Annotated in this window: 53 protein-coding genes and 1 pseudogene (1 of these 54 cut by a window edge); 34 read left to right on the plus strand and 20 right to left on the minus strand. The window is 73.2% G+C overall.

The genetic code is table 11. The features are described from left to right. Positions 1-504: 504 nt before the first annotated feature. Positions 505-1,092, minus strand: coding sequence for a hypothetical protein (locus tag Drose_RS15960; protein WP_260728985.1), 588 nt, complete (start codon positions 1,090-1,092; stop codon positions 505-507). 158 nt (positions 1,093-1,250) lie between these two features. On the opposite strand from Drose_RS15960, the gene Drose_RS15965 reads away from it, so the two are divergent. The 18 genes from Drose_RS15965 (at position 1,251) to Drose_RS16055 (ending at position 23,188) form a co-directional block, all read left to right on the plus strand. Then, entirely contained in the window at positions 1,251-3,251 is a 2,001-nt protein-coding gene (locus tag Drose_RS15965) for an AfsR/SARP family transcriptional regulator (RefSeq protein WP_260728986.1), read from the plus strand. Positions 3,252-3,384: 133 nt separating this feature from the next. Next, complete coding sequence (locus Drose_RS15970) at positions 3,385-3,639, plus strand: acyl carrier protein (RefSeq protein ID WP_260728987.1); 255 nt, start codon at positions 3,385-3,387, stop codon at positions 3,637-3,639. Beyond that, positions 3,636-6,833, plus strand: coding sequence for a non-ribosomal peptide synthetase (locus Drose_RS15975; RefSeq protein WP_260728988.1), 3,198 nt, complete (start codon positions 3,636-3,638; stop codon positions 6,831-6,833). The genes Drose_RS15970 and Drose_RS15975 overlap by 4 nt, the downstream gene beginning before the upstream one ends. Beyond that, positions 6,830-7,561: an alpha/beta fold hydrolase gene (locus Drose_RS15980; protein ID WP_260728989.1), complete on the plus strand. Its 732-nt coding sequence runs from the start codon at positions 6,830-6,832 to the stop codon at positions 7,559-7,561. The genes Drose_RS15975 and Drose_RS15980 overlap by 4 nt, the downstream gene beginning before the upstream one ends. Next, on the plus strand, positions 7,558-8,301 hold the full coding sequence (locus Drose_RS15985) for an SDR family NAD(P)-dependent oxidoreductase (protein WP_260728990.1): 744 nt from the start codon (positions 7,558-7,560) through the stop codon (positions 8,299-8,301). Before Drose_RS15980 ends, Drose_RS15985 begins: the two co-directional genes overlap by 4 nt. Then, on the plus strand, positions 8,295-9,569 hold the full coding sequence (locus Drose_RS15990; RefSeq protein ID WP_260728991.1) for a glutamate-5-semialdehyde dehydrogenase: 1,275 nt from the start codon (positions 8,295-8,297) through the stop codon (positions 9,567-9,569). The genes Drose_RS15985 and Drose_RS15990 overlap by 7 nt, the downstream gene beginning before the upstream one ends. Further along, positions 9,566-9,871, plus strand: a complete 306-nt coding sequence (locus Drose_RS15995; RefSeq protein ID WP_260728992.1) for an acyl carrier protein — start codon at positions 9,566-9,568, stop codon at positions 9,869-9,871. Before Drose_RS15990 ends, Drose_RS15995 begins: the two co-directional genes overlap by 4 nt. After that, positions 9,868-11,202: a TrpB-like pyridoxal phosphate-dependent enzyme gene (locus Drose_RS16000; protein ID WP_260728993.1), complete on the plus strand. Its 1,335-nt coding sequence runs from the start codon at positions 9,868-9,870 to the stop codon at positions 11,200-11,202. The genes Drose_RS15995 and Drose_RS16000 overlap by 4 nt, the downstream gene beginning before the upstream one ends. After that, positions 11,199-12,416 (plus strand): acyl carrier protein, encoded by a 1,218-nt coding sequence (locus tag Drose_RS16005; protein WP_260728994.1) that lies wholly within the window; start codon positions 11,199-11,201, stop codon positions 12,414-12,416. Before Drose_RS16000 ends, Drose_RS16005 begins: the two co-directional genes overlap by 4 nt. Next, a complete protein-coding gene (locus tag Drose_RS16010; RefSeq protein WP_260728995.1) occupies positions 12,413-13,918 on the plus strand; it encodes a class I adenylate-forming enzyme family protein in 1,506 nt (501 codons plus the stop codon). Before Drose_RS16005 ends, Drose_RS16010 begins: the two co-directional genes overlap by 4 nt. Then, entirely contained in the window at positions 13,911-15,131 is a 1,221-nt protein-coding gene (locus Drose_RS16015) for a type III PLP-dependent enzyme domain-containing protein (RefSeq protein WP_343868475.1), read from the plus strand. The genes Drose_RS16010 and Drose_RS16015 overlap by 8 nt, the downstream gene beginning before the upstream one ends. Next, entirely contained in the window at positions 15,131-15,391 is a 261-nt protein-coding gene (locus Drose_RS16025) for an acyl carrier protein (protein WP_260728996.1), read from the plus strand. The genes Drose_RS16015 and Drose_RS16025 overlap by 1 nt, the downstream gene beginning before the upstream one ends. Positions 15,392-15,453: 62 nt before the next feature. After that, positions 15,454-16,593 carry an acyl-CoA dehydrogenase family protein gene (locus tag Drose_RS16030; RefSeq protein WP_260728997.1) on the plus strand — a complete coding sequence of 380 codons (1,140 nt, stop codon included), beginning with the start codon at positions 15,454-15,456 and terminating at the stop codon, positions 16,591-16,593. Continuing rightward, complete coding sequence (locus Drose_RS16035; RefSeq protein ID WP_260728998.1) at positions 16,586-17,620, plus strand: acyl-CoA dehydrogenase family protein; 1,035 nt, start codon at positions 16,586-16,588, stop codon at positions 17,618-17,620. The genes Drose_RS16030 and Drose_RS16035 overlap by 8 nt, the downstream gene beginning before the upstream one ends. Further along, positions 17,617-18,216: a 4'-phosphopantetheinyl transferase family protein gene (locus Drose_RS16040; protein WP_260728999.1), complete on the plus strand. Its 600-nt coding sequence runs from the start codon at positions 17,617-17,619 to the stop codon at positions 18,214-18,216. Before Drose_RS16035 ends, Drose_RS16040 begins: the two co-directional genes overlap by 4 nt. After that, the gene (locus Drose_RS16045) at positions 18,213-19,178 is read left to right on the plus strand and encodes a hypothetical protein (RefSeq protein ID WP_260729000.1); all 966 of its coding nucleotides are present in this window, start codon (positions 18,213-18,215) and stop codon (positions 19,176-19,178) included. Before Drose_RS16040 ends, Drose_RS16045 begins: the two co-directional genes overlap by 4 nt. Beyond that, positions 19,175-20,740, plus strand: coding sequence for an AMP-binding protein (locus Drose_RS16050; protein ID WP_260729001.1), 1,566 nt, complete (start codon positions 19,175-19,177; stop codon positions 20,738-20,740). The genes Drose_RS16045 and Drose_RS16050 overlap by 4 nt, the downstream gene beginning before the upstream one ends. Positions 20,741-20,758: 18 nt before the next feature. Beyond that, positions 20,759-23,188, plus strand: a complete 2,430-nt coding sequence (locus tag Drose_RS16055; RefSeq protein ID WP_260729002.1) for a condensation domain-containing protein — start codon at positions 20,759-20,761, stop codon at positions 23,186-23,188. A 61-nt stretch (positions 23,189-23,249) separates the two neighbouring features. On the opposite strand, the gene Drose_RS16060 is transcribed toward Drose_RS16055, so the two are convergent. Next, positions 23,250-24,818 carry an amino acid adenylation domain-containing protein gene (locus Drose_RS16060; protein ID WP_260729003.1) on the minus strand — a complete coding sequence of 523 codons (1,569 nt, stop codon included), beginning with the start codon at positions 24,816-24,818 and terminating at the stop codon, positions 23,250-23,252. Between the two features lie 155 nt (positions 24,819-24,973). Between Drose_RS16060 and Drose_RS16065 the strand changes: the two are divergent. Further along, a pseudogene (locus Drose_RS16065) lies at positions 24,974-25,294 on the plus strand (flavin reductase family protein); the annotation flags it as partial. A gap of 92 nt (positions 25,295-25,386) precedes the next feature. On the opposite strand, the gene Drose_RS16070 reads toward Drose_RS16065, so the two are convergent. The 12 genes from Drose_RS16070 to Drose_RS16125 all read right to left on the minus strand — a co-directional run bounded on the left by Drose_RS16070 (position 25,387) and on the right by Drose_RS16125 (position 37,929). Beyond that, complete coding sequence (locus tag Drose_RS16070) at positions 25,387-26,685, minus strand: MFS transporter (protein WP_260729004.1); 1,299 nt, start codon at positions 26,683-26,685, stop codon at positions 25,387-25,389. Between the two features lie 23 nt (positions 26,686-26,708). After that, positions 26,709-27,941, minus strand: a complete 1,233-nt coding sequence (locus Drose_RS16075) for an ATP-grasp domain-containing protein (protein WP_260729005.1) — start codon at positions 27,939-27,941, stop codon at positions 26,709-26,711. Continuing rightward, positions 27,934-29,733, minus strand: a complete 1,800-nt coding sequence (locus Drose_RS16080; protein WP_260729006.1) for an ABC transporter substrate-binding protein — start codon at positions 29,731-29,733, stop codon at positions 27,934-27,936. Before Drose_RS16080 ends, Drose_RS16075 begins: the two co-directional genes overlap by 8 nt. Then, a complete protein-coding gene (locus Drose_RS16085; RefSeq protein WP_260729007.1) occupies positions 29,730-30,092 on the minus strand; it encodes a hypothetical protein in 363 nt (120 codons plus the stop codon). The genes Drose_RS16080 and Drose_RS16085 overlap by 4 nt, the downstream gene beginning before the upstream one ends. Next, positions 30,089-30,919, minus strand: coding sequence for a dimethylargininase (gene ddaH / locus Drose_RS16090; RefSeq protein ID WP_260729008.1), 831 nt, complete (start codon positions 30,917-30,919; stop codon positions 30,089-30,091). Before ddaH ends, Drose_RS16085 begins: the two co-directional genes overlap by 4 nt. Beyond that, positions 30,919-32,166, minus strand: coding sequence for an ATP-grasp domain-containing protein (locus tag Drose_RS16095; RefSeq protein WP_260729009.1), 1,248 nt, complete (start codon positions 32,164-32,166; stop codon positions 30,919-30,921). Before Drose_RS16095 ends, ddaH begins: the two co-directional genes overlap by 1 nt. Continuing rightward, complete coding sequence (locus tag Drose_RS16100; RefSeq protein WP_260729010.1) at positions 32,163-33,767, minus strand: class I tRNA ligase family protein; 1,605 nt, start codon at positions 33,765-33,767, stop codon at positions 32,163-32,165. The genes Drose_RS16095 and Drose_RS16100 overlap by 4 nt, the downstream gene beginning before the upstream one ends. Further along, positions 33,767-34,135, minus strand: a complete 369-nt coding sequence (locus Drose_RS16105; RefSeq protein ID WP_260729726.1) for a cupin domain-containing protein — start codon at positions 34,133-34,135, stop codon at positions 33,767-33,769. Before Drose_RS16105 ends, Drose_RS16100 begins: the two co-directional genes overlap by 1 nt. Positions 34,136-34,155: 20 nt before the next feature. After that, on the minus strand, positions 34,156-35,466 hold the full coding sequence (locus Drose_RS16110; protein ID WP_260729011.1) for a SidA/IucD/PvdA family monooxygenase: 1,311 nt from the start codon (positions 35,464-35,466) through the stop codon (positions 34,156-34,158). Beyond that, positions 35,466-35,978: a GNAT family N-acetyltransferase gene (locus Drose_RS16115; RefSeq protein ID WP_260729012.1), complete on the minus strand. Its 513-nt coding sequence runs from the start codon at positions 35,976-35,978 to the stop codon at positions 35,466-35,468. The genes Drose_RS16110 and Drose_RS16115 overlap by 1 nt, the downstream gene beginning before the upstream one ends. Positions 35,979-35,984: 6 nt before the next feature. Next, on the minus strand, positions 35,985-36,626 hold the full coding sequence (locus tag Drose_RS16120) for a hypothetical protein (RefSeq protein ID WP_260729013.1): 642 nt from the start codon (positions 36,624-36,626) through the stop codon (positions 35,985-35,987). A gap of 265 nt (positions 36,627-36,891) precedes the next feature. Continuing rightward, entirely contained in the window at positions 36,892-37,929 is a 1,038-nt protein-coding gene (locus tag Drose_RS16125) for a ParB/RepB/Spo0J family partition protein (RefSeq protein ID WP_260729014.1), read from the minus strand. Between the two features lie 617 nt (positions 37,930-38,546). Here Drose_RS16125 and Drose_RS16130 point away from each other — a divergent pair. The 6 genes from Drose_RS16130 to Drose_RS16155 all read left to right on the plus strand — a co-directional run bounded on the left by Drose_RS16130 (position 38,547) and on the right by Drose_RS16155 (position 44,510). Next, the gene (locus tag Drose_RS16130) at positions 38,547-39,602 is read left to right on the plus strand and encodes an FAD-dependent oxidoreductase (RefSeq protein WP_260729015.1); all 1,056 of its coding nucleotides are present in this window, start codon (positions 38,547-38,549) and stop codon (positions 39,600-39,602) included. A gap of 78 nt (positions 39,603-39,680) precedes the next feature. Beyond that, a complete protein-coding gene (locus Drose_RS16135; RefSeq protein ID WP_260729016.1) occupies positions 39,681-40,907 on the plus strand; it encodes a metal-dependent hydrolase family protein in 1,227 nt (408 codons plus the stop codon). Positions 40,908-40,935: 28 nt separating this feature from the next. Continuing rightward, complete coding sequence (locus tag Drose_RS16140) at positions 40,936-42,285, plus strand: dipeptidase (RefSeq protein ID WP_260729017.1); 1,350 nt, start codon at positions 40,936-40,938, stop codon at positions 42,283-42,285. Beyond that, positions 42,275-43,687 (plus strand): cation:proton antiporter, encoded by a 1,413-nt coding sequence (locus tag Drose_RS16145; protein ID WP_260729018.1) that lies wholly within the window; start codon positions 42,275-42,277, stop codon positions 43,685-43,687. Before Drose_RS16140 ends, Drose_RS16145 begins: the two co-directional genes overlap by 11 nt. Positions 43,688-43,747: 60 nt before the next feature. Further along, a complete protein-coding gene (locus tag Drose_RS16150; RefSeq protein ID WP_260729019.1) occupies positions 43,748-44,263 on the plus strand; it encodes a hypothetical protein in 516 nt (171 codons plus the stop codon). A 22-nt stretch (positions 44,264-44,285) separates the two neighbouring features. Further along, a complete protein-coding gene (locus Drose_RS16155) occupies positions 44,286-44,510 on the plus strand; it encodes a hypothetical protein (RefSeq protein WP_260729020.1) in 225 nt (74 codons plus the stop codon). A 341-nt stretch (positions 44,511-44,851) separates the two neighbouring features. Here the strand turns inward: Drose_RS16155 and Drose_RS16160 are convergent, their stop codons facing one another. The 5 genes from Drose_RS16160 to Drose_RS16180 form a co-directional block, all read right to left on the minus strand. Continuing rightward, entirely contained in the window at positions 44,852-45,373 is a 522-nt protein-coding gene (locus Drose_RS16160) for a NucA/NucB deoxyribonuclease domain-containing protein (RefSeq protein ID WP_260729021.1), read from the minus strand. A 288-nt stretch (positions 45,374-45,661) separates the two neighbouring features. Further along, the gene (locus Drose_RS16165; protein WP_260729022.1) at positions 45,662-46,873 is read right to left on the minus strand and encodes a site-specific integrase; all 1,212 of its coding nucleotides are present in this window, start codon (positions 46,871-46,873) and stop codon (positions 45,662-45,664) included. Between the two features lie 963 nt (positions 46,874-47,836). Continuing rightward, entirely contained in the window at positions 47,837-48,565 is a 729-nt protein-coding gene (locus tag Drose_RS16170) for a GAF and ANTAR domain-containing protein (protein WP_260729023.1), read from the minus strand. 51 nt (positions 48,566-48,616) lie between these two features. Further along, entirely contained in the window at positions 48,617-49,258 is a 642-nt protein-coding gene (locus Drose_RS16175; protein ID WP_260729024.1) for a GAF and ANTAR domain-containing protein, read from the minus strand. 607 nt (positions 49,259-49,865) lie between these two features. Further along, positions 49,866-50,408 (minus strand): RNA polymerase sigma factor, encoded by a 543-nt coding sequence (locus Drose_RS16180; RefSeq protein WP_260729025.1) that lies wholly within the window; start codon positions 50,406-50,408, stop codon positions 49,866-49,868. Between the two features lie 285 nt (positions 50,409-50,693). Here Drose_RS16180 and Drose_RS16185 point away from each other — a divergent pair, with 285 nt between their 5' ends. The 8 genes from Drose_RS16185 (at position 50,694) to Drose_RS16220 (ending at position 54,322) form a co-directional block, all read left to right on the plus strand. Beyond that, the gene (locus Drose_RS16185) at positions 50,694-51,179 is read left to right on the plus strand and encodes an Asp23/Gls24 family envelope stress response protein (RefSeq protein ID WP_260729026.1); all 486 of its coding nucleotides are present in this window, start codon (positions 50,694-50,696) and stop codon (positions 51,177-51,179) included. Then, positions 51,176-51,556, plus strand: a complete 381-nt coding sequence (locus Drose_RS16190; RefSeq protein WP_260729027.1) for a hypothetical protein — start codon at positions 51,176-51,178, stop codon at positions 51,554-51,556. The genes Drose_RS16185 and Drose_RS16190 overlap by 4 nt, the downstream gene beginning before the upstream one ends. Beyond that, positions 51,553-51,783, plus strand: coding sequence for a hypothetical protein (locus Drose_RS16195; protein ID WP_260729028.1), 231 nt, complete (start codon positions 51,553-51,555; stop codon positions 51,781-51,783). Before Drose_RS16190 ends, Drose_RS16195 begins: the two co-directional genes overlap by 4 nt. 34 nt (positions 51,784-51,817) lie before the next feature. Continuing rightward, a complete protein-coding gene (locus Drose_RS16200) occupies positions 51,818-52,000 on the plus strand; it encodes a hypothetical protein (RefSeq protein ID WP_260729029.1) in 183 nt (60 codons plus the stop codon). Then, positions 51,997-52,428: an Asp23/Gls24 family envelope stress response protein gene (locus Drose_RS16205; protein WP_260729030.1), complete on the plus strand. Its 432-nt coding sequence runs from the start codon at positions 51,997-51,999 to the stop codon at positions 52,426-52,428. Before Drose_RS16200 ends, Drose_RS16205 begins: the two co-directional genes overlap by 4 nt. Positions 52,429-52,448: 20 nt before the next feature. Beyond that, a complete protein-coding gene (locus Drose_RS16210) occupies positions 52,449-52,985 on the plus strand; it encodes a DUF6286 domain-containing protein (protein ID WP_260729031.1) in 537 nt (178 codons plus the stop codon). Continuing rightward, positions 52,985-53,563 (plus strand): alkaline shock response membrane anchor protein AmaP, encoded by a 579-nt coding sequence (amaP, locus tag Drose_RS16215; RefSeq protein WP_260729032.1) that lies wholly within the window; start codon positions 52,985-52,987, stop codon positions 53,561-53,563. The genes Drose_RS16210 and amaP overlap by 1 nt, the downstream gene beginning before the upstream one ends. A gap of 369 nt (positions 53,564-53,932) precedes the next feature. Continuing rightward, the gene (locus tag Drose_RS16220; RefSeq protein ID WP_260729033.1) at positions 53,933-54,322 is read left to right on the plus strand and encodes an STAS domain-containing protein; all 390 of its coding nucleotides are present in this window, start codon (positions 53,933-53,935) and stop codon (positions 54,320-54,322) included. Here Drose_RS16220 and Drose_RS16225 read toward each other — a convergent pair. After that, positions 54,296-55,852, minus strand: a complete 1,557-nt coding sequence (locus Drose_RS16225) for a sensor histidine kinase (RefSeq protein ID WP_260729034.1) — start codon at positions 55,850-55,852, stop codon at positions 54,296-54,298. The two genes, Drose_RS16220 and Drose_RS16225, sit on opposite strands and share 27 nt — an antisense overlap. Before the next feature lie 727 nt (positions 55,853-56,579). On the opposite strand from Drose_RS16225, the gene Drose_RS16230 reads away from it, so the two are divergent. After that, positions 56,580-56,755, plus strand: the 5' end (the start) of a protein-coding gene (locus tag Drose_RS16230) for an inorganic diphosphatase (protein ID WP_260729035.1). Its footprint extends 325 nt past the window's final position; only the first 176 of its 501 coding nucleotides appear in the window; its start codon is at positions 56,580-56,582; its stop codon lies off the right edge, out of view.

Genomic DNA, 56,755 nt, shown 5'->3' on the forward strand with positions numbered 1-56,755 from the left:
CGCGGGTGGCCAGGGCGGCCGCGGCGTAGCGGTGGGAGCCGAGCAGCAGCCGGGTCGGCGCGTCGAGCGGGCCGACGTCGGAGAACAGGAACAGCGCGAGCAGGCCGCGGGCCCGCGAGCGGACGTTGGCCCAGTACTCGGTGCCGCCCCACCACGAGCCCTCGATGTGCCAGCCGGCGTCGCCGGGGAACTCCTCGGACGGGAAGCGCACCGGGATGGTACCGCCGACGTCGGCCCGCGGCGTCCAGCGGCCCGCGCCGATGAGCTCGTCGTAGTCCGCGTGCAGCGCCGGTGCGGCGGCGGCCGCGCGGAACGGCTCGGCGTCCGGGGTGTCGATGCTGATGGCCGGGCGGCGCCAGGTGCCGGGGTCGTCCTCGCGCACGCCGTGCCCGGCCAGCACCGCCCACGCCGCCCGGCGGCAGGCAGCCGCGGTGTCGGCGTCGAACGCGCCGCGGACCACGACGTAGCCGTCGCGCACGAAACCGTCGATGTCCAACGGAGAGCTCAGCATGGGCCGGGGAGAAACGGCAGGTAGGACACCCAGCCGCGGTTCGTCCAGCCGGCCAGGCCGGTCTCGGTGTCGTAGACCAGGAGCCAGTCGGAGTTGAGCTCACCGTTCGGGTTGGTCATCCGCTCGCCGTCGATGTTGCAGTACACCTGGACCCGGTGGGTGGCGGCCATGCCGACCACCGCGCAGATGGGCTTGGTGCAGGTGTGCATGCCCGCCCCCTCGTCCGCCGTGGCCATCTGGTAGCGGTTCGGGTCGCCACAGCGGGCCGCCTGGCTCTCGTCGGTGAGCCAGTGCTCGTTGGTCCAGCCGGCGAACTTCGTGTTCCAGTCGTACACCAGGTCCCAGTAGACCGTGCCGCCGAGGCTCTGGCCGACGTGCCAGCAGAAGTCGGAGACCTGCTCGCCCAGCCCGTTGACCGTCAGCGCCGGGCACGTGGCCTGCGCGCAGGTGTGGACGCCGGCGCCGGCGATGTCCACGTGGTTGTAGAACCAGCCGTTCTGTGCGGCGGCGGGGCCGGCACTGAGGCCGAGCAGGAGCGCTGCCGCGGCGGCGACGAATCCGAGTCGGGACGTGCGAGACATGGGCTGGCTCCCCGTGACGGCGACTGTCGATGCCGGGCCAACCTAGCAGTGATCGTCCGGCGTCACTGCCTCGCCCGCCGGGGCGCGTGTGCGACTGCGGGCGCGGTTGCACAGTGGGCTCGCCGGGCACGGCGGGCTACAACACCATGATGGCCGCGTTGGCGCAGTTCAAGATCCGGTTCCTCGGGCCGCTCGAGTTCTTCGACGGGACGCGGTGGGCGCCGATCCGGGCCGCGAAGCAGCGGGCGCTGCTGGCCATCCTGCTCGTCAACGCCAACCGGACCGTGCCGGTCTACCAGCTAATCGCCGAGCTGTGGGGCGAGAAGCCGCCGCAGAGCGCGACCGGGCTGCTCGCCGGGTACGTCTGGCGGCTGCGGCGCACGCTCGGCGACCCCGACGGCGACATCCTCGCCACCCGCGCGCCCGGGTACCAGCTCAACGTCCCGCTGGGCGCCGCCGACGTCCACGACTACGAGGCGCTCACCGCCGCCGGGCGGCGCAGCGTCGCCGAAGGGGATCCCACGAGCGCGGTCGCCACGTTCTCGGCGGCGCTGGACCTGTGGCGCGGGCGGCCGCTGGCGGATGTACCACTGGGGCCGTCCGTGCTGGGGGAGCAGGCCCGCCTGGAGGAGGGGCGGCTCGCCGTCGTCGAGGCGCGGATCGGGGCCGAGCTGGGGCTGGGGCGGCACGAGGCGCTGCTGCCGGAGCTGAAGCTCATGGTGTCGCAGTACCCGCTGCGGGAGCGCCTCCACGCGCACCTCATGATCGCGCTGCACCGCACCGGCCAGCAGGCCGAGGCCCTCGGCGCCTACCGGGACCTGCGGCGGCTGCTCATCGACGAGCTGGGGATCGAGCCCAGTAAGCCGCTGCGGGACCTGCACGGGCAGATCCTGCGCGAGGACCTGCTGCCGCCGCAGACCGCGCCCGGCGCGGGGGCGACGAGCGCGGTGGTGCGGCTCGCGGTGCCGCGGACGCTGCCGGCCGACGTGCCGGCGTTCGTCGACCGCGACGACGAGGTCGCCCGGATCACGGCCCGGCTGACGAGCGGCGCCCAGCGCTGCGCGGTGCACGGCCTCGCGGGGGCGGGCAAGACCGCCCTGGCGCTGCACGCCGCGCATGAGGTGACCGGGCTGTTTCCCGATGGCCAGGTGTACCTCGACCTCGGCGCCGGAGCCGCCCAGGTGCAGCTGCGCCCGGCCGAGGTGATCGGCCGGCTGCTGGCCGCGCTGACGGTCCCCGCGACCGAGCTGCCGACCGACACCGAGCGGGCCGCGGCCCTGCTGCGCACCGTGCTGTCCGGGCGGCGGCTGCTGCTCGTCCTCGACGACGTGCTCGACACCGCCCAGATCGAGCACGTCCTGCCCGCCGCGCCGGGTTCCGCGGTCATCATCGTCGGCCGGCCGGCGACCGCCGCCGTCGAGGGCGCCGGGCAGATCCGGCTCGGGCGGCTGCCGGTGACCGCGGCCGTGGAGCTGATCCGCCGGTACGCCGGAGCCGAGCGCATCGACGCCGACCGCGCGTCCGCGGCCCGCATCGCCCGCGCGTGCGACAACCTGCCCCTCGCCCTGCGGATCGCCGCGACCCGGCTCGCCCAGCGTCCACAGTGGTCGGTGCGGGACCTCGCCGACCGCCTCGCCGACCCTTCCCGGCGCCTGGACACCCTCGCCTGCGACGGCCTCAGCGTGCTCGACAGCCTCCGCAGCGGCGCGCGGCTGCTCCAGCGGGTCGGGGACCGCGCGGCGACGCGGACGCTGCGGATGCTCGGCGTGCTCGACCTGCCGGTGGTGCGGGCGGACGCGCTCGCCGTACTGCTGCAGGAGTCCGAAGCCGTCGCGGAGTCCACCGCCGAACGGCTCGTCGACGCCGGCCTGGTCGAGACCGTGAGCCTCGGGCGGTACCGCATCCCGGAACTGGTGCGGTTGTGGGCCCGCGCGGAGTACGTCACGCCCGACGAGGAGCGCTCCGGCACCCGGCGCGTCGTCGAGCACTACGAGCGGGTCCTGCGCGGCCTGCTCGACGGGCGACCGGCCGACGGGGCCGCCTGGTACCGGCAGGAGCGGGCCGCCCTGTTCGCCCTCGCCGACCGCGCCGACGGGGCCGCCCTGCCCGGGCTCGTCGGGCAACTGCGCAGCGCGCTGCGCCACCACCGCGCCGCCTGAACCCCACCGCTCGACCTCGGGGCACAGCCATGCCCGGAGCCGGAACATCGGGCGGCGAACTTCGGTACATCGGCCGAACAACGGCGGCGGCGAAGGTCGGTGAGGACGTAACCCCGACCGTGCGGAGAACGCCATGAGCGACACACTGCTGGACCTCGACGCCACCATCGCCAGGTACGCCACCTTCGCGTTCGACGACACCACCCCGCTGCTCGACGCGGGCCTGGAGTCGCTCGCGCTGCTGCGCCTGGCGGTCGACGTGGCCACCGACGACGACGCCGAGATCGACGCCACCCGGCTCGCCGACCTCAAGACCGTCGCCGACCTCAAGGGCTGGCTCGCCGACCTGATGCCCGCCGCCGGTACGACCGAAGGGGACGCCCGGTGACCACCGACAGCGCCATCGCCCCCGCCGCCACCGAGGCGGCCCAGCTGCCCCTGACCGAGTCGCAGAAGGGTCTGCTCGTCGTCGACGGCATGATCCCGACGCCCGAGATCTACAACCAGACCGGCCGCTTCGACATCGACCCGGCCATCCCCTACGCGACGGTCGTCGACGCCATGCACGGCCTCATCGTCGTGCAGCCCGCGCTGCGGCAGACCTTCGTGCGGCTGCCCGAGGTGCACGCCGTGCTCAACCCGCCGCCGGCCCGCGAGGACCTGCCGCTGGAGCGCGTCGACGCCACCCCGGAGACCTACGAGGACGAGGTCGCGGCCGCCGCCGCCCGGATCGGGCAGGAGCCGTTCGACCTCATCGACGGGCCCTGCTACCGCTTCGCCTACGTGCGCAGCACCGACGGCGCCGAGGCCTGCATCCTGTTTTGCTCGCACCACATCGTCGGCGACGGCGTCTCCATCCAGCCGATCGTGCGCGACCTCGAGGCCGGCCTCACCGGGCAGCGCGGCGGCGACGCCGTCGAGCAGCTTCGGCTGACCCGCGAGAAGGCGTTCGCCCGCGAGCTCAAGGCCCAGAACCGGGTCTCGGCCGGCGACCAGCTCGTCGACCGGGTCAAGGTGTGGGCCGACCGGCTGCGCGAGGTGCCGCCGCTGGTCATCGACCCCCGGCCCAACCGGCCCGCCGAGACCGCGTTCGCCGGCGGCCGCGTCGAGTGGCACCTCAGCGAGGCCGAGAACCAGGCCTTCCGCGACACCTGCAAGCGGCTCAGCGTCAGCCCGTTCGTGCTGTTCACCTCCGTCTACGGCGCCGCCGTCGCCCGGCACGGGGCGGTGCCGACCGTGCTCGTCGGCAGCCCGTTCATGGCCCGGCGCACCGTCGGCGCCTTCGACCTCGTCGGGTTCTTCGTCAACACGCTGCCCGTCACCGTCGACGTCGACTGGTCCCGGCCCTTCGACGAGCACGCGACCGGGCCGGTCCGCGAGTCCGTCGACTTCTGCCGCGCCAACGTCGACATCGCCTTCACCCAGCTCGTCGCGCAGGCCCGGCCCGACCGGACCAACAACCGCAACCCGCTGTTCTCGTGCATGCTCGCCATGCAGGACACCGTCGACGTCCAGCCCGGCGGCGCCGTGCGCGGCGTGCGGGAGCCCGGCAACGGTACCGCCAAGTTCGACCTCTGGCTCGGCTGCACCCCGGTCGACGGCCGCTGGCTGCTCGAGCTCGAGTACGACCGGGAGCTCGTCGCGCCCGCCGTCGCCGACGGGCTGCTCGACTCGATCCGCACCGCGCTGCGCCGCGCCCTCGCCGACGGGTCGCGCCCGCTCGCCGACCTGTTCACCGACTCGTCCGCGGCGGCCAGCCTGCGCGTCGACGGGTACCCCGCGCGGGTCCCGGAGGCGACGCTCACCGAGTGGCTGTCCGCGTCGGCTGAGCGGCACCCCGACACCGTCGCCATCGACGAGCCCGGCGGGCGGATGACCTACCGCGAGCTCGCCGACGCGGTCGAGCGGGCCGCGGGCGGGCTCACCCGGGCCGGTACCGCCGCCGGCGACGTCGTCGGCCTCTGCGTGCGCTCGCTGCGCGAGGTCACCGTCGCGATGCTGGCGATCCTGCGCTGCGGCGCCGCCTACCTCCCGCTGGACAGCTCCCTGCCCGCGGAGCGGCTGGAGTACATGGTCCGCCAGGCCGGCTGCCGGCTGATCGTCGGCGACGGCGGCGACCTGCCCGGCGTAGTCAACCACCCGCTCGCCGAGCTGACCGCGGCCGTCGCCGACGCGGCCAACCACCGCGGGCCCGCCGCGCCGGATGCGGGGCGGCCGGCCTACGTGATGTACACCTCCGGATCGACAGGGCTGCCCAAGGGCGTCCTCATGGGGCAGGGGCCGCTGGCCAACCTGACCGCGTGGCAGATCTCGGCGCTGGAGATGGGCGCGCACACGCGGTTCCTGCAGTACGCGCCGCTCGGCTTCGACGTGTCGTTCCAGGAGATCGTGCCGACCCTCGCCGTCGGCGGGACGATCGTGTCGCGGGAACCGGCCGACCGCCGCGACTTCCCGGCCCTGGTCCGCCGGGTCGCCGAGACCGCCGTCACCCACGTCTACCTGCCCGTCGCCGCGCTGCGGCCGTTCGTGCAGAGCGCGCTGTCGCGCAAGACCCGCTTCCCGGCGCTGCGCTACCTGTGCGTCTCCGGCGAGCAGTTGCTCACCGACCCGGAGATCCGCCGGTTCTTCGAGCTGCACCCGCACTGCGTGCTGGTCAACCTGTACGGGCCGACCGAGACCCACGCCGTCACCACCCACCGGCTGGTCGGCGCCGAGCCGGACTGGCCACTGCACGTGCCGATCGGCCTGCCGATCGCCGGCGTCGCGGCCTACGTCGTCGACGCCACCGGCCACCTCGCCCCGACCGGCGTGCCGGGGGAGCTGTGCCTGGGCGGGGTCTGCCCGGCCGAGGGGTACATCAACGACCCCGAGCGCAGCGCCGCCGGCTTCGTCCCCGACCGCTTCGCCGGCGTCTACGGCGCGGTCATGTACCGCACCGGCGACCTCGTCCTGCGCGACGAGCGCGGCGCGCTGATCTTCCTCGGCCGCGACGACACCCAGGTCAAGATCCGCGGCTACCGGATCGAGCTCGGCGAGATCGAGACGGTCGCCAACGCCCTGCCCGGCGTCCGCCAGGCCGTCGCCGCCGCCCGCGGCACCGGCGCCGACCGCGAGCTGGTGCTGTTCATCCAGCCCGACGGCGCCGACCCGCTCGACGGCGCCGCCGTCAAGGAGCACATCGGCCGGCGGCTGCCCGCCTACATGGTCCCGGCCCACGTCCTGGCCGTCGGCACCGTGCCGACCACCGGCACCGGCAAGACCGACCGCGACGCGCTGCTCGCCCAGGCCGACGACCTGCTCGCGGCGAGCGCCGCCGCCTCGGCCGCCGCGCCGACCGAGTACGCCGACGACCTCGAGCGCGAGCTGGCCGGGATCTGGGACGAGCTGCTCGGCGTCGACGGCATCCCGCCGGACCGCCCGGTACTCGAGTTCGGCGCCCACTCGCTCAACGTCTTCACCGCCCTCGCGCAGGTCCAGCAGCGCTACGGCGTGATGCCGCCGATGGTCGAGTTCTTCCGCTCGCCGACCATCACCACCCTCGCCGGCCTCATCCGGGCCGGGCAGCCGGGCGGGCCGGCGTGACCGCCCTCGGCCGGCTGATCCCGCTCGCCAGGCGGCACGGGCGGCCGCTGTGCGTGATGATCCCCGGCGCCGGGGGCGGGCTCATGCCCTACCTGCGGGTCGCCGCCCACCTCGGCGACACGTACAACGTCACCGCCGTCCGTGCCGCCGGCCTCGTACCCGACGAGGCGCCCGAGGCGTCGGTGCCGAAGATGGCCGCCGGCGTCCTCGACGCCCTCGACGCCGACGGCTTGCAGCCGGACGTGGTCTTCGGGTGGTCGATGGGCGGCACCGTCGCCTGGGAGGTGTGCGCCGACTACGCCGAGCGGGGCCACCACCCCGACCTGGTGATGGTGGACTGCTCCCCGTTCCGGCGGCCCAGCGACCCGGAAGGGGACCAGGAGATCCTCGACCTGATCCTCGGCATGCTTGGCCCGCGGCCCGACCCGCAGACCGCGCAGCGGGTCACCGCCACCTTCGAGGCCCACGCCGTCGCCCTCGACACCTTCGCGACCAGCCGCACCTACCCGGGCCGGGTCCTGCTGCTCGTCTGCGCCGGCCGCAGCGACCTTGACGACCGGCCCGGCCGGGCCGCCGCCCTGCGCCGCTGGCGCGAGCTCGCGCCGGACCTGCAGGTGGGATCCCTCGAGGCGGACCACTTCCGGGTCTTCGACCCGGAGCGGCTGCCCGAGCTGACCGAGCACCTCGGCGCGTTCCTGCGCCCGGCCCGGTCGGAGGTGGCGCCGTGACGGCCCCGGTCGCCGTCGTCACCGGCGGCACCCGTGGCATCGGCCTGGCCCTCAGCGCCCGGCTGGTGAAGCTCGGCTACCGGGTCGTGGCCTGCTTCCGCAGCGACGCGGCGGCCGCGGACGCCGCGGCCGCCGAGCTCGGGCCGCAGTTCGTCACCGTGCCGCTGGACGTGGCTGACGCCGCCGCCGTCGCCGCCGTCGGGGCCCGGCTGGTCCGCCAGTACGGGGCACCGCGGGTCCTGGTCAACAACGCCGGCGTCAACGTCGACCGGCCCTTCCTGTCGATGACCGCCGAGGAGTGGAGCCGGGTCGTCGACGTCAACCTCAGCGGCGCCTTCCACGTCACCCGGGCCTTCGCACCGTCCATGGTGGACGCGGCCGGCGGCGGCGTCATCGTCAACGTCGGCGCCACCACCGGCATCCGGCCCCGGCGCAACGGCGTCAACTACTGCGCCAGCAAGGCGGGGCTGCTGCACCTGACCAAGTGCCTGGCCCTGGAGCTGGCACCCCGGGTCCGCGTCAACGCGCTCATCCCCGGGATGACCGAGACCGACGAGCTCGTCGCCCGCTTCGGGCTCGACGACTGGCGGCGGCGGGAGGCCGTGCTCGCCGAGATCCCGGCGGCGCGGCTCGGCACCACCGAGGACATCGCCGACGGCCTCGAGTACCTCGTCGGCGCCGGCGGCTCGTACCTCACCGGGCAGAAGCTCGTCATCGACGGAGGGCAGTTCATGTGGTAGCCGCCGAGCAGATCGACACGATCGAGACCATGCTGGCGGCCGCCGGCCGGGCCCGGGCCGAGGCGCCCGCGCCCGGCGACGGGCGGTACCTCGCCTACTGCGACGCCCTCGCCGCCGAGCTCGAGCACGGCTGGGACGACGTCATCGCGGCCAACGCCGGCGACCTCGAGCGGGCCCAGGGCCTGCCGGAGACGCTCGTCGACCGCCTGCGGGTCACCCGCCGGCACCTGCCCGGCCTGCTCGACCTCATCGCCCGGGTGCGCCGGGAGCTGCCCGCCTGCACCCGGCCCGGCGACGAGCACCCCGCGCTCGGCCGCTCCCGGGTGCGGCGGGTACCCAAGCCGCTCGGCGTGCTCCTCATGATCTACGAGGCGCGCCCGACCGTCACCGTCGAGGGCGCGCTGCTGCCCGTCGCGGTCGGCAACGCCGTGCTGCTGCGCGGCGGCGGCGAGATCGCCTCCACCAACGCGGCGCTGGCCTCCCTCGCCCGGGCCGCGGCGCGGACGGCCGGGCTGCCCGACGGCATGGTCCAGGTCATCACCGACCCCGACCGGCGGCTGGTCCGCCAGCTCCTGCGCCGCCACGACGCCATCGACGCCGTCATCCCGCGCGGCAGCGCCTCCCTTATCGAGCACTGCCGCACCACGTCGAGCATCCCCGTCATCGCCAGCGGCGGCGGCGCCAACCACCTCTACGTCGACGCCGGCGCCGACCTGACCCTCGCCGCGCGGATCACGCTGGACAGCAAGGTCGCCGAACCGACCGCCTGCAACACCCTCGAGATGGTCCTGGCACACCGGGACGTCGCCGGCGCGTTCGTGGCCGAGCTGGCCCGCCTCGCCGGCGACACGTGCGGGCTGCGCCTGGCCCCCGAGCTGCTCGGCTCCGCTCCGTCAACCGCGGCGGTGGTACCGCTGCAGCCACACGACGACGGCCGCGAGTTCCTCGACGGCACCATCGCCGTGCGCGCCGTCGACGGCCTCGCCGAGGCCGCGGCCCATATCCGCGCCCACGGGTCCCGCCACACCGAGGGCGTCGTCGCCGCCGACCCCGGCGTCGTCGAGGGCTTCCTGTGCGCCGTCGACGCCGCCGCGCTCGTCGTCAACGGATCCCTGCGCCTGCACGACGGACCGACGATGCGGCTCGGCCCGGAACTGTCCATCAGCACCGGGCGCCTGCACGTGCGGGGCCCGGTCGGCCTTGCCGCGCTGCTCACCTACAGCTGGGCGATCGACGGCAACGGCACGCTACGGGAGGAGGAGCGGTGACGGTCACCCAGGCCCGCCGGGCCGAGATCGGCCACGCGGTCAAACGGCTCGTCGTGCGCGAGTCGCGGCTGTCGGTACCACCGGAGCACATCGCCGACGACGAGCCGCTCAACGGCGACCTGCTGCGGGTCAACTCGCTGGGGTTCCTCGGCATGCTCGTGCAGCTCGAGGACGACCTCGACGTCGTCCTGCCCGACAACCTCTTCGTCAACCGCACCTTCACCGTCGTCGCCGACCTCGTCGACGTCGTCGTGGCCGCGGTCGGCGCGGAGACCGACGGTTGCTCGGGGGCGAAGTCATGACCGGGGCCTGGCGCAGCGTGCTGCCGCACCTCGGCCACGAGCTGCCGCCCGACCTCAGCCCGCCCACCGCCACCGGACCCGTCACTGCGCAGGTGCCTCTGGAGCTCATCCGGCACAGCACCTCGCGGCGCGAGTGGTGGCCGGTGCCCGAGGCCGTCGCCGAGCAGTACCGCCGCTACCGGCCCACCCCGCTGTGGCGGGCCACCCGCTTCGAGGCCGAGATCGGCGCCCGGGTGCCGATCTACGTCAAGTACGAGGGCGGCAACGTCTCCGGCAGCCACAAGCTCAACACCGCGCTCGCCCAGGCCCACTACTACAGGGCGGCCGGGGTGCGGGAGCTCGTCACCGGTACCGGCGCCGGGCAGTGGGGCACCGCCCTCGCGGCCGCCTGCGCCGCGTTCGGGCTGTCCTGCGTGGTGTTCATGGTCGGCGGGAGCCTGCGCGACAAGCCCTACCGGGGCAGCCTCATGCGCCTGCTCGGCGCCGAGGTGCACGCCAGCCCCAGCCCGCTCACCGCCATCGGCACCGCGGCGGCCGGCGGGCGGGGCGGCAACAGCCTCGCGCTGGCGATCGGGGAGGCGGTGCAGTACGCCCGCCAGGCCCCCGAGCGCGCCTTTTGCATCGGCAGCGGCGAGACGTACAGCATCCTGCACCAGTCCGTCATCGGCCTCGAGGCGATCGAGCAGCTCGCCGCCCTCGGCGCCGGCGTCGACGCGGTCGTCGGCTGCGTCGGCGCCGGCTCCAACTTCGGCGGCCTCGCCCTGCCGTTCTTCGCCGCCCACCGCGCCGGCGAGCTCGGCGCCGCGCCGCTGCTGCTCGCCGCCGAGTCCAGCGCCACGCCGAAGCTCACCCAGGGCGTCTACGCCTACGACCACACCGACGCCACCGGCAGCGGCCCGATGGAGGCCATGTACACCATCGGCGCGGGCTACTCCATCTCCGCCTCGCACTCGGCCGGGCTGCGCTTTCACGGCGCCGCCAAGCTGCTCTCCGCGATGCGCCACCACGGCCAGATCGACGCGGCCGCCGTCGGGCAGCGCTCGGCGATGCTGGCCGCCCACGCCTTCGCCCGCAGCGAGCTGGTCGTGCCCGCGCCCGAGTCCGGGCACGCGCTCGCCGCCGCCGCCGACGTGGCGACCGGCCGCGACGCCGGCCACCGCGCCGCGCAGGGCGTGCTCGTCTGCGTCAGCGGCCACGGCCTGCTCGACATGACCGCCTACGAGCAACTGCGCGCGGGGGCGGTCGAGGACAGTACCGCCGACGCCGAAGCCCTGCACGCCGCCGTCACCGGCCTGACCCGGGTCGGCACCACCATGGAGGTGAGCCGATGAGCACCGCCACCCTGGCCGAGACCCGCGACCGCACCTGGTCGCCACTGCTCGACGCGGTCCGCGCGCCCGCCCTCGACTGCCTGCAGACCAGCCTGGCCCTGCTCGCCGAGCACCACCACGGCCCGGGCGCGCACCTGGCCCTCGGCGCGCGCAGCGGCTTCGCCGTGCGGTGGGGTCCGCCGCCGAGCCTGGAGACCCCGGCCGCCGCCCGGCTCGCCGAGGCCGCCGCCCTCGCCGGGCTGCACGTCACCGAACGGCGGGAAGGGCTCGACGGCCCCGCCGTGCGCGGGTTCGCGGCCGACGCGGGCGTGCTCTACGTCCTCGCCGACGCGTTCGCGATGCGGTGGACGCCGTACCACGGCCTCGCCCACCTCGAGCACAGCTTCCTGCTCCAGCCCGACGGCGGCCGCTGGAAGGTCATCGACGGCTACCACAACGAGACCGCACGCGGCGTCGCCCGCCCCGGCGTGTGGCGGCTCACCGCCGACGACCTCGACGAGGCCCTGCGCGGCGGCGCGACCGCTCTCACGATCGCCGCCGGCCCGCGCCCGGTGCTCGACCCCGCCGCGATCCTCGCCGCCAACGCCGCCACGTTCGCGGCCGCCGCGGCGGACGTCGAGCGCTACCTCGCCGCCGTCCGCGCCGGCGTCACCGGCCCCGATCCGGTCGCCCCGCTCGACCAGCTCGTCCTCGACGTGTGGCTGGCCGGCCGGGCCCGGCTCCTGCACGCCGCCTGGCTCGCCACCGTGCCCGGCCTCGCCCCCGCGTCCGTCGCGGCGGCCGAGGCGCAGGCCGAGCGGTGGCTGCGGCTGGCCGGCGAGTCCTACGTCGCCCTGCGCCGGGCCCAGCGTGGGGCCGAGATCCCGCTCGCGGTCCTGGACGGCGTCGAGGCGGCCTTGCGCGCCGACGTCACCGTGGCCGCCGAGATCGCGGCCGGCCTCGACCCGGTGCGGACCGCCGTCGAGGCGGCCGTGCGGGCCGTGCTCCAGGTCGACGACGAGACCCTCGCCGCCGCCGCGTCCTTCCGGGACCTGCCGAACTTCAACTCGTTCCGGCTCGTCGACATCGTCGAGCGGGTCGAGTCCCAGCTCGGCGTGGAGCTGGCGGCCGAGGCGCTGACCAGCGCGGCCCTGCACGACCTGACCACCCTGACCGGCGCGTTCAAGACCGCCTTCCAGACCGCCCAGCCGACCGACCGAGAGGCAGACCGATGAGCGGCCCGGCCGTCCTGCCCGACCTGCTCGACCACGCCGTCGCCACCACCGCGGAACGTACCGCGGTCAGCCACGGCGAGGCCACCGCCACCTACGCCGACGTCGGCGCGGCCAGCCGCCGGGTCGCCCGCCGGCTGCTCGCACTCGGCGTCGGGCGCGGCGACCGAGTCGTCATCGCCGCCGCCGCGCACCTCGGGGTGCCGGCGCTGCTGTTCGGCTGCGCCCGCGCCGGCGCCGTCTTCTGCGTCCTCAACGAGCAGGCGCCCGCCGTCGGCTACGCGCACGTCCTCGACGACGCCGAACCCGTCCTGGTCGTCACCGACAACGCCGACGCCCGGCGGCTGGCCGGCGAGCGCGGCATCCCGGTCCTGGGGCCGGACCTCGGCGACGGACCCGAAGATGGTGACGGACCCGGCGACGGCGACCTCCCGGCCGGCCCGCTGCCGGTCGACCCGGTGTGCCTCATCTACACCTCCGGCAGCACCGGCATGCCCAAGGCCGTGGTGTCCACCCACGCGCAGATGGTGTTCGCCGCCACCGCGATCCAGTCCCGGCTGTCCTACCAGCCGGCCGACGTCGTCTACAGCGCGCTGCCGCTGTTCTTCGACTACGGCCTCTACCAGATCCTCCTGGCCACCCTTGCCGGCGCCCGCGTGCACCTCGCCACCGCCGCTGAGGCCGGCGCCGGGCTCCTGGCCGACCTGCACCGCACCGGCGCCACCGTGCTGCCCGCCGTGCCCGGCCTGGCCCGCGGCCTCGCCCGGCTGCTGTCCCGGCCCGGCGCGCGGCCGCCGGCGCTGCGGCTCATGACCAACACCGGCTCGGCGATGCCCGACGCCACCGTCCACGAGCTGCGCCGCGGCATCCCCGGCCTCGGCGTGCAGCTGATGTTCGGGCTCACCGAGTGCAAGCGGACCACCATCATGCCGGTCGACGAGGACCTGCTGCGGCCCGGCTCGGTCGGGCGGGCCCTGCCCGGCTCCGAGGTCTTCGCCGCCGACCCCGACGGCCGCCGCCTGCCGCCCGGCGAGGTCGGCGAGCTCATCGTCCGCGGCCCCAACGTGATGGCCGGGTACTGGCGGCGGCCCGAGCTCACCGCCCAGCGCTTCCCCCGCGCCGACGGGCTCTTCCCGCAGCTACGCACCGGCGACTACGGCTGGGTCGACGAGGACGGCTACCTGTACTTCGCCGGCCGCCGCGACGACCTCTACAAGTCGCACGGCTTCCGGGTCAGCGCCACCGAGGTCGAGGCGGCCGCGCAACGGGTCGCCGGCGTCGACGCGGCCGCGGTCCTGCCGCCCGGCGCCGAGCGCGCCGAGGCGACCCTCTTCGCCGTCACCCGGCTCGCCGCCCACGAGGTCCTCGACCGGCTCCGGCTGGAGCTGGAGGCGTTCAAGGTGCCCGACACGTGCGTCGTGGTCGCCGAGCTGCCGCTCACCCCCAACGGCAAGATCGACCGGGCCGGGCTGACCCGGGTGCTGGCCGGCGGCAGCCATGTCTGAGCTGCCGACGCCCGCCTACGTCTACGAGCTCGACGAGGTGCGGCGCGCGCACGCGGAGCTGGCGTCCGAACTGCCGGCGCCGTCGCGGCTGTACTACTCGCTCAAGGCTAATCCGCACCCGGCGATCGTCGCGGCGCTGCGGGCCGAGGGCTGCCACGCGGAGGTGTGCTCGCCTGGGGAGCTGGCCGCCGCGCTGTCGGCTGGGGTCGATCCCGCGCAGATGCTGTACACCGGACCGGGCAAGCGCGACGCGGACGTCCAAGCGGCCGTGAAGGCCGGCGTCACCTGGGTCTCGGTCGACTCGCCGGAGGGCCTGGACCAGGTCGACCGGGTCGCGCGGGACCTCGGCGTCGTCGCCCGGTGCCTGCTGCGGGTCAACGACACCACGCCGGTGCCGGGCATGGGCCTCACCATGACCGGGGTCGCGTCGCAGTTCGGCGCCGACGCCGACTGGATCCGCGCCGCGCCGGAGCGCTTCGCCGCCCGCCCCAACGCCCGCCTCGCCGGCCTGCACCTCTACATGGGCACCAACCTCACCGACGAGGCCGCCCTCGTCGCGCAGCTTCGCCAGTCCATCGCCACCGCCCGCGACCTCGCCTTCCTGTGCGGCGACGAGCTCGAGGTGATCGACCTCGGCGGCGGCTTCGCGGCGCCCTACGCGCGGGCCGGCCGGCCGCCGCGCTACCCGGGCCTCGCCGCCGCGGTCACCGCCGCGCTCGACGACGCGTTCGCGGGTTGGCGCGGCGGGCACCCGCACATCGCCTTCGAGTCCGGCCGCCGCCTGGTCGCCACCGCCGGCAGCCTCCTCACCCGCGTCCTGGACGTCAAGCGCTCCCGCGACCAGCACGTGCTGGTCCTCGAGTCCGGCATCAACCACCTCGGCGGCATGTCCGGCCTGCGCCGCCTGCCGCCGATCGTGCCCGCCCTGCACGCCCCCGGCGCGGGCGGCGAGACTGACGGCCCGGCCATCGTCGCCGGCCCGCTGTGCACGCCGCTGGACGCGTGGGCCCGCGGCGCCACCGTGCCCCGGCTGCGCGCCGGCGACCTCGTGCGGGTCCCCAACGTCGGCGCCTACGGCCTCACCGCCAGCCTGCTCGCCTTCCTCGGCCACCCCGCACCGGCCGAGGTCGTCCTCGACGGCGGCCGGATCGTGCATGCCTCGACGCTCACTCTGCACCGCACCCATCTCGACCTCGGACAGGAGCACCGCTGATGACCAGCCTGGACAGCTCGTTCACCGCCATGCTGCGGCCGTTCCTCAAGTACACCGGCCAGGAGGACCTCACCCCCGACGCGCGCCTGCGCGACCTCGGCCTCGACTCGATGCAGGCGATCGAGCTGCTGTTCTGCATCGAGGACGAGTTCGGGGTGACGCTGCCCGACGACAAGCTCGTCGACGCCACCTTCGAGACCGCCGGCGCGCTGTGGAGCGCGATCGACGAGCTGCGCCCAGCCGTCCGGGAGGCGTCATGAGCGGTCCGGAGCGCAGCGGACGCAAGCTCGTGCGGCCGGAGGAGCGAAGCGGGGGAGGTCGCATGAGCCCGCTCACCGACGTGCTCGCCGTCGTCGCCGAGCACGCCCGCCGCACCGACGACGAGGCCGCGTTCCCCGTCGAGGCGCTCGAGGCACTGCGCGGCAGCGGCCTGCTCGGGCTCATGGTCCCGGCCGCCGACGGCGGGGGCGGGGGCTCGCTGGCCGATCTCGTCGACGTCACCGCCCGCATCGCCCGCGTCGACCTGTCCGCCGCGATGGTGTTCGCCATGCACTGCCAGCAGGTGCTCACGATCGTGCGGTACGCCACCGGGCCGCTGCGCGACGAGCTGCTGCCCGCGCTCGGCCGCGGCGAGCTCTACCTGGCCTCCGTCACCACCGAGCGCGGCAAGGGCGGGCACCTGCTGGCCTCGGAGTCCCCGGTCGAGACTGGCGGCAACCAGCTGCACCTGGACCGCGACGCGCCGATCGTCACCGGCGGCACCCACGCCGACGGCTTCCTCATCACCACCCTCGCCCCGAAGGCCACCTCGCCGCACCAGGTGTCGCTCGTCTACGCCTGGCGTGACCAGCTCAAGGTCGAGACCCACGGCAGCTGGAACCCGCTCGGCATGCGCGCCACCCACAGCCTGCCGATGCGGCTCATCGGGTCGGTGCCGACGCACCACGTGGTCGGGCCCGAGGGCGGCTTCCGCGGCATGGTGGCGGAGTGCTTCGGGCCGGTCGCGCACCTCGGCTGGGCGGCGTGCTGGCTCGGGACCGCGGCCGGGGCGTTGTCGCGGGTACTGCGGTTCATGCGCAGCGCGGACGGCCGGCGCCGGTTCAACACCCAGTCGGAGCTGCTGCTCGTCCGGCTCGCCCGGGTGCGGGGGGAGCTGGACGCGGTACACGCGCTGCTGTCGCACACCGTCGCCGCCCTGGACACCGCGCCCGACGTCACCGCCGCCCCCGTGCAGTTGCTCGTCAACACCCTCAAGGTGCAGGCCGCCGAGCGGTGCTTCGGGGCGGTGAACGAGCTCGTCGAGCTCGTCGGGTTGCAGCACGGGTACCTCCGCGACTCGCCCCTGTTCCTCGAGCGCGCCCTGCGCGACCTTCGATCGGCCACGCTTAACTACGGCAACGACCGGCTCAACCTCGTCAACGGCGCCCTGGCGCTGCTCGACCAGGAGGTGCGCCTTGGCTGAGCCGACGCCCGCCCGCGCGGTCTGGGCCAAGCTGGGCCGCTCCGGGGCGATCTCGGGCCTGTACCCGGACGGCCGGCCCGCGCCGGACCCGGCCCGCCTCGGCGCGCTGCTGGCGGCGCTCGACGGCCGCCACCCGCTCGGCGTCGTGCTCGCCGTCTGCGTCCAGGCCGCCACCGCCCTGCCGCTGCTGCGCGAGCACCGCGGCGACGGCCCGATCGCCGCCGCGCGCCGGTCCGCCGAGCGGGGCGAGTCGATGCTGGCGCTCGCCGTCACCGACGCGGGCGCCTCCGGGTCCGACCTCATGGCCGCGACCACGACCGCCCGGATCAGCGGCGACGAGGTCGTCCTCGACGGCGTGAAGTCTTGGATCACCAACGCCCGCACCGCCGACCACGCCGTCGTGCTGGCCCGGCACCGGCCCCAGCCGCACTTCACCAGCTTCGTCCTCGTCCTGGTCCCGACCGCACTGCCGGGCGTCAAGGCCGAGTCCGCCGGCGGCGACCTGTTCGCCGGCGCCGGCGTCGGCCACCTGCACCTCGACGGCGTCACCGTCGGCCGGGACCACGTCATCGGCTCGCCCGGTCGCGGCCTGCCGCTCTTCGCCCGGCACGTCGCCACCGAACGGCTCGCCGGCGCGCAGTGGGCCACCGCCATCGCCCGCCGCGTCCTGGCCGACACCCACCGCCGGCTCGTCGCCCGCGGCCTGTGGGCCAACGACGCCGTCCGGGCCCGCCTCGCCTGGGCCCTGGTGGACCTGCGCCGCATCGAGGCGACGGCCGCCGCCCACGACGCGGGCGGCCGCGACGCGCTGCTGTCGAGCATGCTGCTCAAGGCCGCCACCGCGCAGAGCCTCGAGCGCGTCCTCGGCGAGTGCGTGCAGCTTCAGGGCGCCGACGCGTTCGGCGACGGCGGCCCGGCGCGGCTGCGCACCGAGGCCGCCATGTTCGGCATCGCCGGCGGCGCGAGCGGCGCCATGCTCGCCGGCATCGCCGACCACGCCGCCGACCTGCTCGGCGGCCCGCGGTGAGGCCGGGCGCGGTCATCGAGGTCGGCGACGTCGTCCATGCGGTGCTGGCGACCTACGACGAGGACGCCGGCGGATCGCCCGGGCAGCACCGCGACCGTGAGCACGCGGCCGTCCGGCAGTTGCTGGCGTGGCTGCTCGCCCGCCTCGGCGCCCGTCCGGCCCGGGTGGAGACGCATTCCAGCGGGCGGCCGTTCCTGCCCGACCGGCCGGAGCTCGGCGTCAGCCTCTCGCACTCCGGGCCGTGGCTCGCCGCCGCGGTCGGCACCGGCTGCGACGTCGGCGTCGACGTCCAGCGCCCGGAGCCCGTCCCGGCGGGCCTGCTGCGCCGCTGCTGCGACCCGCCGGCCCGGGCGGCCCTGACCGCCCTGCCCGACGCGGACCGCGACCTCGAGTTCGCGTGGATCTGGTCGGTGCAGGAGGCGTGTGTCAAGGCCACCGGCGACGGCCTCGCCGGACGGCCCTGGACCGTGCCCGTCGCGCTCGGCCAGGACCGCGGCGAGTGGGAGGGCGTGCGCTGGCGGGCCTTGCGCGAGCGCGGCCGGCCCCCGCTGAGCTGCGCCTACCGCCCGCGCCGACCGGCGGCGGTGGCGTCGTGAGCACCCGCCGGCACGCCCGGTTCGCCGGGCTCAGCTGCTACACCGCCAACCTCGCCGCCTACCTGGACGCCGAGGTGCCCGACGTCGGGGCCGCGCTGGCCCGCTCGGTGCGGCTCGCCGTGCGCGCCGAACCCGCCGGCGGGCTCGCCTTCTCCCACCACAACACGCCGCTGGACCGCGTCGGCGACGGCACCGTGCTGCGGTACGCCACGCTGCCGCACCGCGCCGCGCTCGTCGGGCTCGCCGACGAGCTCAGCCGCCGCGGCCGGGTCCTGCTCGTCACCGACGGCTCGCGGCTGCCGTGGTCGCCGTCGCGGCACCGGGGCACCGCCGCGCCGCACTGGCTGCTCGTCACCGGCCGCCGCGGCGACGCCTGGCACGTGCTCGACGCGTTCGCCGGCCTGCTGCCCGGCGGCGAGCAGCGCCCCTACACCGGGTGGCTGTCCACCGCCGGGCTCACCCGCGCGGCGGCGCTGCCGGAGGCGTGGACGGCCGAGCAGCACATGCGCGACGCGATGGCCTTCGGGCACCCGGTGGTCCCGCCGGCGCTGCTCGGGCCGCTGTGGCTGCGCCGCGAGGCCGAGCCCGGGCCGCCCGCACCGCTCGGCGGCGACTGGATCGCCGGCGACGCGGAGGCGCTGCCGTTCCTCGCCGAGCGGTTCGTCGAGGCGCCCGAGCGGGCCGCCCGGCACCTCGACGACGTTTGGACGGCGGCGATGCACCGGATGTTCCGGTACCGCTGGCTGCTGACCCGTCCGGAGCTGCCCGCCGCCCGCCGCGACCGCCTGACCGCCGCGCACGCCGCCTGGGAGCAACTGCCCAGCGCGTTGCGCTTCGCCGTCGACTCCGCCCGCCGCGGCCGACCCCGGCCCAGCCTGGTCCGCCAGACCTTCACCAACCTGCTCGACGTCGACCCCGGCGAGGAAGAGCTCCTCACCGCCACGCGAAGGGAAGCCCCATGACCACGAAAAGCCTCTACCGGTGGTTCGCCGACTCCGCCGATCGCAACCCCGACGCGACCGCCCTCGAGGTCGCCGACCGCAGCATCACGTACGGCGAGCTGCGCACCGCCGCCGAGCGCATGGCCGCCCGGGTGCTCGCCGCCACCGGCCGCCGCCCGAGCCGGGTCGGCCTGCTCACCTCCCGCAGCCTGCCGACCTACATCAGCTACCTGGCGATCCAGCGCCTCGGCGCGGCGGTCGTGCCGCTCAACGTCGGCGCGCCTGTCGCCCGCAACCTCGACATCAGCAAGGCCGCGGGGCTGGACCTCACCATCGTCGACGACACTTCCGGCGAGCAGCGGCCCGAGTACCCGCAGCAGGCCGGCATCCCGATCCTGGACCTCTCCGGCGGCGCCTGGAAGGCCGTGCTCGAGGACAGCGGCGCCGAGCCGCCGCGGCTGCCCGACCTGGCCACCGGCAGCGAGACGGCGTACATCATCTTCACCTCCGGCTCCACCGGTCGGCCCAAGGGCGTCCCGACCACCCACGAGAACGTCTCGGCGCTGCTCGGCGACATGATCCCGCGCTTCGGGTTCAGCCCTGACTGCCGCGTCTCGCAGGCCTTCGAGCTGTTCTTCGACGGCTCGATCGCCGAGCTGTTCGCCACCTGGGGCGTCGGCGCGACGCTGTGCGTGGCCCAGCACGGCGACGTGTTCGCGCCGGTCCGCTTCGTCAACGAGAAGCGGCTCACGCACTGGATGTCGGTGCCGTCGATCATCTCCTTCGCCAAGCGCCTGCGGGCCCTGGCGCCGGGGAGCATGCCGAGCCTGCGCCGGGCCATGTTCGGCGGCGAGCAGCTCACCGTCGAGCAGGTCGAGGCGTGGGGCGTCGCCGCGCCCAACGCCGTCATCGACAACTGCTTCGGCCCGACCGAGCTGACCGTCATCTGCACCGCGTTCGCCGTCCCCGCCGACCGCGGCGACTGGGCCGCCACCTCCAACCGCTCGATCCCGGTCGGCGAGGTGTTCCCGCACCTGGAGCACGTGCTGCTCGACGACGACCTCAACGTCGTGGACTCCGGCGAGCTGTGCGTGCGCGGCCCGCAGCGCTTCCCCGGCTACCTCGACCCGTCGGAGAACGCCGGCCGCTTCGTCAGCGTCGACGGCCCGGTCGCCCGCCTCTACGACGGCTCCGGGCCGCTGACCGCCGAGCACTACTACCGCACTGGCGACCGGCTGCGCCGCGAGGACGGCCAGCTCGTCCACCTGGGCCGCATCGACGACCAGGTCAAGGTCCGCGGCAACCGCATCGAGCTCGGCGAGGTCGAGTCGGTCCTGCGCCGGCACCCGGCCATCGCCCAGGTCGTCGTGCTCACCGTCACCGCCGCCGACGGCGAGCTCGACCTGCACGCCGTCTACGCCGGCGACCCGCTCGGCGACGACGTCTTCGCGCACCTCGTCGCTGACCTGCCGATCTACATGCGCCCGCGCGGCTACCACCGCCGCGACACCATCCCGCTCGCGCCCAACGGCAAGGTCGACCGCAAGGGCCTGACCGCCGACATCACCGCGCTCGTTAGCTGAGAGAGGAGCGACCCCGACATGACCGTCGACACTGTCCGGGACCTGGACCGCGCCGCGGAACGGGTCCCGGCCAGCGCCATGATGGAGGCGCTGTGGTGGCTGCACCACCGCGCCAAGAACCAGTCCGTCTACAACCTGACCTGGCGGATGTCCTGCGACCGGCCGCTGGACCGCCCGGCCCTGGCCGCCGCGTGGCAGGCCGTCGCCGAGCGGCACGAGGCCATGCGCGGCAGCCTGCACCAGGGCGACGGCCGGATCCTGCTCGAGGTCGCCGACTCGGTCGAGCTGCCGCTGCAGTGGGTCGACGTCGACGACCCCGGCGACGTGCCCGCCGACGACCTGCTGCGGCTCATCGCCGAGGAGGTCCAGGAGCGGCCGATCGCGCTGGACACCGCGCCGCTGGCCCGGGTCACCGCCGTGCGCGTCGGCGACCGCCACGAGCTGCTGCTCACCATCCACCACGCCGTCGTCGACGGCTGGGGCGTGCAGCGGCTCGTCGGCGAGCTGTCCGAGGCCTACGCCACCGCCACCGGCGGCGGGACGCTGACCTTCGACGGCGAGCCGGTGTCGCTGCGCGAGTACGTCCGCGACGCCGAGGCGGCCCGCACCGACGGGCGCTGGGCGGCGAGCATCGACTACTGGCGCAAGACCCTCGACGGCGCGGCCACCACCACGCTGATCGCCGACCACGGCCGCACCATCGGCGCCGGCGGCGCGGGCGCGATGGTCCGCTTCGAGGTCAGCCCGGAGGCGGCCGAGGCCGTCACGACGCTGTCGAAGCAGTACTTCACCACCCCGTTCGTCGTCTTCCTGGCCTCCCTGCAGGCCGCCCTCGCCCTCGGCGGCAACGGCCCGGACGTCTGCACCGGCGTCGCCACCGCCAACCGGATGACCGAGCGGGAGCAGGGCCTCGTCGGCTACGTCGCCAACCTGGTGCTGGCCCGCACGCAGGTGTCCGCCGAGGACACCTTCGGCGCCGTGGTCGAGCGGACCCGCGACACCGTCTGGGGCATGCTCGCCCACCAGACGGTGCCGTTCTCGCTCGTCTTCGGCGCCCTCGACCCCGAGGCGCAGCTACGGCTGCGCGACGCCATCCCGATCATCCTCACCCACCTCGGCCCGATCGGGAACGGCCTCACCCTCGGCGACGTGCGGATGCGGATGCTGCGCGCCCCCAACCGGGCGGCCCGCACCGACCTCGGCATCGGCGTCCTCGACGTCGACGGCGGCTACCTGCTCGACTGCGAGTACGCCACCGGCCGCTACGACCGCCAGACCCCGCTGCGGCTGCTGCACGACATGGACACCGTCCTGGCCGCCGGCGGCGCCGACCCGGGCGTGCGGCTGTCCACCCTGGACATCAGCTCGAAGTCCGGACCCGCCCACGTCGACCACGCGCCCGCCGCACCCACCGGCGGGCCGACCGGCACCTCCGCGCTGCCCCGCTCGGCGGCGATGGACGAGGTCCGGCGGGCCTGGACCGACGTCCTCGGCACCGAGCCGGCCGGTCCGGACGAGGACTTCTTCGCCACCGGCGGCCGATCCCTCAAGGTCGTGCAGCTCATGTCGGCGATCGAGGAGGCGACCGGGGTGCGGCTCGACGTGCCGCGCTGGCTCACCGACCCGACCCCGCAGCGGGCCGCCGAGCAGGTCGCGGGCGGCCTCGGCAGCGGCGCCGACACCACGGTGGTCGAGGTCCGCGGCGGCGACGGGCCGCACGTGCACCTCATCCCCGGGGCCGGCGGCAGCGCCCAGGACTACCGCGCCCTCATCGCGGCGCTGCCCGGGCACTGGCGGGTCACCCAGTCCCAGGAGCGCGGCCCGCTGCCCGACGTGCCCGCGATGGCCGCGGCGTTCCAGGCCGACCTCGACGCCGCCGACGCCCGCCCGGACCTGCTCGTCGGCTGGTCGATGGGCGGCCAGATCGCCTACGAGATGGCCGCCCGGCTCGGCGCCGCCGCCCCGCCGGTGGCCGTGCTCGACGCCACCCCGCCGCTCGGCTACGAGGTCGGCGAGGAGGGCGACGAGCTGGTGCACACCACGTTCGCCGGCCTCATGGCGGCGGCCGTCGGCGCCCGCCTCGACGGCGGCCCGGCCCGCACCTCGCCCGGCGACCCGGAGCTGGCCATGCGGGCCCTCGCCGCGCAGCTAACCGCGGCGACGGGGGAGCGGGTCTCCTCGGTGATGCTGACCGAGCGCTGGGCGACCTTCCGCCGGCACACGGCGGCGGTGGCGTCCTACGTCAGCGACGCCGACGTCCCCGCGCCCGCCCTCGTCGTCGGCGCCGACCTCGCCGACTACCAGCTCGAACAGTGGGCGGAGCGGTTCTCCGCCGCGCCGGACGTGCTGCGCGTCGACGCCGACCACCACGGAACGCTCCGCGAGCCGGCCGCGTCGCACATCGCGGCGGCGATCGTCCGGCTCCAGGAGCGCGCGGCCGCACGGTAGCCCCGCCCACAACACGAAGCCGCCGGCCGCGAACGCGACCGGCGGCTTCGTCGTGCGGGCCTCAGGCGGTGGCGAGCTCCTCGGTCAGCTCCGCGCCCAGGCGCCGCCGGTCGGTCTTGCCGTTGAGGTTGACCGGCAGCTCCGCGCGGAAGTGGAACCGCTTCGGGCGCATGTACCACGGCAGGTCGCGCACCAGCTCGGTCAGCTCCGCCTCGGGCACCGGGTCGCCGGTGTGGACCGCGTGCAGCACCGTCTCGCCGCCATCCGCCGCCCGGCCGAGCACCACGACCTCGGCCACCGACGGGTGCCGCCGCAGCGCCGTCTCGATCTCGCCGAGCTCGATGCGATATCCGGAGATCTTGATCTGATCGTCGAGGCGCCCCAGGTGTACCATCTGCCCGCCCTCGATCCGCACCCGATCACCGGTGCGGTACCAGATGTCCGAACCAGGCCGCCCCTCGTGCGCCCGCGTCACCCCACCGGCGTGGCGCAGGAAGCGGTCCGCGTCGTGCGCCGGGTCGACGTACCCGCCGAAGCGCTGCGGCCCGCGCACGCACAGCTCGCCGTCGCGGGTGGCGCGCCCGTCCGCGTCGAGCAGGACCGCCTCCAGGTGCGGGTACGGCTCGCCGATCGGCACCGTCCCGTTGGACGTCTCCGGCCAGGCGCCCCGGTCGGCCGGCAGCCGGTAGCCGACGCAGGTGACGGTCAGCTCCGTCGGCCCGTACAGGTTCTCCAGCGTGCTGCCCGGCGCCGCGTCGGCCCACGACCGCGCCTGCTCCAGGGTCAGTTGCTCGCCGGCGAAGAGGCTCCACCGCAGCCCGGGCATCGCGCCGGGGCGCAGTCCCCGCAGCCGCCGGGCCAGCGACACCACCGACGGCACCGAGTACCAGTGGGTGATGCCGGCGTCGGCGACGAACCGGGCCGGCGCGAGGACCTCGTCGGCCTGCGGCACCACGAGCGTGCCGCCCGAGCACCAGGCGACGAACATGTCGAAGACCGACGGGTCGAAGGTGAGCTCGAACGCCTGCGAGAAGCGGCTGCCGGGCCCGGCCTCGTAGCGGTCGATGCACCAGGCGAGGTACGCGGCGAGGTTGCGGTGCCGGATCGGCACGCCCTTGGGCTCGCCGGTCGAGCCGGACGTGAAGAGCGTGTAGGCGCCGGCGTCCGGGTCGGCCGGGAGCGGCCCGTCCCACGGGGTGCCGCCGAGCGGGTCGGTCCAGTCCTCGGTCAGCGGCACCGCCGCGGCGGTGCCGGCGGCGACGGCGGCCACCTGCTCCGCGCCGTCGTCGTCGGCGACCACGACGTCCACATCGGACAGCTCGCTCATGCGGCGGTTACGGGCGGCCGGGAAGCGCGGGTTCAGCGGCACCACGACCGCGCCGCAGCGCAGTGCCGCGAGGTAGCCGGTGTAGGCGGCGAGGCTGCGGCTGGCGAGCAGGCCCACGGCCCGCGGCGCCTGGCCCCCGGCCGCCGCCACGAGCCGCCCGGCCAGGCGCTCGGCCAGGTCCAGTAGCTGCGCGTAGGTCAGCCGGGCCCCTCGCACCTCGAGCGCGGACTGGAGTGGATGTGTGCGGGCACACTCGCTTACCCACGTATACAAGGTGCCGGTCGGGTTGATGAACTGAGCCACGTTCGACGCTCCTCTGGTGCCTTCGGATTGGACGAATCATGAGCACTGACACGGTTTCCGCCGAGCAGCAGGCCCTGCGGCTGCGCCGGTCGGCCGGGCACTTCGCCACCGGCGTCGCCGTCGTGACGAGCGCCGTGGACGACGTGCCGGTCGGCATGACGGTCAACTCGTTCACGACCGTCTCGCTCGAGCCGGGCCTGCTGCTGATCTGCCTCAAGTACGGCTCCCGCGTGCTGTCCTGCATCGAGCAGTCCGGCGCCTTCGCGGTGACCGTGCTCGCGCTGAGCCAGCAGCGGCAGGCGCAGTGGTTCGCCAGCCGGTCGCGGCCGACCGGGCTGGCGGCCTTCGCCGGCACGCCGGTGCGGATCGCCCCGGTGACGGGCAGCCTGCTGCTGCGCGACGGGCTCGCCTACTTCGACTGCCGGCTGCACGCGGTGCACCCCGGCGGTGACCACGCCATCGTCGTCGGCGCGGTGGCCGACTGCGGCGAGCTGACCGCCGGGGAGCCGCTGGTGTTCGCCGGCGGGGCGTTCACCGGCTGCGCGCCGGAGAAGCCCCGCCGGCCCCTTCACTTCTCGCCGTCGGGCGTCGCGCTGAGCCGGTCGACCTCGGCGAGCGCCGCGGGCGTCACGACCCGCAGGAACGGCACGGCCAGCCCGACGCAGATCAGCGCGAACACGCCGAACGCGGCCCGGTAGCCCAGGGTCGTGGCGAGCACGCCGGCGAGCGCGGCCGCGATGGGGGCGGTACCCCAGCCGACGAGCCGGCTCGCCGCGCTGAACCGGCCCAGGAGCTCCGACGGCACCAGCGTCTGGTAGATGACGCGGGAGTTGACCGTCCACATCGTCCCGCCGAGCCCGGCCGCGAAGGCGGCGATGCCGACCGCGACGGCGCTGCTGGGCCGGGCCGGCGCGAGCGTCGGGACGGCTACGAGGGCCATGGTGCCGATGATGTCGGCGAACATGGACCAGCGGCGGCCGAGGAAGCGGTTGATCGGGCCGACGATGAGGGTGCCGGTGATGCCGCCGGCGCCCAGGGCGGTCAGCACGAAGCCGTACTCGCGCTCCGACAGGTGCAGTGGGCCACTGACCGCGTAGCCGGGCAGAATCGCGATCCAGGCCGCCCAGCAGCCCGCCATCGCCGCAATCAGCAGCGCCATCGTGCGCAGCAGGGTGTGCCGCCACAGGAAGCCGATGCCCTCGCGGATCTCCTCGTGCATCGGGCGGCGTTCCTTGGTCGGCGTCACTGTGAAGTTGCCGACCAGCAGGGCCAGCAGGACCGCCCCGAGCACGTAGATGCCGGTGGTGCTGAGCAGCGCCAGGCCGACGCCGGCGGCGACGAGGAAGCCGCCGATCGGGGCGCCGACGAAGCCGTTGCTGAGGTACTCCACCGCCGTGATCCGGGCGACCGCGGTCTGCCACCGGCTCTTGGGGATGGCGGCCGGGATGATCGACGCCCCGGCGGTCACGGCGACGACCTCGGCGACGCCGAGCACGACCGCGACGACGTAGATGACGGGCAGGCTCAGCTGGCCGGCGAGGTAGGCCAGCAGCAGCGCCCCGATCGCGACCATCCGGGCGGCCTCGGCGCCGACCATGAGCGAGCGGCGATTCTTGCGGTCCACGAACACGCCGACGTGCAGGGCGGTCATCAGCCACGGCAGCGTGAGCAGGACCGCGACCAGTGCGATGAGCGCGGGCGAGGAGGTCAGTCGCACGGCCAGCAGCGGCAGCGCGACCCGGGTGATCGCGTCGCCGATGTTGGTCGAGCCGGTGAACGTGAGCAGCAGCCATTCGTTGCGGCCGGCCCGCGGCACGGGCGGCGGATCGGCCGCCCGCACCTCGGGCGCGGCGGTGGTGTCGGACACGGTGGCTCCCTTCGGCTTGGAGGTCAGGTGATGTGCAGGGCGGCGGCGGCCGCGTCGAGGGCCTCGGCGCAGGCGGTCGGGGTGCCGGCGGCCGCGGTCGCGAACGCGACCCGGCCCCACACGGTGCCCTTCGGCGGCGGCGAGACGACCGCGCCGGGGAGCGCGACGGCGACCGCCAGGTCCACAGTGGACGGCAGCCGGTCGCCGTCGAAGGCGATGCTGGTGATGGTGGTGTCCTCGTCCTCGACGTAGAAGAACCGCACGGCGGCCGCCCGTGCCCGGTCGGGCCGGATCGGCGCCGTCCGGCCGCACGCCGTCGCCGCGGCCAGCAGCCCCGGGTCGAGGCCGGTGGCGAGGCTCCCGAGGTACGGGATGAGGTCACCGCCGAGGCGGCCGTTGACCTCGATGAGCCGCGGGCCGTCGGCGGTGAGCATGAACTCGGTGTGGGTCCAGGCGTCGAGCACACCGAGCGCCAGGTGGGTCTGGCGCAGCGCCGACGTCAGCGCCGGATCGGTGAGCAGCGGGTCGTTGGCGTCCACGCAGTGCCCGACCTCCTCCGCGTACGGGGGATAGCCGACCACCTTGCGGGCCACGAACAGCGGCGTGACGACCCCGCCGCGCACGACCGCGTCGATGCTGATCTCCTCGCCGACGACGCACTCCTCGACCAGGACCGGGTGGTCGCTGGCGTAGAGGACCGGGTCCGGCGCCTTCGTGTCGCGGGTGAAGGCGAAGTGCCGCCGCAGCCCGTCCGGGTCCTCGACGCGGACCACGCCCAGGCTCGCGCCGAGGCCGCGGGGCTTGAGTACCACCGGGTAGCCGATGCCCTCGGCGGCGGCGAGGGCCTCCTCGAGGGTCCGTACCGCCCGCGAGCGCGGCTGGGGAACGCCGGCCCGGGCGCAGGCCTGGCGGGTCTGCGCCTTGTCGCGCATCCGCCACACGACGGCGGGGTCGCCGCCGGGCAGGCCGAGCGCCTCGGCGATGTGCGAGGCGGCCAGGATGCGGCCCTCGTCCCAGCACAGCACGCCGGCGACGGGCTGCCGCTTGGCGAGGTGCAGGGCCGACTGGGCCATCGCCGGGCCGTCGATGGTGGACGGCAGGACGGTCCAGCCGTCGAGGTAGGCCCGTTCCCACTGGGGCTCGGCCGTGTGGAAGAGGTGGACCCGGAAGTCGCGGGCGATGGAGCGTAGGAGGTACTCGCGGTACACCCGCATCCCGCTCGCGACCAGGATCAGCAGCGGCCGGGTGTCATGCATCGACGTAGTACCAGTGCTCGGGGTTGATCATGCCGAACGGGTTGACCGGCTCGAAGCCGCCGAGGCGGTTGTCGACCTCGAACAACCGGATCGGGAAGTTCGGGTTGAACACGACCGGCGCCTGCTCAGCGATGTAGTCCTGGTACTCGTACAGCGTCTCCACCGACTCGTCGGTGACGGTGCGCTCGATGAGCCGGTCGGCCGTCTCGTCGCGGTAGTGGCCGAAGTTGCCGCCGGCGTCGGTCTTGAAGAGGATCTCGCCGGTCGGGTGGTGGAACACCCAGCCGCCGTTCCAGCAGCACATCTCCCACGTGCACGGCGTCTCGGCGGTCGGGTAGCAGGGCGCGTCCTCGGCGACCAGGATCGACCCGTAGACCTCCTGCAGCCGCAGCTCGATCCCGGCCGCGGCCGCGTCGCGCTGGTACGAGGCCATGAGCCGGGTCAGCGCGGGCCGCCCCTCGACGTACCGCAGCGAGAACGTGAGCTTGGTCCCGGCGGGGATGCCCTCGCCGGCCTCGCCCGGTCCGGTGCCCGGCCGCACGCACACGGCCGGCGTGACCGAGGTGTCCCAACCGTTGTCCTGCAACAGCTTGCGGGCCCGGCCGACGTCGAACGGCAGCGGCCAGGCGCCCTCCCGCTGCCGCGGCGAGACCAGGTCGGTGACGGGCAGCACCGGCACCGGGCCGTTCTGGCGGTACGCGTAGCTCTGGTAGATGTCGCGGACCGCGGTGTCCTGGTCGAGCGTGCTCTGCAACGCCTGCCGGATGTAGGTCTGCGCGAAGAGCTTGCCCACGACGGTCGGGTTGTTGAAGTTCAGGCTGGTGTACCGCACGCAGTAGGCGACCTGCGGCACGAGCGTGTAGTGGGCGGCGAGCGGGTTGCCGTCCCCGCCGGGCGCGTCGGCGCGGGCGGTCGCGTAGCTCAGCGGCAGGTACCCGACCTGGATGCAGTCGGGCGCGTCCGGGCCGGCCTGGAGCCGCTCGTACTGCTCCTCGTCGGACTGCATCGGGATCTGCCGGAACTCGTCCAGGTACGGCTTGCTCGGGCCCGAGTAGTGCTCGTTGGGCACGAACGTCACCACGCCCTCGACCGTGTAGCTCTTGAGCCGCCACGGCCCGCTGACGATGCTCCAGATCGGGCTGTCGGCCCAGCGGGTGCGGTGCTCGTTGCCCTCGGCCACGATGTCGCCCTGCTCGGCCATGAGGAAGTCGTAGACCGCCTCGACGTCGGCCAGGTCCCCGGAGGCGTTGGCCGGCCCGGCGGCGGTGCGGTCCCACGCCTTCGGCAGCGGCGTGATGGTGCTGAGCTGGTTCATGAGCACCCAGCGGCGCGAGTAGACCTTGTCGAAGGTGAAGTAGACGGTGTCCTCGGCGAGCTTGCCGTAGTCGGTGAGGTTGTCGGGGAAGTAGCCGGGGACGTACTCGCCGTACCTGGCCCCCTTGACCTTCATCAGGTTGACCCAGAACAGCACGTTGTCGGCGCACAGCGTCTCGCCGTTGGACCAGCGCCACGGCTTCACGCGCACGGTGACGGTGAGCCCGTCCTCGCTCCACACCGGCGGCTCGGCGATGCTGTTGGCGTCGTCGACCTCCGGGGTTCCGTCGGTGCCGAAGAAGTACAGGGTGCGGTACAGCAGCGCCTGGAACTCCAGGATGTTGCGGGTGCCCATCCGCTCGGCCGGGGTGAACGGGAAGATGACGGCGGGCGGGAACCCGGGCGCGCAGGCCCAGGTGACCGTGCCGCCGCGGCGCGGCCTCGGCCGGCTCAGGGTGGTCGTCGGCTGGGTTGTCATGGCGTGCGTACCCCCGTCTGGGCGGTCTCGCGGATCTCCTCGAGGCGGGACACGCCGGTGGCGGCGTGCGCCCCGTAGCGCTCCCACACCTCGTCGAGCTGGATGCGGCCGTCGGGCAGCCGCCGCGGCGTGCTCGTGCAGCGGCCCGACACGACGTCGCCGGTGCGCAGCACGATGCAGTAGGCGAAGTCGAGGATGCCGTCGGGGCTGCAGACGCCGGTGAGCGCGCCGCGGCGGGCGTCGCCGCCGCTGAACTCGCCCCAGATGAGGTCGCCGGCCTGCTGGTAGACGGCGACGCGATCGCTCTCGCCGCCGCCGGCGCCGACCGGGCGGAACCGCCGGCCGTCGTAGCTGATCATCGTTGCTCCTTCGCGGGTTCGGGGGTGGCGGGCCGCTCGCGCAGCTCCAACGTGCAGCACTTCGCGCCGCCGCCGGCCTTGAGCAGCTCGGAGAGGTCGACGCCGATCGGCACGAAGCCGGCCGCGGTCAGCGCCCCGGCCAGCCGGGTCGTCTGCGGCGGCAGCAGCACGTGCCGGCCGTCGGAGACCGCGTTGAGGCCGAAGATCTCGGCGTCGGCCGCCTCGGCGAGGATCGCGTCCGGGTAGTGCCGGCGCAGCACGGCCTGGCTGGCGGCGGAGAACGCGGCGGGGTAGTACATGATCCGTTCGTGGTCGAGCACCGCGAGGGCGGTGTCGAGGTGGTAGAAGCGCGGGTCGACGAGCTTCAGGCTCAGCACCGGCCGGCCGAGGAACGCCGCGGCCTCGGCGTGGGCCCGCCGGTCGGTCCGGAAGCCGGTGCCGGCCAGCAGCCGGGCGCCGGTGTCGAGCAGGTCGCCCTCGCCCTCGTTGACGAAGCGCGCCTCCCGGGTCTCGAAGCCCTGGCGGCGGAACCACTCCAGGTAGGCCGGGCCCTCCGCGCGGCGCTGCGGGTGGCGGAACCGGGCCGAGAGCACTTTGCCGTCGACCATGGTGGCGCCGTTGGCGGCGAACACCATGTCCGGCAGGCCGGGCAGTGGGGCCATCAGGTCGACGTGGTGGCCGAGGCCGACGAGCAGGGAGCGCAGCCGCTCCCACTGCATCAGCGCCAGGCGCGCGTCGGTCGGCTTGGCGGGCTCCATCCACGGGTTGATCGAGTAGGTGACGTCGAAGTGGCGGGGTTCGCACATGAGGTACCGCCGGATCCGCATCAGCCGGCGTCCAGCTCGACGGTGATCTTCGCGCTGAGCTCGGTCAGGGCGGCCAGCGCGTCCGCCTCCGACGTGCCGGTGACGCCCAGGAACCCGAAGATGGTGTTGCCGTTGGGCGGCCGCAGGATCACGTCGCCGGGCCGGGCGGTGATCTTGAGCAGGAAGACCCGCTCGGACTCGCCGACCTCCTTCGGTACCTCGACCCGCCGCACGATTCCCGCGTCGCAGATCAGGCACATCGACGCGATGTGCTCGCCGAGCGGGTTGTAGTGCCCGACCCGCGGCCGCACCCCGCGGCCGACGTCGACGACGGCGGCGATCGGGTCGTAGCCGGCGGTGAGGCGGGCGATCTGGTCCAGCCCGCCGCCGCCGACCCGGGCCGCGATCTCCAGCAGGTGCGGCTCGCCGTCGTGGAAGCGGACCTCGGCGTGCATGACGCTGCGGCGCAGGCCCTGCGCGTGCGCGGCCGCCTTCACCGCCCGGTGCACCTTGGCCAGGCTCTCGTCGTCGAGCGAGGTCGGCGCGTGGTGGACGTCGTCGTCGAAGTTCTTGCCCTCGGCCGTGATCCGGTCCACGACCGAGCCGAGGTAGACCTCGTCGTCCCAGGCGAGCGCCTCCATGAGGTACTCGCGGCCGTCCAGGAACGACTCGACCAGCAGCCCCTGCGGGCCCAGGTCGATGCCGTCGGCCTCGGCGGTCACCCAGAACATCTCCCGGATGCCGGCCATCGCCTGCTCGAAGCGGCCGCGCAGCTCCTCGGCGTCGTCGACGCGGTAGACGAAGTGGCTGCCGGCGCCGAGGGTCGGCTTGAGGATGACCGGGTAGCCGTAGGCCTCCGCGGCGGCGAGCGCGTCGTCGAGCTCGGTGACGAAGGTGAAGCGGGGCACCGGGACGCCGGCGGCGCGGTACGCCTCTCGCATCAGGGCCTTGTTGCGGCTGTTGCGGGCCGCCTCGACGCCGATGCCGGGCAGGCCCAGCGCGTCGGCGATCGCCGCGACCGCGATGACCGCCGCCTCGGAGAAGGTGATGACGCCGTCGAACTGCTCGGTGGCGTGCCACTCCTTCGCGCAGGCGATCATGTCGTCGATGTGCTTGGTGCCGACCAGCCGGTAGCGCTCGGCCGGCCAGAAGTCCTCGGTGCCCTCCCCGTTGAGCACGTACAGGTCCACGCCGAGGTCGAGCACCTGCTGGTAGCGGGAGTGGTAGTAGGTGAGGTACTGGCGGGTCTCGATGGTCAGCAGCTTCACGACGCCACCTCCTGGGCGCTGCGCGCCGCGGCGGGGACGGCCAGCCGCGGCAGGTCGAACGGGGTGATCCGCTCCGGCTGGTCGCCGGTCAGCGCCAGCTCGACGCCGTCCGCCGCCGCCTGCGCGGCCGCGTCGACGAGGATCGGCGCGGCGCCGGCGAGCAGGGTGCGCACCTCGAGCATCAGGTCGCCGCGGTCGAGCCGGCCCGACCCGGCGAGCGCGTGCAGGCGGGCCAGGTGGGTCAGCACCGTCTCCGCCGCGCGGCCCATGCTGAAGCCGGGCAGCGCGTAGCAGTCGTGGAAGCGCTGCCGCATCAGCTCGCTGCGGCGCCGCCCGACCGCCGTCGTCGCCAGCGGCGCCGTGCCCGCCTCGAGCCGGGCCAGGGCGACCGCGTCGGCGAGGGCGTTCCACGGCTCGACCAGCCGGCGGGCGGTCACGTCGAGCAGCGCGGCCTCGTCGAAGGTGGTGCGCTGGAACTCCGGGGCGGTCAGCGCGAGGTAGCAGCGCACCTGGTCGCGTGGTACCCGGGCCAGCAGGTCGGCCGACCAGATGAGGTGGTTGCGGCTGGTCGAGAACTTGTCCCCGGCCAGGTCGTAGAACTCGTTGGCGATGTTCGCCGCCGGGACCACGTAGCGGTCGCCGTGCGCCATGAGCAGCACCAGGTCCATCAGGCCCCAGTGGTAGACGTTGTCGAAACCGTGGAAGTAGACCAGCTCCGCGCCCGCCTCGGCGCGCCACAGGTCGTCGGTCGTCCCGCCGTCGCCGGGGCCGCCGGCCGCGTGCCAGGTGGCGTACATGACGGCGGGCATCGCCTCGATCCACGGGTACAAGACGTGGCCTTCGGTGCCCGGCAGCGGGGACGGGATGCCCCAGGTGCCCGGCACGGTGACGGGCACGTCCGGCAGGGGGCCGGCGAGGAGCTCGTCGATCAGGCGGATCGACCGGGGGCGCCAGGTGGCGCGGCGCTCGGCGAAGTACTCGACCAGGCGCTCGCGGTACACCTCCATGGGCAGGACCCAGATCTCGAGCTCCCGATGCTCGACCGGGTCCTGGGGGTCCACAGTGGAGCCCGGCTCGAGCAGCTCGTCGAAGCTGTTCGGGTGGCCGCACGCCTCGCAGCCGCCGCCGCAGCCGCCGGCCAGGCACGTGGGGCAGGTGCCCGTCACGAGCCCGTCGTAGAGCCACGTGCCGGCCTTCGTCGCGTAGGGCATCCGCACCGTGCGCCGCTCGAGGCGGCCGGCCTCGTGCAGGTCGGTGACGAAACGCAGGACCCCGCGGCGGTACCGCTCGTCGATCGGCGGCAGCCCGGACATCTCGATCCCCATCGCCCGCAGCGACCGCTCGATGGCGGCCGTGGAGCGCGCGCAGAGCGCGTCCGGCGTGGTACGCAGCCGGTGCGCGGTGGACACGACGTAGGTCTGGCTGTCGTCGGTGCAGGTCGTGTAGATCACCTCGCGGCCGGTGGCGCGCAGGTAGCGGCTGTAGACGTCGCCGGCCAGGTACGGCCCGGCCATGTGGCCGACGTGCAGGTCGCCGTTGGACGTGGGCGTCGCCGCGACGACGATCGTGCGGGCGGGGCCGTCAGGGCGGTCGGCGCCCATCACGCCTCGCTCAGGTGGCGGGCGCTGAACTGGGCGGCCAGGTCGGCGTCCCACCACACGGCGTACATCGAGAAGTCCTCGTCGCCGTCGTTGACGACCTGGTGCACGACCTGGGGCGGGAAGTGCACGATGTCGCCCGCGACGAACGGCGTCCGCCGCCCCTCGCAGACGATCTCGGCCACGCCGGTCATCGCGATCCAGATCTCGTACTCGTGGTGGCCGTGCATGCCGGACTCGGTGCCGGGCCGCACGATGCACCAGGACCCCTCGAACGGGGCGTTCAGCGCCGGCCACGGCATCAGCCGGGTCGCGTCGAGGCCGTTGTCCTCGGCCAGCCGGGCGCCGTCGAACTTGCGCATCTCCATCATCACCGCGGTGCTCCTCAGCGTCAGGGGGTCAGGGTACTGTCGGCGAAGACCAGCACCGGTGGCGTGCTGCGGTGCGCGAGAAGGTCGCCGACGATCTCCTCGGCCCGGATCGCCAGCACGCTGAGCAGCGAGTCGACGATGCCGTGGGTGCTCTCGTTGACGCCCTGCAGGTGGCAGGTGGCGCCGTAGCCGGCGGGCAGGTTCATGCGGTAGTGCCGGTTGACCGAGATGTCCGCGACGCCGGCCGAGCGGGCCAGGTCCTGCACGATGCGGGGCATGGCGCTGGCGAAGCCGGTGCCGAGCAGGATCTTGTCGAAGCGGTGCTGCGTCATCCCGCCGGTCTTGCGGTCCAGCAGCGTCACCGCGACCTCGCCGCCGTCGAGCTGGGCGTCGACGACGTCGCGCATGGTCAGCATCTCGATGCGCTCGTCGCCGGCCAGGCGGTCGAGGTAGATGCGGCGGTACAGCGACTCCAGCAGCTCCGGCGTCAGGCCGGAGTAGTTGGTCCGGTGCATCTCCCGCAGCAGCTGCTCACGGGCCTCGGGCAGCGCCGCGTGGAACTGGTCGACGAACGACGGGTAGAACAGCTCGTTGGTGAACTTGCTCGCCTCGTAGGCCTGCAGGCCGATCGAGCGCATGATCATCGTGCAGTGCGCGAGCGGGAACGACTGGTGCACCGCGGTCAGCATCTCCGCGGCGCTCTGCGCGCCGCCGACGACCGCGAGCCGCAGCGGCCGGTCGGTGCCGATCTCGTCGACCCGCACCGCGAACTCGGTGCTGTGGATGACCTTGTCGCGGGGCAGCCCGGCGAACGCCTCCGGGATGTGCACGTCCCGGCCGCCGCCGATGACCAGGTGCCGGCAGACGATGGTGCTGCCGTCGGACATCTCCACCGACCAGTGGCTCGGGCCGTCGGCGGTGTGGTGCGGGCGGATCGACCCGCAGCGGCGTCCGTACTGCACCCGCACGTGCTGCAGCGAGTGCGCGACCCACGCGAGGTACGCCGAGATCTCCATCCGGTACGCGCTGAAGCTGCCCAGGTTGATGAACTGGTCCAGCCGCCCGACCGAGTGCAGGTAGTTGACGAACGAGTAGGCGCTGCGCGGGTTGCGCAGCGTCACCAGGTCCTTGAGGAACGAGACCTGGCTCGTCGTCCACGGCAGCAGCATGCCCCGCTGCCAGGCGACGTCGTCGCGCTGCTCGACGACGAGGGTGTCCTGGGCCAGCTCGGAGCCGGCGAGCTCCTCGACGGCGACGGCGAGGGCCAGGTTGGACGGCCCGGCGCCGATCGCCAGTAGTTCTACCTCCTGATGACGCACGACATCTCCCATCACTCCTTCGGCCGGAGGCGGCCCCTTGCCGCTCCGGTGGTCGGGTGCGCCGGCCCGGTGCCGGGCACCAACGTGTAGAGGCCGTCCTCGTCGCACGGGATGAACCCGGCGGCCTCCCAGAAGCCCACGGCCTGGGCGTTGCGCTCGCTGGGCACGAAGCGCCCGGTCAGCGCGGCGCAGCCGGCCTCCCGGGCGCGGCCGACGATCCAATCGACGATCGCGAACTCGACGCCCTGCGCCTCGGCGGCGGCGTCGAGGACCAGGTTGAGCACCCACCACACCCGGCCGCGGCGGCGGATCCAGGCGGCGCCGGCGAGCGCGCCGCCGGGCAGCGTGAACGCGGCGACCAGGTGGCCCGGGTCGGCGCTCATCGCGACGGTGGTGCCCTCGTCCAGGCGGGCGCCGGTGAGGTTGAACCGGCCGGCCCCCGCGGCGAGCCGGACCACGCCGGGCACGTCGGCCGGGCTGACGAGCCGGGCCGTCAGGCGGGGCCGCCCGAGGGTGGCAGTCATGGCCGGCTACAGCTCGACCAGGGTGCAGTACCAGCGGTTCCCGCCGGCCGACCCGGTGATGGCGACCAGGTCGCCGGGCTCCAGGGCGGGGTCGTCGAGCCACCGGCCGAGGACGGTGAGCGGGTCCGGGTCGGCGCGGTGCACGACCCGGGCCAGGTCGACCCGGCGCGCCCCGGCCCGCCGGCAGGCGCGCTCGACGACCTCGACGATCCGGGCGTCGTGCTCGTCGCCGGCCGCGACGCCGGCCGCCGTGAACTCCTCGGTCGCCAGCCACCGGCCGCGGGGGTGCCAGCGGCGCAGGATCACCGCGGCGGGCGGCTCGGCGCCGTCCGCCTCCGTGGTGAACAGCACCGTCTGCACCTCGGGCTGCAGGACGAGTTGGCCGGCGATGATGCCCAGCCCGGTGGCGTCCTCGGTGAGCACCAGCGTCCGCGCCTCCCGGACCCGCAGCGCCCCGGCCAGCCCCGCGGCGGGGTCGGGCCGGCGCCGGCCGTGACCGTGGCCGGCGACCACGAGCAGGTCCAGGTCGGCCGCGTCGAGCACGGCCCGGGCCAGCGCGGCGCGGGCGGCCCCGGCGACCGGCTCCGGCTCGGTGCCGGCGGCGCGGCCGTAGCCCGCGATGCCGAACTCGACGACCGGTGAGCTCATCGCTTTCCCCTCCCTGGCCCGTGTCCGGGCAGCACGCATCGGCCGCTCGGCGGGCACGGGCCGGCCCAGCGGTGGGACGTTTGGTTGGTGGCGCCGGCGGGCGCGGACTCGAGTGGTCCGCGCCGTCGATGGCGCTCTTCGCCGGCTTGCGCCGCCGGCTTCCGGATGGCATCGTGCCCCAGCCCCGATGCACCGACAACCGGCGGCGACACGAACGGCGTTCAACTGCGCACGGACCGCAGTTGCGCGGTTGCGCCGGTGGCCGTCAGGTGCGCGGGTGCAGCTTGTCCTCGAGTTGCTTGGCGAACTCGAGCCACTCGTTCGCGCAGCGCCGGGCCAGTCCGGCCATGATGTAGCCGCTGTGCGGCGGTACCGCGGCGGCGACGTCCTGCCACTCCTCCTCGGCGATGACCCGCTGGTAGAGCCAGCGCAGCACACCGCGGCCGGACTCGGCGAAGCGCAGCGAGGGGTCGCGCTCGAGGTTCTGCAGGACGGCGCTGCGCTCGCTGCTGGACAGCGGGTCGGGCTCGTCCTTCGGGGGCTCGGCCGGTCGCGACCGGCTGTTGGTGCTCTTGCCCTGGTCGCGGCTGCGCCGGCTCGGCACCGGGTCCTCGCCGCGCAGGAGGCGGTCGCGCACGTCACGGACCGTCGCGGGGGAGATCCCGGCGGCGCGCGCGACCTTGCGTAACGACTGGTTCGGATCGGCCTCCAGCAGCGAGCCCGCCGCCCGCCGCCCCTCCGCGCTGTCCAGGGGCCGGACCCGCCCGTCCCGCCCGACCCGGGCGGTCTGGCGCACCGGCCCCAGCAGCCGGCCGCGGATGCCGGCGACCGTGCGGGCCGACAGCCCGGTCGTCGCCGCGATCGCCCGGTCCGACCACGACGGGTGCGTCTCGATGATCCGGGTCGTGGCCGCCTCGCGGTCCGCGTAGGACAGCGGCAGCCCGTGCGCCACGTTGGCCCGCACCGCCATGACGAATGCGTCGTCGTCGCTGCCGTCGAAGAAGACGACGTCAATCGTGTCCTGCCCGCGCAGCCGGGCCGCGGCGAGACGGTGCATTCCGTCGATGACCCGCATGCTCGCCCGGTGCACGATGATGGGCGGTAACGGGCCCTCGGTCTCGGCGAGCAATCGGATCCGCTCCGGGTCCTCACCGACCAGCCGCGGCGAGTGCGCCGGTCGCAGCGCGGCCAGCAGGACCACGTGAGCCGCGTGCGGCGGCGGAGGTTCGATCGGGAGCACGTCCTCGTCGGCCCGCCCGAACGGCGAAGCGAGTGACACGGCGTCGTTGTCGTTCTGCCCCATCAAATCGGCACCCCCCCAGTAGCATTTGCATATCCCTGTTCGGGTTCTGTCAGGCTCGTTTTCGATGTGATTGTCGAAACGCCTTCCCGGTACCTGCATAGCGGCAATTCAAACGCGTTGCTCGCTGCCGCAACCTTTTCCAAAACATCGGCGAAAACCGTTGTGGTGGGAAGGGTAAAGCGTCCGACCAGCCGGGTCCAGCCGGGTGACGGTGCGTGCGGGGCGGGCTTCGCAACGGTGCGTGAGCGACCGTGCCGCCGGACCCGGCCACTCGCGATCTTCACCGTTTGCGCACGCCATAGCCCATGGCGGTGGTCGCGGGCTACCCTTCACACCGTTCGTTCGTAGCCGGACGGCCTGTGGACTGGCGCGAGCCGTGCCAGTCCTCGACCGCGTGGCCCGACCGACAATGTGGCGCGGCTAGACCAAACTCGCACAACGGGCGTAATGCCATCGATCGATTCGTAGCGTGACTCGAATCCGACATTCACAGTGGGCAGCCGGATGAATCCGAAGGCATTCCCGCGGCTGCGCTAATCGCGTTCCGTGACGGTTGCGGTCGGACACCGGACATTGCGGGCGACTCGCTCGGTCACCACCACAGGAGGGCAAACCCCATGCGCATTGCCATCGTCGGGGCCGGCCTCGCCGGCACCGCACTGGCCTGGCGGCTGCGCCGGCACCCGAGCCCGCCGGCCGTCGACCTCTACGGCGCCGCGCCCGCCGGCGCCGACGCCACCGCGGCCTCGGGTGGCCTGGTCCGCGGCTTCCAGCCCGATCCGGGAGCCTGCCGGCTCGCCGCCGAGAGCCTCGCCGAGCTGCGGGGCGACGTGGCGCTGCGGGAGGCGGCCGGCTACCGCGAGATCGGCAGCCGGTACCTGCTGCCACCCGGCGCCGGCACCAGCCACCTGGGCATCGTCGAGGAGTGCCTCCCTGGGTCCGCGGCCCTGCTCGACGGCCCCGGCGCCCACCCCTTCCGCGGCCTGCCCGCCGGCGCGACGGTGGTCGCCGAGCGCGACGCCGGCTACCTTTCGCCGGCCGGCCTGCGCGCCGCGCTGATCGTCCGGCTCGCCGCCGCGGGCGCGCGGATCCGCCCGTTGCCCGTCGCGGGCGTCGGCGGGTCCGAGCCCGCGCCGTCACTGCTGCTCGCCGACGGGCTCCGGGTCGAGTACGAGCTGGTGGTCCTCGCCACCGGCGCGTGGACGCCGGGGCTCCTCGCCGCGCACGGGTTCGGTACCGGCGACATGCGCGCGAAGCAGATCCAGTTCACGATCTTCGCCGGCCGCGTGGCCGGACTCGGCGCCTTCGTCGACGACATCAGCGGCCTCTACGGCCGGCCCGACGGCCCCGGAGCGCTCCTGCTCGGCCTGCCCTGCGACCGGTGGGACGTCGACGTCGACACGGTAGCGCCGGACACCGCCCTGGTGCACCGGGTCGTCGGGGTCGCGGCGCGCACCCTCGGCATCACCCTCACCGCCGCGGACGCGCTGCGCACGGTGGCCTCGTTCGACTGCTACCACCCGTCGCCGGGGCTGACGCTGCGGCCGGTGCCCGGCGCCGGTGGGGCGGTGCTGACCTTCTCCGGCGGGTCGGGCGGGGCGGTGAAGAGCGTCCTGGCGGCGAGCCGGGTGGCTGCCGGGGAGGTGCTCGGCGTACCGTCACCGACCGTGTAGTCCATAGTGGACAGTGTGTGCGACTGCGGACGGCTTGCGCAGTGGCGCACAGCAGGACTTCTTGTTTTGCTGTGCGCCATGCTGCACAGGATCGAAGCCTCTCAGTTGATTCCCGGCCGCGGCGCACCCGTCCAGGACGCCGTCGTCGTCCTCGACGGCGCCGCCATCAGCTACGCCGGCCCGGCGGCGGACGCGCCCGAGACCCCCGGTGCGACCGTGGCCCGCGCGCACACCGTGATGCCCGGCCTGTGGGACTGCCACGGCCACTTCATGGGCCTGCGCTCCGCCGACTTCAACCTCCTGCCGCAGGAGCCGCCGGCCCTGCGCGCCGCCCGCTGTGTCCCCGACATGCGGGCCGCCCTCGACGCCGGCGTCACCTCGGTCCGCGAGGTCGGCGGCTTCGGCATCCACCTCACCCGCGCGGTCGAGGAGGGCACCGTCGCCGGACCCTCGATCTACGCGGCCGGCTGCGCCCTGTCGACCACCGGCGGCCACGGCGACCTGCATGGCTTCCCGGTGGCGTGGCTCGCCGACTTCAACCACATGGGCGGCGAGCTGCGCTTGGCCGACGGCCCCGCCGAGTGCGCCCGCGCGACCCGCGAGCAGCTGCGCCGCAACGCCAAGGTGATCAAGGTGTTCGCCTCCGGCGGTGTGCTGTCCGAGGTCGACCACCCGATCCACCAGCAGTTCACCGACGCCGAGCTGCGGGCCATCGTCGAGGTCGCCGGCATGGCCGAGCGGGTCGTCGCCGCCCACTGCCACGGCAAGCCCGGCATGATGGCCGCGCTCGAGGCCGGTGTCCGCACCATCGAGCACGGCACCTACCTCGACGAGGAGGTCGCCGCGGCGATGCGCGAGACCGGCGCGATCCTCGTGCCGGCCCGGACCGTGATCGTGGAGCTGCTCGACAGCAAGCTGCTGCCGGACTACGCCGCCCAGAAGCTCGACGCGGTCGCCCAGCGTCACGCCGACGCCGTCGCGCTGGCCCGGGAGGCGGGCGTCACCGTCGCCGCCGGTACCGACATCGGCATGAGCGGCAGCGACCTGCCCTCCTCGTGGGGCCGCAACGGCCGCGAGCTCACCCTGCTCGCCGAGACCGGCTTCAGCCCGCTCGAGGCGATCGAGTCGGCCACCGCGATCGGCCCGGAGACGCTCGGCCCGCAGGCGCCGCGCTCGGGGCTGCTGCTGGCCGGCTACGACGCCGACGTGCTCACCCTGGACGCCGACCCGCTGCTCGACCTCGCGATCCTCGCCGAACCGGCGCGGATCACCGGGGTGTGGAAGTCCGGCGACCGGGTCAAGTGACCCGCCCGATCCCCAGGAGGGCCCACCCATGACCGACGACACCGTTGCCCGGCTGCGTACCGCCGTCGGCCGGGAGCTCCCGCGCGCCCGCGCCGACCTCGAGCGCCTGGTCCGCATCCCCGGCATCGCCTTCCCCGGCTTCGACCAGGCGGAGCTGGAGCGCTCGGCCGAGGCCGTCGCCGAGCTGCTCACCGCCGCCGGCCTCACCGCCGAGGTGGTCCGGGCCGGCGGGGCGCCCGCCGTGATCGGGCACCGCCCGGGGCCGCCCGGCGCGCCGACCGTCCTGCTCTACGCCCACCACGACGTGCAGCCGGCCGGCGACGAGGCCCTCTGGGACACGCCGCCGTTCGAGCCGGTCGAGCGCGACGGGCGCCTGTACGGGCGCGGCGCCGCCGACGACAAGGCCGGGCTCATGGCGCACCTCACGGCGATCCGCGCGCACGGCGACGACCTGCCGGTCGGGGTGGTGGTGCTGGTCGAGGGGGAGGAGGAGTACGGCTCCGACTCCCTCGGCGCGCTCATCGAGCAGCACCGCGACCGCCTCCGCGCCGACGTCATCGTGATCGCCGACTCGACCAACTGGGACGTCGGCGTGCCGGCCCTGACCACCTCGCTGCGCGGGATCGTCAACTGCGTCGTCGAGGTGCGCACGCTGCAGCGGCCCGTCCACAGCGGCATCCACGGCGGCCCCGTCCCCGACGCGCTCACCGCGCTCGCCCGGCTCCTCGCGACGCTGCACGACGCGGCCGGTGACGTCGCCGTCGCCGGGCTCGGCACCGAGCGCACGTCCACAGTGGACCTGCCCGAGGCGCGAGTGCGGGCCGAGGCCGGCGTGCTGGCGGGGGTGGAGCTGATCGGCTCCGGGGCGTTGACGGACCGGCTGTGGTACCGCCCGGCCCTGTGCGTCCTCGGCGTCGACGCGCCCCCTGTCGACGGTTCCCCGAACGCGCTCGTCGCCGCGGCCCGCGCGAAGCTCAGCATCCGGCTCGCGCCCGGCGACGATCCGGAGAAGGCGCTCACCGCCGTCCGCGAGCACGTCGAGGCCCATCGCCCCTGGGGCGCCGAGGTCACCGTCGAGCCCGCCGGCCACGGCGCGTCCTGCGTCATCGACACCTCGGGCCCGCGCGCCGCCGCCGTCCGCGCCGCGCTGCGGGCCGCCTGGGACGGCGTCGACCCGGTCGAGATCGGCCTCGGCGGCTCGATCCCCGGCATCGCCGCCTTCCAGGACGCGTTCCCGGCCGCCACCATCGCGGTGACCGGCGTCGAGGACCCGCACACCGGCGCGCACGGCCCCAACGAGAGCCTGCACCTCGGCGAGTTCGCCCGGGTCTGCCTCGCCGAGGCGCTGCTGCTGGTGGAGGTGGCCCGTGCTGGCTGACCTGACCCGGACCGAGCGCCCGCCCCTGATGCGCCGGCCCGGCCGGGTCGTGGCCGCCGCGGCCGTGCTGTCGGTCGCGGCGGTGGCGGCGATCGTGCTGATCCTGCGGCAGGTCGGCGGCCCGTCCCAGGCCGGCGGCGGCCCACACCCGGGGACCCCGCTCTACCTGCGGGTCTTCGCCGCCGTCCTGGTCATCGGCGCCGTCGCCGCGGCCGGCGGGTTGCTGGCCCGCAAGTGCCGCCAGCCGGCCGTGGTCGGCGAGATCGCCGCCGGGCTGCTGCTCGGGCCGTCGGTGCTGGGCCGCCTCCTGCCCGGCGTCAGCGCGGCCCTGCTGCCCAAGGATGTCCGCGGGGTCCTCGACCTCATCGCCCAGGCGAGCCTGATCCTGTTCATGTTCGCGGTCGGCGCCGCGTTCGACGCCGGTGCCCTGCGCCGACAGGGTGCCGCGGTCGGCATGCTCAGCCAGGCGACCATGCTGGTGCCGTTCGCGCTCGGGCTGCTGATCGTGCCGCTGCTGTACCCGAGCCTCGCCGGCGAGGGCGTCGGCACGGTCGCGTTCGCGATCTTCATCGGTACCGCGATCAGCATCACCGCGTTCCCGGTGCTGGCCCGCATCGTCGAGGACACCGGCCTGGCCAGGACGCCCCTGGGCAACCTGGCCATGGTCTGCGCCGGGATCAACGACGTGCTGGCCTGGTGCGCGCTCGCCGCGGTGATGGCCGTCATCAGCGCCGGCAGCCCGCTCGGCGTGCTGGTCACGGTGCCGCTCGTCGCGGCGGTCACGGCGGTGCTCCTGCTCGTCGTCCGTCCGCTGCTCCAGCGCGCCGCCAACCGCCTCGAGGGCGTGGAGGCGTCGGCGGCGCTGCGCGTCACCGTCGTCCTCTGCCTGGTCTTCGCCCTGGCCGGGCTCACCGACCGCCTCGGCGTCCACCCGATCCTCGGCGCCTTCCTGGCCGGCGTCATCCTGCCCCGCGACGCCCGCTTCCTCGCCGGCGTCCCCGACCGCCTCGGCACCCTCAACCGCGCCCTGCTCCTGCCGATCTTCTTCGCCTCGGTCGGCCTGAGCGTCAACATCGGCGGCATCGCCGGCGAGCCCTCCCTGCTCCTGCTCGGCGCCCTGATCCTGCTGGTGGCGGTCGGCGGCAAGCTCGTCACCGCGGCCGCCTGCGCGCGGGCCGGAGGGCTGCCGTGGCGGGCGTCGGTGGGGCTCGGGGTGCTACTCAACGCACGCGGCATCACGGAGATCGTGGTGTTGCGTACCGGGCTGGACATCGGGGTCATCAACACGACCGCGTTCACGCTGCTGGTGGTCATGGCGCTGGTGACGACCGCGATGGCCGCGCCGCTGCTCCGGCGGCTGGGTGTTTCTCAAAAGCCGGATATGGTACCGAATCCGCCGTGATTCAGGTGACGTCCCGGCGCGGGGCGGTTTCTGTCATACCCCGTCCGTAGACTGCGGTCCATGGTTGACACGAGCGTCGCACTGCCCGGTGCCGGGAGCGTCACCGAGACCTACGAGCACCGCCCCAAGCTCATCACCACCTCCGACGGCCTGCGCGTGTCCGGCGCCCACCTGAAGTGGTATGACATCCAGCTCCCCGACCGCCCGATCGACGCCGAGGTCCGCACCGAGGCCCGCGACTTCCTCACCACCGAGGCGTCGACCCCGGGCAACGGCCTGGACCTGCGCGACGAGCTGGGCTTCGCCATCCTGCACCGCTGTGGCGAGACCTTCCACTTCCTGCTCATCTCGACGTGGCGTGGCAACAACGAACTCTGGGAGGCCGTCTACGCCAAGGACGGCGGCCCCTTCGCCCCGTTCCCGCAACCGACCCGGCACCGCGGCACCTTCTGCGTGTGGGAGTTGGGGGCGGTGCTGCACGAGCAACAGGCCTGGGTGCGCTACCTGACCTCCCCCCGCGACCAGGCGGCGCGCCAGGCCTACGTCGAGGACCACTTCACGGGCCCGGTCGCCTGACGGCATCAGATCCGGACCGCACGTGCAGCAGGCTCGGGCGCGCTACCCGACCGCAGCGCATGATCAGGCGGCGCGGCACGCCTACGCCGACATCGAACGGAGCGCCTTGAAGGTCTATATTCTGTTCCATATCGAGCATGCGCTCGAGGAAGACGGTTCCGTGCGATACGCCGACGAGCACGGTGTCTTGACCTGGGATGAACAGGCTGGCGACGAGGTTCGGCGACTCGGTACCTACAGCTCCTAGGACAAGGCCCGTGCCCGGATCGAGCGGGCTCGTGCACTACCGGGGTTTCGCGACGAGCCTGACTGCTTCTACATCTCCGAAAGCAATGTGGACGAGGAGAGCTGGGCTGAAGGCTTCAACGCCTGACAAGGCTGGCTGTCCCGAGGTCCCAGATCCGGTCCTGCAAGATGCCGGCATCCCCCTGGCCATCTGCGTACTGGACCAATACAGAAGGCCGGGACCAAGCGTCGCCCAGCGAAGACTGCGTCTGGTGCCGGTGGCTCACCGGCTCGGCGACCGTACGAACCTTCGCCACGCGTGCCTGTTGCTGAGCGAGGCAGCGATAGCGGTGCGGATGTACGTCAAGTGAGGGCCTTCGCGGCCCAGGTGTACGGCGTGTTGCTGGTCGAGTAGTTCGCGTTCTGGTACGTCGAGGCGAATGGATACTCATCGCAGGATCGTTTGACGCCGTTCGGACTGTTGGAGGCGTACTTGATACCCGACTGCGCCTTGCATTCCTTGGTGATCTGGTAGCGGCTGCGGTTGCCGTAGTAGTTACGTGTGAGGGACTCGTAACGGCCCGTCTGCGGCTGGACGTAGTAGCCTCCGGGCACGGAGGTGCCGGCTGACGCGTTGCGTTTGACGGTGCTGAGCTGGTGCATTGCGGCGTACATGAACGCTACCGACTCCGCGGGGGTTGGGCTGCGCTGCAGAGTGAGCCGTCCTCCACATAGCTGCGGATTCAGGTGGGTCTGCACGCCGTTCGTGTTCAGTCGGTTGGCGAGCGGGAGCATTTCGGCTCGGGTACCAACCACGTCTGGACCGATGAGGCGGGCGCGACGTTCGCCGGCCTCAGCGAACGTCGCGCGGTAGCGTTGCAGCACTAGCATGATCGCCAGTCGCAGCGGCGCTGTCGGCCCGATCGACTCGGAGCTGACCGGCTCCGTCGTGGTCGAGCGACAGCCGGCGGTCGTCGCCCCCGTGGGAGCGGCAGATCGTGGTACTGCTCAACAGCGGAATGACGAAGCTGACCGACATGGCCTGCATCTCGAAGCCTTCTGGTGGTGCCGCGAACTCGACGGCACGGTGACGACGCCGCGTTCGGTGCCACCGGTGGACCGTCGTGGCTGGCCAGCAACAGATGGTCGTCCTGCTTCACGGCACGGGACAACTCAGCAAATCTGCGGCGCACGCGTGTTCAAAGCGTCGTAGACCACCCGATGGTCTGCGATGGGATGCGCAAGCGGGTGTGGCTGGCCGGTCATCGCGGCGAGGGCGACGGCTTGCAGGTCGGCCCGAATGTAGGTCGTGGTAGCTGGCCCGGTGGTGTCGGTGTGGCCGGCGTAGGCGCGGGCGGTGCCGTACCCGAAGTGCCGCTCGACCCAGGTGAGCGTGGTGTGGCGCAGCCAGTGGGCGGTGATGCCCTGCGCGGCGACCCACGGCAGGTGCCGGCCGATGCGGCGCCACAGCTCGTCGTAGCGGCGGCTGGTCAAGGCGCGACCGTTCCGGTAGCGCAGCAGCGCGTCGGTAGGCAGGAGCGCGCCGCGGACCGCGGCGTGCTGGACGAGGCTGCCGGCCAGGTTAAGGCTGATCGGCAGCCAGCGCACGGTGCCGCCCTTCTCGCGTAGGAGAAGTAGGCCGCGGTCGGCGTCGAGGTCCTGCAGCCGCAACCCCAGAGCACCGGCTCGGCGGCAGGCGGTCTCGGTGTGCAGCCGGAGCAGCAGCGCGGTGGCCCAGGCCGTGGTCATCCGCTGCCAGTAACTGCGGTAGACGCGCAGCGCGCCGGGTCCGGCCGCGGCGAGCACCTGCGGTAGGTACTCGTCGAAGGTCGGCACTGCCGGTCGGGCGTCGCGTTGCAGGTCGGCGAGGGTGACGCCGAGCTCGGCCAGGGCCGTCCAGGCGGCGTCGAGCCGCTGACGGTCAGCCGGCATCGCCGGCGGCGAACTGACCGGCGAGGAGCCGGGCGACGGTTCGGGCCGGGTGGATGAGCAGCAGGTCACGGCCGGGTTGGGCGAGGAGGACGACAAGGTCGCCGGCGGTGAGGTGACACACTGCCGGATCGGCGCCGGGGTAGCGAGGAGACCGGTGGCGCCGATGGTGTGCCGTCCGGCCGGGTCGGAGGTCGCGGTGATGACGCCGGCCGTGATGTCGAACGTGACCCGGTGTCCAGGTGTCCAGCCCAGCAGGTGCAGTAATGCGCGGGCCGAGATCCGGCCGGACGGGTCGAGCCTGCCGACGTCAAGGTGCGCCTCGGCATGGTCAGGCCCGGTGCGAGGTGCGGGCAGGTCGGGCAGCGGCGGCCGTGGCGGGCGGGCGCGGGGGAGCGGCGCTGGTACGAGCGCCGCGATCATCTGCTCCACCGGGGCCGGACTGCTGCGCCGCACGCGGGTCATCGTCGCCGCCAGAGCGCGGCCCGCACATGCTGAAACCCGACCGGGTGGTCACCCGCTCGGCTCTGCTGGTGAGATGCTACGAGTTCGTCGATCTTGGTAAACCTTCACCAAGACCAGTGTCGAAGGTCCGAGTTGGACCTCAACTACATGATCGTCTTCCGTCGGGAATTGCAACTGATCTGAGGTGGGGTCTCGGAGTGTACGTTGCCGCGGAATGCCGTGTACGCATTCAGCCGTTCTTCGAACGGTGGACAAACCTGTCGCTCCGTCGGCCGAATTGCCCATCGTGCCGGTGTCGGCGGAGCACCCCCAGGTGCGTGGGTATTGGCGCTACAGATTGCCACATAGGTCTTCGCTGGTCCACAGCGAAACGGCCCTCGTACGGTGCGGCAGCGGTGGCCGCCCTCGTGGCGATCGCATTGGCGAGCAGGGCGAGGTCGGGTGGTTGCTGCCAGCGGCCGTCGATGAGCTGGTTGCGGTAGAGCTCGTGGTCGTTGCGCTGATACACGTGGATGGCCCGCATGTTCGGCTCGTCTCGGCAGTGCCAGATCCCGCGCTGCCCTATCACGCGCCGCAGATGCTCGGGATGGGGTCGCCGAAGGCACGGTGCGGTTCCGCATCGGTGGGAAGCCGCCTCCGTTTGTGATCAGGGTCTGATGCGTGCGGAAGGCGGACGCCTTCACGCCATGCCGGTCCATGGTCGCGGTCAGGAAGGCGGCGGAGTCGCTGTTCGGGCCATCGCTGATCGAAGAACTGTTTGGGATGCAACGGTTGTGGTGCAAGCGCCCGGTCGCGTGTCGCGGTGTTGCACCGGCGGTGAAAGCTCGTCGCGGTTTGGCATGCAGAGTCCGGCGCGCCGATGGCACCTGCGTAGCTGCCGACGATCTTGACTGTGAGTTGAGCGGATTCACCGAAAATGTCGAGTGGCCGCTGAGGAGATGCTGTGGCGGTGCGTCAGGCAGTGGTGAGGTCCGGCAGGCTGCTCAGGTCGGTGACCACGAGGCGGGCGACGTCGCTGAGCCGCCGGTTGGTCCGCCGGGCGTAGGCCCGGATCAGTTCGAAGGCCGCATCGACGGAGATGTGATACGCCTGAGCGATGGCACCCTTGGCCTGCTCGATAACGATCCGGCTGTTCAACGCCCCTTGGAGTTGTTCGGTGAGGACCTCACTGCGGCGGATCGTCCGTTCCTGCAGCAGGCCGATCGCGGCGGCGTCGGCCAGGGCCTGCACAATCTGCACGTCGGCGTCGTCGAGGTCGGTGCTGCCGGTGCCGAAGACGCCCATCGCGCCGATCACCTCGCTACGAAGCCGCAACGGGAACGCATGCACCGAGCGGAACCCGGCGGCCGTGGCGTAGGGCGCGAACCGCGGCCAGCGGGCGCTTGCGGTGCACAGATCGGCATTGACGACCGGCTCGGCGGTGCGGAACGCGTCCAGGCAGGGGCCGTCCTGCCACTGCAGCTGGAACAGCTCCAACAGCTTGGTGGTCTCGTCCGAGGCGGCCATGAACCGCAGCCGGTTCTGCTCATCGGCCAGCAGCAGCCCCACGGTGGCGGTGTCGATGAGCCCGGCGGCGCGGTCGGCGAGCATCTGCAGGAACTCGATCAGGTCGAACTCGTCGATGAGGGTGTCGGCGACCTCGACGAAGATCCGCGCCAGGCGTTGCTCGGATACGGTGGTCATGACGGCTTCCCGGCCTTCCTGCGATCGTCGTCGCGGTGGTCCTTGCGGTGGTCATGCGTGGTCGCTGTTGAACCGCAGCCGGCGGGCGACGATGTCCGCGGCCACCTCGCTCAACGGCCGGTTGCTGGCGTAGGCGTGGGCCCGGATCCGCACCAGGGCATCGGTGAGGGGTATGCCCAACTGGACCATGACCATGCCCTGGGCCTGGAACAGCTCGGCGCGGTGTTCGAACACCTCGTCGAACTCGCCGACGTCGGCCCGTTCCTGACCGTCCAGCAGCGTCATGACCATCAGGTCGGCGAACGTGAACGCCTGACCCAGTTCCGCTCGGGACAACGAGCCGGGGCGGGTGCGGAACACGTCCAGGACGCCGAGGCGGGCCGCGCCGATCTGCAACGGAAACGCGAACACTGCCCGGACCCCGGCGTCCCGGACCGCGGGGGTGTACATCGGCCATCGAATCGTCGCTCCATCTGCCAGATCGCTCACCAGAACCGGCCGGCCGGACGCAAAGGCATCGATGCAAGGGCCTTCGCCGAGGGTGAACTGCAGCTCCTCGATCCGTGCGGTGCTCGGGTCCGAGGCTGCTGCCATGCCGTGCACGCCGTCGTTGGCCATCACGCTCACCCCGGCTCCCGAGGCAGACAGCGCCTGCACGACGTCGAGGCAGACACGCTCCAACAGCTCAACCATGCCGGCCGTCTTGCGTGACAGCCAGGCACCGAAGATGCGGCGTGGCACTTGACGGATGAGGATTGGCCGTGCGGGTCACGACGGCCCAGGGCGACGGCTCACAACTGTAGGCCATACGTTGGTCTTCGCGCCAGCGCATGACCGCACCCTTCGCAGACCGGCACTGCCAGCCAGGCAGTCAAGCGCCGGGATCGGTGTCGTGTCGCTGACGCTACTCCCCGCTGTGCGTCGTAGACAATGCGGGCAGCGCAGGCAGAGGATGTGACTGCGGGCCAGGATCATCAGATGCCCGATCGCCGGTGTCCGTCGCGGTACGTGGGCTGCCCGTACCCGGAGCAGGGCGTTCAACTCCAGGCTGATGTGCTCGTCGGAGCCCATCGCCAGCGAGAACTGCCGTCCTCGTGCCCGCAGGTCGGTCAGGGCAGCCCTGCAGTGGGGACGGTCTGCCTGGTGTGCGTCGAGCTCGGTTGCGTTGCGGTCGGCGACCCGCTCGAGGAGGTCGTCGATGTCGGCTCCGCAGGCCAGCCGACCGCCGGGGTGCGCAGCAGCGGCGCCCGGGTCGGCGCCGGGATCGCCGCACGGTACTTCGACGCTCATTGGGGTGTCGTCACCTCCAGTCCTGCAGCGTTGTGGCAAGTGTGCGCCGTGCGCGGTGGAGGTGGCTACGGACCGCCGCGACTGTGCTGCCGGTGATCTCGGCGATCTCGCTGTAGCTGAGGCCTTCGAACTGGTGCAGGATCAGTGCGAGGCGCTGCGCGGTGGGTAGCGCGTCGATGGCCTCGGTGACCGCGGCGGCGATCAGGTCCTGTTCGGCTTGTTCCGCCGGTCCACGTGCCGGGTCGGCCGGCTCGGGCGTTGCGTTGATCGTTTCGGTCCGCACCGTGCGGGTGCTCTTGTTCAGGGCGCGGGTGGTGACGATGCGGTACAGCCACGTGGCGAAGCTACTTTCGGCTCGGAAGGTGGGCAGGGCTTGCCACGCGGCCAGGAGCGCGTCCTGGGTGACGTCCTCGGCGTCCTCGCGGTTTCCCAGCAGTCTCAAGGCGACCCGGTAGGCGCGCGGGCCGTGGCGTTCGACGAGTACGTGGTAGGCGTCGAGGTAACCCTCGCGTGCGCGTCGAACCAGGTAGGCGTCGTCGATCGCGGGTTGCATACCTTCCCGGGTAGCTGCGCGGTGACCAAGTGAAACGTGGCGGGTAAGCCTAGCGATAGCCCGGTAACGTCTCGCGCTTACCATCACGCGGTGCTGGAATGGCGGTCCATGAGTACGTTATGCCCCGTGGTCGGCGAAGAAACCAGTGGCCAGGGCGCGACGTTTCGACGCCAGGGGTGTCTAACCATGTAAGGGGCCACGCGGCGCCGATGCCGTGATTGGCCTGGGAGGCCACCGCCTTGACCGGCGTCTTCGTCGACCTCGATCACCGAGGAGCGCAGTTCCATGACCCAGACCGTGGCACGAACCGACACCACCGCCGAGACGAGCCCGGCACCCCGCAGCACGGAAGTCACCCGTCCGGCCCGGCAGAACCGGCTGACCACCGAGGAAGGAAAGATCAGCGTTGCCGAGGGTGTGGTACAGAAAATCGCCGGCATCGCCTGCCGGGAAATCGGTGGCGTGCACGCCATGGGCGCCGGCGGCAGCCGCGCGTTCGGCGCGATCCGGGAGCGGATTCCGGGCAGCACCGGGCCCAACGTCGCCCAAGGTGTCGGCGTCGAGGTCGGTGCGACCGAGGCGGCGGTCGACCTGGACATTGTCGTGGAGTACGGGGTCAGCATCGCCGATCTCGGACGTGGCATCCAGCGCAACGTCAAACAGGCCGTCGAGCGGATGACGGGCCTGGAGGTCGTCGAGGTCAACATCAACGTCGACGACGTCCACCTACCCGAGTCCGGTGAAGCCCAGGGCGAGTCGCGGGTGTCATGAGCTCCTCCGCCCGTATCCGGCAGCCGGCGGCAGCGGTCGTCGACGGTGTCGACGTCGACGCGGTGGCCGTTGCGGTGCGGGCCTGCCCGGGTGTGGACGACCTGTACCGCGGCCGCCCGGGTGGACCGGCCACGTGTCTGCCTGGTCGGTGGGTCTACGGCCTGCGGGTCGACCCTCACGTGCTGGAGGTTCAGGTCCGCGCGCGGTGGGGCGTGCCCGCTGTCGAGGTTGCCGTGCAGATCCGCCACGCGCTGCGAACTCTCGCGCTCGCTCGACGCGTCGATGTGATCATCGCCGACCTGGCTGACCCGGCTGCCCCCGAGCTGGACCATTCGGCTGGGAAAGTTCCGATCACAGTCAGCGGCCAGGATCAGTGAACGAGGAACAACAGTGGCGGGCGCGCCGCGCGTTCATCCGGGCCCATCATCCCGACCGCGGCGGCGACGCCGCTGTCTTCATCGCCGGCCTAGCGCGGCTCGACCACGCCGGTCCGCCGGAGGTGTTCGACCGGGTGCGGGTGATCGTCGTGCGCCGTCGGCCGTTGGTGGTCCGGTTGATCCAGGCGCTGTCGCGACGATGCCGCCGATTGGCACGGGTCTGCTAGCCGATCCTTGCCGTTTCCACAGGATGTGAGAGACATGAGCCATATCGTCTTCGGCACTGCGGTGGGCATGGCGCTGGGATTCGCGTTGGCCTTCGGCAGCTTTGGTCAGATGCTGATCGTGCTGCTATTCGCCGCGCTCGGCTTCGGGGCCGCCAAGGTGCTCAGCGGCGAGGTGGACCTGGGTAGCTACCGCGCCAATCGGAGCGGTAGACGATGACCGCCGACCCCCAACCCCCGGCGGTAGAAGATGCCCCCGGCCGGGCCGACGACACCGTACCCGGGTCGATCACCATCGCCGACAGGGTCGTGACGAAGCTGGCCTCGCGCGCGGTGCTGGAAACACCTGACGCCGGCGCCGCGGCGGCCCGCCTGATCGGCCAGGTCATACCCGGTGCCGGGCATCTCGGTTTCCGGCAGACTGACCTCACCGGCCTGCCCAAGGCGTCCGCCCAGGTCGACGGGAATGTCGCCGTCATCGATCTGGTGATCAGCGTGCGCTGGCCAGCGTCGGTGCCGCAGGTCACCGCCGCGGTCCGCCAACACGTACGCGAACGGCTGGCCGCCCTGACCGGGCTGACCATCGCCGAGGCACGCATCGTGGTTACCGACCTGGTTACCGAGATCCCATCGTCGCGGGCGGGGTAGAGGCGAAGGGAAGCGTCGCCGTGAAACTGCTCAACCGCCTGCTCGCCGTGATCGTCAGCCTTACCTTGATCGCAGCCGCAACGGTGCTCGTCGCGGATCTGATCGCCGACTGGACGGGGCGCCGGCCCGCCGTGATCGACTGGCACGCCACCTACCGGTGGGCCCAGCGCACCGGCTGGGACGCCGGCAGCGTCCGACTCATCTGCCTGCTGCTGTGCCTACTGGGGCTGGCCCTCCTGGCCGCAGAGCTCAAGCCGCGCCGCCCCGCCAGGTTGGTCACCGACAGCGACGACCCGGCCATCGACGCCGCCTACACCCGCCGCGGCGTCGCGCAAGCCGTCCGCACCGCGGTCACCGAGGTCGACGGCGTCGACCGCACCGCGGTCGCCGTCCGGCGCCGGCGCATCCGCGTCCACGCGCACGCCGTCGCACGCGAGCCGTCGCTGGCCCCCTTGGTTCGCGACAGCGTCACCCTTGCCGCTCGGGCCCGCCTTGACGCCCTTGACCTGCGTCGTCCGCCGAAGTTGGCCGTCCGGATCTCCACCAGGAGTCGCTGATGCACGCCGACCGTGTCAATCGCGCCGTACTGGCCATCCTCGGGCTGCTCCTGCTGGCCCTCGGCGTCTCCGGCATCCTTCTCGGCGCCGGCGTCTTCGGCGACCGTGCGGCACACCGGAAGCTGCTGGACAACAGCGTCAGCCATTACATCAGCGCACACGGCGAATGGGTGTGGCCAGCCGTGGCCGTGGTCGCGGTCGTCATCGCGCTGTTGAGTCTGCGGTGGCTGCTCACCGTCCTGTTCTCCACCGGCCGGCTCGCCGACATCACCGTGGCAGGAGACCACTCCGCCGGACGTACTACTCTCACCTCCACAGCGCTGGCCGACGCGCTGTCCGGCGAGATCGAAAGCTACCGAGGCGTGCACTCCACCCGAACCCACCTCGAAGGCGAACCGACCAACCCGCAGCTGGCCGTCGCCGTCGACACCGACCGCAACGCCGACCTGGCCGCACTGCGCCGGCACATCGAAGCCAACGCGCTCGCCCATGCGCGCCACGCCCTCGGTGTCCCCGACCTGCCAATCCGGCTCGACATCACCGTCACGAAGCAGCGCTCGTCCGCCCGAGTCACCTAAACAGATCCCCCGTGGGGATCTCATCCCATTTGGGCAGCACTCGTACAAGGTGAGCGTGGAGCACTCGCACTGCCGAGTGCCAGCAACGAAGCCTCACTGCGGCGGGCCGGCATCCAGCCGCTGGCGGGTACACCACCGGTCGGGCAAGCTGAGTGCCGATTCCCCTGGGGCGCGGGTCGCCGGACCAGGGATATGACGCGACCCAGGCTGAGTACGAGTCCGGTCGGGTTCAGCCAGGTGGCTTGGCGTTGCTCCACGGGCTCCATCGTTTCCCACGGCTGCGGCACTGGGTCCATACGTAACGATCACCGGGTGTGCGCGTTACCCGCACGGATGGCGGTTCGGGCCGATCGCGGTGATGATGTCGGTATGGACGCCGAAACGTCGTCGCGCTCGTCGGCAGTCGTGGCGACACGTGGACGGTCGACGCTCCTGATCGGCGCGTCGCGGGATATCGCTGTGTGCTGGCAGGCACGGCAAGGCAAGGTCTGGATCAGCGTGGCCGGCGTACTCGACTACGCCACCCGTGACGTGCTTGCGGTTGCCGTCCGCGACGCGCTGGCCGCACGTCCGGGCCACCTGGTGGTGGATCTCGACCAGGTCCGGCTCCTGGATGCCAGCGCGATCGGAACGCTGCTGCAGATGCACGAACTGGTCGGCAGATGCCATGCCGCCCTGCGGTTGGCCAATCCGCATGGAATCGTACGTGCGGCGCTGCAGGCCACCGGGTCGTTACCGGTACTGGTCGGTAGCAGATGATGGCGCAGGCGATGGTGGCGAAGTGGGTGGCGGTGCGGTCGTAGCGTCAAACCGCTCAGAATCGATGTCGGTCGGAAACATGACGCACAGTGACGTCGCCCGACCTGCCGGACGTGAGATCTGCAGGCGTCCGCCGTGTGCTTCCACCCAGTCGGTGAGGCCTACGAGTTCCGTGCCGAGGGCCAGGTCGGCTTCCCCGACACCATCGTCGTGGATCGAGACCACGAGGAGCTCGCGCCCAGTCGCGTGGTCGACGGTGATGTCGACGTCGACGTTGATCGAGGAAGCGCGCGCGTCCTCGGCGGTGTTCGCGAGCACCTCGCCCACGACGTCGTACGCGGCCACCTCGACGCTGCGGGGCAGCCGGTGCTCGGGACCCGGACTGATCGTGACCGGGACGGCCGAGCGTCGCGCGAGCGCCTTGAGCGCAGGCATGAGCCCGGCCTGGGTGAGGATGGCCGGGTGGATGCCGCGTGTCATCTCTTGCAGCACCTCGAAGACACTCGTCAGACCCTCGACCGTGTGGGAGAGCCGTGCCTTGAGCTCGTCGAGTTCGTCCGGCACCAACGCCTCCGCCGCGCGAAGCTCCAGGCCGAGCGACACCAGACGCTGCTGGACGATGTCGTGCACGTCGTGTTCGAAGTGGCGGCGGCCCTCCTCGACGCCGCGGACGATCCGGGCACGTGACGCGCCGCTCTCGATGTTCGCTACCGCGGTGGCCACGCCCTCGGCGAACTGAGCCAGCCGCTCCTCCGCGCCGGGCGGTGGTGGCTCCCAGCGGGACCACAGCACCACCAGCGAGCCCCACAGGCGGCCACCCACCGTGATCGGCGCGGCGACCGACGAGGTGAAGCCGTCGCGGCGCGCCAGGTCGGCGAAGGCGCCGGGAAGATCGTCGTAGCTATCCACTCTGGCCGGGCGGGAGGTTCGCAGCATCAGCTCCGTGGCGTCGCCTTCGTCGTGAAATCGCCGACCCAGCCAGGTCTCGGTGCCGGGCTTGCCGTACCCGGCGAGGACGGTGACGGTGCCAGCGGACTCAGAGCGCATCAGCCTGGTGGCGTCTGCGTCCAGCAGCACGGCAGCCTCGGCGACGACCCCAGCGACGACATCGGCCGGCGGCGCACCGGACGCGACGAGCACCGCCACCCGCTGCAGACCAGCCTGTTCCTGCGCGAGGTCGTGCAGTTCGTCGCGGCTTGTCCGCAGGGACCTGGCCATCGCCTTGTACTCGGTCGCGACTGCCAGCAGCGTCTCCAACTGGGGCACCAAACGTTCGCGGAGACGCTGCAAGGTCGGCTCGGGCAGGTCGGCGGGGACGAGGAGGGTGCCGGGCCGCGAGCGGTACAGCAGCGGCAACGCAACCCGTCGCCCGTCGCCTGGGACGCTGTCGAGCTCGATCGCAGCGAACGGCAGCCGCAGCTGCCGCGCCAGGCGGCGCGAAACCTCGGGCAGTACCGACCGCAAATCGTCCGCGTACAGCATGAGACGGCTCAGCACGGCAAGGAAGTCGGCCTCCTGATATGCCTCCATCAGCGGTCCCCTTGCCGACCGGACGTATCGGCACCCACACTATGCCGGTCACCGGTGACCACCGGGTGAGGCACCGGGTGACCAGCCGACCGGTCGACCGGCCCGATCCCGTGGCCGCCCACGGCGTGGGGATGGCCGTTCCCGGTAGCGGTAGCGCGTGGTGCGCATCTTGTCCGGGTTGAACAGGCCGATCTCCGGCGTGTTTGGCAAACTGTCGCCCAGTTCCTGGAATGTGATGCCGACGTTGCGGCTCTGGCTGCCAGATCGAAGTCACGAGCCGCGTTGGGCGCCGATCGGCGGTGGGTCCAGTGGAACCTCGCCGGCCGGGAGAATCCCGAGGGCTTGTGCAGCGTGTATGGCGTCGCGCCGCACTGCTGGCTTGCGATAGATCGACGCGAAGAGCTGGCGCGACGCGCTCACCCAACTGCACGGCGTCCTGCGCGAGGCCGACCGCCGGTGGCCAAGGACTACATCGCATTCCACTGCTCGCCGGGCCGTTCCGCGTTGGAGACGAAGTTGCAGACGAACTCGGGCCATGCCCCGCCCAGGTCCGCTGTGGCCCAGGCGGCGGATCGGCTGCCCGCAGTCGCGGTATGCGGACGAGCCCACGTACCGCTGCGGCCGTGTAGCTTTGCAATAGAGGTCTCCCGTGCAGTGGGAGTTCGGTCGGCTTGTGTCAGCGCCATTGAAATCCCCGTGATGTCGTCCGAAGGGCGGAGCATCGGCCATGGAGTTCGACGTCACCATCGAGATCCCCAAGGGAACGCGCAACAAGTACAAGATGGATCGCCGGACCGGTCGGATCCGGCTGGATCGCACCCTCTTCACCGCGACCCAGTACCCGGCCGACTACGGCTTCATCGAACAAACCCTCGGCGAGGACACCGACCCACTCGACGCAGT

Origin of the sequence: Dactylosporangium roseum (genome assembly GCF_025264685.1) — a bacterium.
GTDB lineage: Bacteria > Actinomycetota > Actinomycetes > Mycobacteriales > Micromonosporaceae > Dactylosporangium > Dactylosporangium roseum.

What these genes read in the sequence shown, in the direction of transcription:
- Drose_RS16030 (WP_260728997.1), top strand. Translation starts at nt 15,454, where the DNA reads ATGAGCCCGCTCACCGACGTGCTCGCCGTCGTCGCCGAGCACGCCCGC.
- Drose_RS16180 (WP_260729025.1), bottom strand. Translation starts at nt 50,408, where the DNA reads ATGCAACCCGCGATCGACGACGCCTACCTGGTTCGACGCGCACGCGAG.
- Drose_RS16100 (WP_260729010.1), bottom strand. Translation starts at nt 33,767, where the DNA reads ATGGGCGCCGACCGCCCTGACGGCCCCGCCCGCACGATCGTCGTCGCG.
- Drose_RS16170 (WP_260729023.1), bottom strand. Translation starts at nt 48,565, where the DNA reads ATGACCACCGTATCCGAGCAACGCCTGGCGCGGATCTTCGTCGAGGTC.
- Drose_RS16025 (WP_260728996.1), top strand. Translation starts at nt 15,131, where the DNA reads ATGACCAGCCTGGACAGCTCGTTCACCGCCATGCTGCGGCCGTTCCTC.
- Drose_RS16125 (WP_260729014.1), bottom strand. Translation starts at nt 37,929, where the DNA reads ATGGGGCAGAACGACAACGACGCCGTGTCACTCGCTTCGCCGTTCGGG.
- Drose_RS16110 (WP_260729011.1), bottom strand. Translation starts at nt 35,466, where the DNA reads ATGGGAGATGTCGTGCGTCATCAGGAGGTAGAACTACTGGCGATCGGC.
- Drose_RS16200 (WP_260729029.1), top strand. Translation starts at nt 51,818, where the DNA reads ATGAGCCATATCGTCTTCGGCACTGCGGTGGGCATGGCGCTGGGATTC.
- Drose_RS16225 (WP_260729034.1), bottom strand. Translation starts at nt 55,852, where the DNA reads ATGGAGGCATATCAGGAGGCCGACTTCCTTGCCGTGCTGAGCCGTCTC.
- Drose_RS15960 (WP_260728985.1), bottom strand. Translation starts at nt 1,092, where the DNA reads ATGTCTCGCACGTCCCGACTCGGATTCGTCGCCGCCGCGGCAGCGCTC.
- Drose_RS16105 (WP_260729726.1), bottom strand. Translation starts at nt 34,135, where the DNA reads ATGATGGAGATGCGCAAGTTCGACGGCGCCCGGCTGGCCGAGGACAAC.
- Drose_RS16055 (WP_260729002.1), top strand. Translation starts at nt 20,759, where the DNA reads ATGACCGTCGACACTGTCCGGGACCTGGACCGCGCCGCGGAACGGGTC.
- Drose_RS16050 (WP_260729001.1), top strand. Translation starts at nt 19,175, where the DNA reads ATGACCACGAAAAGCCTCTACCGGTGGTTCGCCGACTCCGCCGATCGC.
- Drose_RS16205 (WP_260729030.1), top strand. Translation starts at nt 51,997, where the DNA reads ATGACCGCCGACCCCCAACCCCCGGCGGTAGAAGATGCCCCCGGCCGG.
- ddaH (WP_260729008.1), bottom strand. Translation starts at nt 30,919, where the DNA reads ATGCGGATCCGGCGGTACCTCATGTGCGAACCCCGCCACTTCGACGTC.
- Drose_RS16175 (WP_260729024.1), bottom strand. Translation starts at nt 49,258, where the DNA reads ATGGTTGAGCTGTTGGAGCGTGTCTGCCTCGACGTCGTGCAGGCGCTG.
- Drose_RS15970 (WP_260728987.1), top strand. Translation starts at nt 3,385, where the DNA reads ATGAGCGACACACTGCTGGACCTCGACGCCACCATCGCCAGGTACGCC.
- Drose_RS16120 (WP_260729013.1), bottom strand. Translation starts at nt 36,626, where the DNA reads ATGAGCTCACCGGTCGTCGAGTTCGGCATCGCGGGCTACGGCCGCGCC.
- Drose_RS16135 (WP_260729016.1), top strand. Translation starts at nt 39,681, where the DNA reads ATGCTGCACAGGATCGAAGCCTCTCAGTTGATTCCCGGCCGCGGCGCA.
- Drose_RS16130 (WP_260729015.1), top strand. Translation starts at nt 38,547, where the DNA reads ATGCGCATTGCCATCGTCGGGGCCGGCCTCGCCGGCACCGCACTGGCC.
- Drose_RS16115 (WP_260729012.1), bottom strand. Translation starts at nt 35,978, where the DNA reads ATGACTGCCACCCTCGGGCGGCCCCGCCTGACGGCCCGGCTCGTCAGC.
- Drose_RS16190 (WP_260729027.1), top strand. Translation starts at nt 51,176, where the DNA reads ATGAGCTCCTCCGCCCGTATCCGGCAGCCGGCGGCAGCGGTCGTCGAC.
- Drose_RS16085 (WP_260729007.1), bottom strand. Translation starts at nt 30,092, where the DNA reads ATGATCAGCTACGACGGCCGGCGGTTCCGCCCGGTCGGCGCCGGCGGC.
- Drose_RS16080 (WP_260729006.1), bottom strand. Translation starts at nt 29,733, where the DNA reads ATGACAACCCAGCCGACGACCACCCTGAGCCGGCCGAGGCCGCGCCGC.
- Drose_RS16185 (WP_260729026.1), top strand. Translation starts at nt 50,694, where the DNA reads ATGACCCAGACCGTGGCACGAACCGACACCACCGCCGAGACGAGCCCG.
- Drose_RS16000 (WP_260728993.1), top strand. Translation starts at nt 9,868, where the DNA reads ATGACCGGGGCCTGGCGCAGCGTGCTGCCGCACCTCGGCCACGAGCTG.
- Drose_RS16015 (WP_343868475.1), top strand. Translation starts at nt 13,911, where the DNA reads ATGTCTGAGCTGCCGACGCCCGCCTACGTCTACGAGCTCGACGAGGTG.
- Drose_RS16010 (WP_260728995.1), top strand. Translation starts at nt 12,413, where the DNA reads ATGAGCGGCCCGGCCGTCCTGCCCGACCTGCTCGACCACGCCGTCGCC.
- amaP (WP_260729032.1), top strand. Translation starts at nt 52,985, where the DNA reads ATGCACGCCGACCGTGTCAATCGCGCCGTACTGGCCATCCTCGGGCTG.
- Drose_RS16005 (WP_260728994.1), top strand. Translation starts at nt 11,199, where the DNA reads ATGAGCACCGCCACCCTGGCCGAGACCCGCGACCGCACCTGGTCGCCA.
- Drose_RS16220 (WP_260729033.1), top strand. Translation starts at nt 53,933, where the DNA reads ATGGACGCCGAAACGTCGTCGCGCTCGTCGGCAGTCGTGGCGACACGT.
- Drose_RS16150 (WP_260729019.1), top strand. Translation starts at nt 43,748, where the DNA reads ATGGTTGACACGAGCGTCGCACTGCCCGGTGCCGGGAGCGTCACCGAG.
- Drose_RS16140 (WP_260729017.1), top strand. Translation starts at nt 40,936, where the DNA reads ATGACCGACGACACCGTTGCCCGGCTGCGTACCGCCGTCGGCCGGGAG.
- Drose_RS16075 (WP_260729005.1), bottom strand. Translation starts at nt 27,941, where the DNA reads ATGCATGACACCCGGCCGCTGCTGATCCTGGTCGCGAGCGGGATGCGG.